Source organism: Mesorhizobium sp. WSM4830 (genome assembly GCF_055811495.1).
In genome coordinates this window covers 160,247-205,849 of sequence record NZ_JBVVQI010000010.1, presented here as the reverse complement: position 1 = coordinate 205,849, position 45,603 = coordinate 160,247, and the positions used below count along the sequence as shown (strand labels likewise).

General features: G+C 62.1%; 42 protein-coding genes, 1 tRNA gene, 3 pseudogenes and 1 riboswitch. Of the genes and pseudogenes, 12 read left to right on the top strand and 34 right to left on the bottom strand.

The features are described 5' to 3' along the window. Positions 1–145: 145 nt before the first annotated feature. The 9 genes and pseudogenes from AC0L2Y_RS15750 to AC0L2Y_RS15710 all read right to left on the bottom strand — a co-directional run bounded on the left by AC0L2Y_RS15750 (position 146) and on the right by AC0L2Y_RS15710 (position 7,843). Positions 146–457 (bottom strand): DUF736 domain-containing protein, encoded by a 312-nt coding sequence (locus AC0L2Y_RS15750; protein ID WP_473557522.1) that lies wholly within the window; start codon positions 455–457, stop codon positions 146–148. Between the two features lie 142 nt (positions 458–599). After that, on the bottom strand, positions 600–926 hold the full coding sequence (locus AC0L2Y_RS15745; protein ID WP_352670027.1) for a DUF736 domain-containing protein: 327 nt from the start codon (positions 924–926) through the stop codon (positions 600–602). Between the two features lie 456 nt (positions 927–1,382). After that, positions 1,383–1,657: pseudogene (locus AC0L2Y_RS15740) on the bottom strand (transposase); the annotation flags it as partial. 314 nt (positions 1,658–1,971) lie between these two features. Continuing rightward, positions 1,972–2,694, bottom strand: coding sequence for an SDR family oxidoreductase (locus tag AC0L2Y_RS15735; protein ID WP_473557520.1), 723 nt, complete (start codon positions 2,692–2,694; stop codon positions 1,972–1,974). Then, positions 2,694–3,882: pseudogene (locus AC0L2Y_RS15730) on the bottom strand ((R)-mandelonitrile lyase). Before AC0L2Y_RS15730 ends, AC0L2Y_RS15735 begins: the two are co-directional and overlap by 1 nt. Before the next feature lie 77 nt (positions 3,883–3,959). Further along, on the bottom strand, positions 3,960–4,952 hold the full coding sequence (locus AC0L2Y_RS15725) for an aldo/keto reductase (protein WP_473557518.1): 993 nt from the start codon (positions 4,950–4,952) through the stop codon (positions 3,960–3,962). A 31-nt stretch (positions 4,953–4,983) separates the two neighbouring features. Then, on the bottom strand, positions 4,984–5,601 hold the full coding sequence (locus AC0L2Y_RS15720; protein ID WP_473557516.1) for a flavodoxin: 618 nt from the start codon (positions 5,599–5,601) through the stop codon (positions 4,984–4,986). Continuing rightward, the gene (locus AC0L2Y_RS15715; protein ID WP_473557514.1) at positions 5,601–6,590 is read right to left on the bottom strand and encodes an aldo/keto reductase; all 990 of its coding nucleotides are present in this window, start codon (positions 6,588–6,590) and stop codon (positions 5,601–5,603) included. Before AC0L2Y_RS15715 ends, AC0L2Y_RS15720 begins: the two co-directional genes overlap by 1 nt. Before the next feature lie 77 nt (positions 6,591–6,667). After that, on the bottom strand, positions 6,668–7,843 hold the full coding sequence (locus AC0L2Y_RS15710; RefSeq protein ID WP_473557512.1) for an aldo/keto reductase: 1,176 nt from the start codon (positions 7,841–7,843) through the stop codon (positions 6,668–6,670). 101 nt (positions 7,844–7,944) lie between these two features. On the opposite strand from AC0L2Y_RS15710, the gene AC0L2Y_RS15705 reads away from it, so the two are divergent. From AC0L2Y_RS15705 to AC0L2Y_RS15675, 7 genes are all read left to right on the top strand, one after another. After that, on the top strand, positions 7,945–8,838 hold the full coding sequence (locus AC0L2Y_RS15705; RefSeq protein ID WP_473557509.1) for a LysR family transcriptional regulator: 894 nt from the start codon (positions 7,945–7,947) through the stop codon (positions 8,836–8,838). A gap of 458 nt (positions 8,839–9,296) precedes the next feature. Continuing rightward, positions 9,297–11,186 (top strand): adenylate/guanylate cyclase domain-containing protein, encoded by a 1,890-nt coding sequence (locus tag AC0L2Y_RS15700; protein ID WP_352670024.1) that lies wholly within the window; start codon positions 9,297–9,299, stop codon positions 11,184–11,186. A gap of 158 nt (positions 11,187–11,344) precedes the next feature. After that, positions 11,345–11,530: a hypothetical protein gene (locus AC0L2Y_RS15695; protein ID WP_352670022.1), complete on the top strand. Its 186-nt coding sequence runs from the start codon at positions 11,345–11,347 to the stop codon at positions 11,528–11,530. A 10-nt stretch (positions 11,531–11,540) separates the two neighbouring features. Further along, entirely contained in the window at positions 11,541–11,870 is a 330-nt protein-coding gene (locus AC0L2Y_RS15690; protein WP_352670019.1) for a hypothetical protein, read from the top strand. A 98-nt stretch (positions 11,871–11,968) separates the two neighbouring features. Then, on the top strand, positions 11,969–13,471 hold the full coding sequence (locus AC0L2Y_RS15685) for a B12-binding domain-containing radical SAM protein (RefSeq protein ID WP_473557532.1): 1,503 nt from the start codon (positions 11,969–11,971) through the stop codon (positions 13,469–13,471). Positions 13,472–13,757: 286 nt separating this feature from the next. Then, positions 13,758–14,300 (top strand): hypothetical protein, encoded by a 543-nt coding sequence (locus tag AC0L2Y_RS15680; RefSeq protein ID WP_473557506.1) that lies wholly within the window; start codon positions 13,758–13,760, stop codon positions 14,298–14,300. Between the two features lie 663 nt (positions 14,301–14,963). Further along, positions 14,964–15,209, top strand: a complete 246-nt coding sequence (locus tag AC0L2Y_RS15675) for a hypothetical protein (RefSeq protein WP_352670011.1) — start codon at positions 14,964–14,966, stop codon at positions 15,207–15,209. Here AC0L2Y_RS15675 and AC0L2Y_RS15670 read toward each other — a convergent pair. Next, a complete protein-coding gene (locus tag AC0L2Y_RS15670) occupies positions 15,169–16,551 on the bottom strand; it encodes a DUF6538 domain-containing protein (protein ID WP_473557504.1) in 1,383 nt (460 codons plus the stop codon). The genes AC0L2Y_RS15675 and AC0L2Y_RS15670 overlap by 41 nt on opposite strands. 136 nt (positions 16,552–16,687) lie before the next feature. After that, positions 16,688–16,772, bottom strand: a tRNA-Leu gene (locus tag AC0L2Y_RS15665). A 177-nt stretch (positions 16,773–16,949) separates the two neighbouring features. Here AC0L2Y_RS15665 and lipB point away from each other — a divergent pair. Then, the gene (gene lipB / locus AC0L2Y_RS15660; RefSeq protein WP_473557501.1) at positions 16,950–17,693 is read left to right on the top strand and encodes a lipoyl(octanoyl) transferase LipB; all 744 of its coding nucleotides are present in this window, start codon (positions 16,950–16,952) and stop codon (positions 17,691–17,693) included. Between the two features lie 390 nt (positions 17,694–18,083). On the opposite strand, the gene AC0L2Y_RS15655 is transcribed toward lipB, so the two are convergent. From AC0L2Y_RS15655 to AC0L2Y_RS15545, 23 genes are all read right to left on the bottom strand, one after another. Continuing rightward, positions 18,084–18,767 carry an ABC transporter ATP-binding protein gene (locus AC0L2Y_RS15655; protein ID WP_254818120.1) on the bottom strand — a complete coding sequence of 228 codons (684 nt, stop codon included), beginning with the start codon at positions 18,765–18,767 and terminating at the stop codon, positions 18,084–18,086. Further along, positions 18,764–20,050: a lipoprotein-releasing ABC transporter permease subunit gene (locus AC0L2Y_RS15650; protein ID WP_352490235.1), complete on the bottom strand. Its 1,287-nt coding sequence runs from the start codon at positions 20,048–20,050 to the stop codon at positions 18,764–18,766. Before AC0L2Y_RS15650 ends, AC0L2Y_RS15655 begins: the two co-directional genes overlap by 4 nt. Continuing rightward, the gene (gene proS / locus AC0L2Y_RS15645; RefSeq protein WP_473557499.1) at positions 20,047–21,375 is read right to left on the bottom strand and encodes a proline--tRNA ligase; all 1,329 of its coding nucleotides are present in this window, start codon (positions 21,373–21,375) and stop codon (positions 20,047–20,049) included. Before proS ends, AC0L2Y_RS15650 begins: the two co-directional genes overlap by 4 nt. A gap of 560 nt (positions 21,376–21,935) precedes the next feature. Continuing rightward, positions 21,936–22,220 carry a DUF1467 family protein gene (locus tag AC0L2Y_RS15640; RefSeq protein WP_254818117.1) on the bottom strand — a complete coding sequence of 95 codons (285 nt, stop codon included), beginning with the start codon at positions 22,218–22,220 and terminating at the stop codon, positions 21,936–21,938. After that, positions 22,217–22,621, bottom strand: coding sequence for a methylmalonyl-CoA epimerase (mce, locus tag AC0L2Y_RS15635; RefSeq protein WP_352490238.1), 405 nt, complete (start codon positions 22,619–22,621; stop codon positions 22,217–22,219). Before mce ends, AC0L2Y_RS15640 begins: the two co-directional genes overlap by 4 nt. A 97-nt stretch (positions 22,622–22,718) precedes the next feature. Beyond that, a complete protein-coding gene (locus tag AC0L2Y_RS15630) occupies positions 22,719–24,389 on the bottom strand; it encodes a ribonuclease J (protein WP_352490239.1) in 1,671 nt (556 codons plus the stop codon). Positions 24,390–24,473: 84 nt separating this feature from the next. Further along, complete coding sequence (locus tag AC0L2Y_RS15625) at positions 24,474–25,295, bottom strand: biotin--[acetyl-CoA-carboxylase] ligase (protein ID WP_473557496.1); 822 nt, start codon at positions 25,293–25,295, stop codon at positions 24,474–24,476. Positions 25,296–25,299: 4 nt separating this feature from the next. Then, entirely contained in the window at positions 25,300–26,736 is a 1,437-nt protein-coding gene (nuoN, locus tag AC0L2Y_RS15620) for an NADH-quinone oxidoreductase subunit NuoN (protein ID WP_473557494.1), read from the bottom strand. 18 nt (positions 26,737–26,754) lie between these two features. Continuing rightward, entirely contained in the window at positions 26,755–28,260 is a 1,506-nt protein-coding gene (locus tag AC0L2Y_RS15615) for an NADH-quinone oxidoreductase subunit M (protein ID WP_473557491.1), read from the bottom strand. Further along, the gene (gene nuoL, locus AC0L2Y_RS15610) at positions 28,260–30,233 is read right to left on the bottom strand and encodes an NADH-quinone oxidoreductase subunit L (protein ID WP_473557489.1); all 1,974 of its coding nucleotides are present in this window, start codon (positions 30,231–30,233) and stop codon (positions 28,260–28,262) included. Before nuoL ends, AC0L2Y_RS15615 begins: the two co-directional genes overlap by 1 nt. Before the next feature lie 10 nt (positions 30,234–30,243). Beyond that, on the bottom strand, positions 30,244–30,552 hold the full coding sequence (gene nuoK / locus AC0L2Y_RS15605; RefSeq protein WP_023676620.1) for an NADH-quinone oxidoreductase subunit NuoK: 309 nt from the start codon (positions 30,550–30,552) through the stop codon (positions 30,244–30,246). A gap of 1 nt (position 30,553) precedes the next feature. After that, complete coding sequence (locus AC0L2Y_RS15600; RefSeq protein ID WP_023676621.1) at positions 30,554–31,174, bottom strand: NADH-quinone oxidoreductase subunit J; 621 nt, start codon at positions 31,172–31,174, stop codon at positions 30,554–30,556. A gap of 118 nt (positions 31,175–31,292) precedes the next feature. Then, the gene (nuoI, locus tag AC0L2Y_RS15595) at positions 31,293–31,784 is read right to left on the bottom strand and encodes an NADH-quinone oxidoreductase subunit NuoI (RefSeq protein WP_023676622.1); all 492 of its coding nucleotides are present in this window, start codon (positions 31,782–31,784) and stop codon (positions 31,293–31,295) included. Beyond that, complete coding sequence (gene nuoH / locus AC0L2Y_RS15590) at positions 31,784–32,827, bottom strand: NADH-quinone oxidoreductase subunit NuoH (RefSeq protein WP_292663045.1); 1,044 nt, start codon at positions 32,825–32,827, stop codon at positions 31,784–31,786. The genes nuoI and nuoH overlap by 1 nt, the downstream gene beginning before the upstream one ends. Before the next feature lie 2 nt (positions 32,828–32,829). After that, complete coding sequence (nuoG, locus tag AC0L2Y_RS15585; protein ID WP_473557485.1) at positions 32,830–34,911, bottom strand: NADH-quinone oxidoreductase subunit NuoG; 2,082 nt, start codon at positions 34,909–34,911, stop codon at positions 32,830–32,832. Between the two features lie 74 nt (positions 34,912–34,985). Beyond that, positions 34,986–35,681 carry an NADH-ubiquinone dehydrogenase gene (locus tag AC0L2Y_RS15580; RefSeq protein WP_473557483.1) on the bottom strand — a complete coding sequence of 232 codons (696 nt, stop codon included), beginning with the start codon at positions 35,679–35,681 and terminating at the stop codon, positions 34,986–34,988. A gap of 77 nt (positions 35,682–35,758) precedes the next feature. After that, complete coding sequence (gene nuoF / locus AC0L2Y_RS15575) at positions 35,759–37,063, bottom strand: NADH-quinone oxidoreductase subunit NuoF (protein WP_023676626.1); 1,305 nt, start codon at positions 37,061–37,063, stop codon at positions 35,759–35,761. A 10-nt stretch (positions 37,064–37,073) separates the two neighbouring features. Continuing rightward, a complete protein-coding gene (gene nuoE, locus AC0L2Y_RS15570) occupies positions 37,074–38,135 on the bottom strand; it encodes an NADH-quinone oxidoreductase subunit NuoE (RefSeq protein WP_473557481.1) in 1,062 nt (353 codons plus the stop codon). Then, complete coding sequence (locus AC0L2Y_RS15565) at positions 38,136–39,326, bottom strand: NADH-quinone oxidoreductase subunit D (protein ID WP_473557478.1); 1,191 nt, start codon at positions 39,324–39,326, stop codon at positions 38,136–38,138. Further along, a complete protein-coding gene (locus tag AC0L2Y_RS15560) occupies positions 39,327–39,929 on the bottom strand; it encodes an NADH-quinone oxidoreductase subunit C (RefSeq protein WP_473557477.1) in 603 nt (200 codons plus the stop codon). It abuts the gene before it with no gap. Continuing rightward, positions 39,926–40,465 (bottom strand): hypothetical protein, encoded by a 540-nt coding sequence (locus tag AC0L2Y_RS15555; RefSeq protein WP_473557475.1) that lies wholly within the window; start codon positions 40,463–40,465, stop codon positions 39,926–39,928. The genes AC0L2Y_RS15560 and AC0L2Y_RS15555 overlap by 4 nt, the downstream gene beginning before the upstream one ends. Positions 40,466–40,471: 6 nt before the next feature. Further along, positions 40,472–41,053, bottom strand: coding sequence for a NuoB/complex I 20 kDa subunit family protein (locus AC0L2Y_RS15550; protein ID WP_352466871.1), 582 nt, complete (start codon positions 41,051–41,053; stop codon positions 40,472–40,474). After that, positions 41,044–41,409 (bottom strand): NADH-quinone oxidoreductase subunit A, encoded by a 366-nt coding sequence (locus AC0L2Y_RS15545; RefSeq protein WP_023720750.1) that lies wholly within the window; start codon positions 41,407–41,409, stop codon positions 41,044–41,046. The genes AC0L2Y_RS15550 and AC0L2Y_RS15545 overlap by 10 nt, the downstream gene beginning before the upstream one ends. 336 nt (positions 41,410–41,745) lie before the next feature. Between AC0L2Y_RS15545 and AC0L2Y_RS15540 the strand changes: the two genes are divergently transcribed. From AC0L2Y_RS15540 to AC0L2Y_RS15525, 4 genes and pseudogenes are all read left to right on the top strand, one after another. After that, positions 41,746–42,945, top strand: a complete 1,200-nt coding sequence (locus tag AC0L2Y_RS15540; RefSeq protein ID WP_473557472.1) for a winged helix-turn-helix domain-containing protein — start codon at positions 41,746–41,748, stop codon at positions 42,943–42,945. Between the two features lie 273 nt (positions 42,946–43,218). Beyond that, positions 43,219–43,422: riboswitch (cobalamin riboswitch) on the top strand. A gap of 38 nt (positions 43,423–43,460) precedes the next feature. Beyond that, positions 43,461–43,895 carry a DUF1636 family protein gene (locus AC0L2Y_RS15535; RefSeq protein ID WP_292664694.1) on the top strand — a complete coding sequence of 145 codons (435 nt, stop codon included), beginning with the start codon at positions 43,461–43,463 and terminating at the stop codon, positions 43,893–43,895. Next, a complete protein-coding gene (gene cobW, locus AC0L2Y_RS15530) occupies positions 43,892–44,932 on the top strand; it encodes a cobalamin biosynthesis protein CobW (protein ID WP_473557470.1) in 1,041 nt (346 codons plus the stop codon). Before AC0L2Y_RS15535 ends, cobW begins: the two co-directional genes overlap by 4 nt. Before the next feature lie 18 nt (positions 44,933–44,950). After that, positions 44,951–45,603, top strand: a pseudogene (locus AC0L2Y_RS15525) (cobaltochelatase subunit CobN); the annotation flags it as partial.

Sequence of the window (45,603 nt, the reverse complement as noted above, 5' to 3'; positions counted from 1 at the left end):
CAACCGCAACGGCAATCAAGTCGCCGGTGAAGAAGGCGCGAAAGGCACTCGTCAAAGCGTAGCGTGCTGCACCCGACTGATGTGCCAGACGGCACCGGACCCGAACGTAGCCCCGCCTTGCAGCGGGGCTCCATGTTGGGTCGGATCATTCTGCGGCGCGGCGAGCCCATATCAGCGAGAACTCGCCGTCGGTGTCGGTCTCGACCAGGCTCGCATAGATCGGAGCGGGAAAGTTTGGATCGTCGAGCTTGACCGAGTGGTAGTCGCGGCCCTCACGCGAGGTCTTCTTCCATGCCGCTCCGAATTCGGTGGCTCCGGCAAAGATGCGGAAGTCCGGACCTTTCTCGTTGTCGCCTTCGGCCGGTGTCAAAGTCACCGTCTTGACGTTGAGGTTCAGGGTCTTGACCGAGCCGGAGAAGCCGTTCGCGGTGCGGGAGAAAGTGCCGATCGTCGCCATTGTGGTCGTTCCTTCTGTTTTCTCGGGCCGGAGGATGTCGCGGCCTCACATGAGGGATCACTCGTCAAGCTGTGGTTCTGAGCTGCTGAGCGGCCGGTTTCTGAATGACGGCCGCCGGGACGGGGGGTCGTATCGAAGGTGCTCAGTCGCCGTTGCGACGGTTGGGTCGTGACCAGATGAGGCTGTATCCCTGGCCGTTCTCGTCCTCGACGAGGTTGGCGTAGATCGGGGCGGTGAAGCTGGGATCGTCGAGCTTGAGACCAAGGTAGTTGCGGCCCTCATTGGACTGCTTGGACCAGGCGGCGCCGATTTCGATCCGGCCGACGAAGACCCGGTGGCTGGGAGCGTTTTCGCCGCTGGAGCGCGTATCGGGAACGATACGGACCTTCTTGGCCTGGAGGGAGAGGGTCACGATCTCGCCGTTGAACTCGTTGTCGCTGGACTGCTGGAAGTTGCCGATGGTAGCCATTGTCGTTCTCCTGACAGGTTGACGAAGCCGCCCTGTGCGGCCTCGATAGCGGTCGTGAGGCGACGGTTTGGCCGACTGCATCCTGTGGACCGCAGCGACAGCGGAGGACGGCGGCAGCCGAGCTTGTTGTCCCGCGAGGAATGCGGCAAAGCCGCAGGGGAAGAAGGTCGGCGAAGCTGTTGCAGGCCAAGGCCGTGCCGGCGCCAGACCAGCCAGAAGAGAGGCCGTATAGGGAGATCCCAGCATCAGTCTCACGAGAACGACGCTAACCATCGGCCCTTCAATCATGCGTTCGGCACAAGGGGTGCGATCCGTCCCGCTCCATGAACCTCAGGTCTGAGCACGAGACCAGTCTCGATGACGGCGGCTAACCCTGCCGCAATGCGGTCGCCCACTTGTTCCGGCGGGGCTGATCAGGCCCGGGACGAACTGTGATTCACCAAGGCCGTCATGGCCGACGACGGCTCCCTCTATCACCACGCCGGCGCTGACGTACTTCCATAAAGCCACGACCAGCTTGCGGGCCAGCGCGGTGATTGTCACCTTCTTAAAGCGGCCGCCATTCTGGGCAACGCGCTCGTTGAACCATCGACGGAGCAACGAACCCGGTTGGTATCGCAGCCAAAGCCAGGCCATTTCCAATAGCGTCGATCGCAACCGCGGATTTCCGAACTTTACCGATCCCTGTTCCCGATCGATCCGCTCTGCGAAGGCGTCGGCGCTAGACCGGCCCTTGAGGGGGCCAAAATCTGCGATGCGCATTCATGCAGCCTCGATTATAAATTCTCTGTTTGAGGATCGGTTACATGTTGCACGAGCGAGACTGAAGCTGAGCGTTGTCATTTAACGTGTTGAAATAATTGGCGCGCGCCACAGGATGAAACTGAGAACTCCTATGTTATTGTTTGTGCTATATAAATCGTAAGAGGTGTTTTGAGAGGCTGCTGCAAATTCGCCGCTACGGGGTCATGCCGCGCTGCCCGCGTACGGTCGACAGAGTCAAACCTCAAGGTCTTTCAAGTCACTGATCACAGAAGGCGGTTCCTTATCGACGGCCATATTCGCGGCGTCGTGCGCGGCGTCCAGCGAGCCAATGGGATCGGCATCCAGCGCGGCAAAGAGGGGATCGAAATCCGCCTACTCCGGCCCGGTCTCCGCGATCAGTTCGAATGTCTTGCGTAGTGCTGTTTCCGAAGTGAGGCTGCGCACGAGCACCCGCGCGATCTGGCGCCTCGCAATAACCCCGTCGCCCGGTGTCCCGGATTGCCGCTTGTCTCCTTGAAGAAATGTTCAGCCGAGACTGATCGGCTACGTTATAGTCGAACCAGCCGGGCCTCACGATCGTGTACGGCTTGCCGCTGCTGCGGACAAGCCGCTCCGCGCGTCGCTTCCAGTCGTGCGCTCCCTTGCGGTCCGTAACAGCAATGGCGGTCATCAGGGCGATGCGGACCTCCCGTCCACCTAAAGCGGCCAATACGTTACGCACACCGCCATAGTCGACGAGTTCAGCATCGCGCGCGCCGCCATAGGTTCCGTGCGTAAACACAATCGCGTCGATGCCCTCGACAGCGGCGGCGAGAGAAGCTGGTTGCGTGAGATCGGCGACGGCAATTTCCAGGCCGGGCCGCAGATTCAGCTTGCCGGGACTGCGTACCCGCGCCCGAACCTGATGACCCGCAGATAACGCTTCATCGACGACATAGGTGCCGATGCTCCCCGTGGCGCCCACAGCCAGTACTTTCAGCGGCTGACGCTCGGGCTGTGACATTAGCGTGCCGGTCCGGCGTTGTACTGGTCATCCTGAACCTTTTCCATCCAAGTGACGACGCTGCCATCAAGCGCTTCGGACACGGCGAAATGCACCATCGGTCCAGCCGGGCTCGCGCCGTGCCAATGCCGTATGTTCGGCGGTATCCAGACCACGTCGCCCTGTCCGGCTTCCTCGATGGGTCCGCTTTCCTTCTGCACCCAGGCCTTTCCGGAAACAATGTACAGCGTCTGGCCGAGCGGATGGGTGTGCCAAGCCGTATGCGCGCCCGCCTCGAACGACACGGTCGCGCCGCCGATTTTGGCGGGCTCGTCCCCTTGTACTGCGTCGCGATCCGTACTCTGCCGGTAAAATACTCAGCCGGCGCGTCAACGCCGCCATCGGGTGCAGCGCGGACGATCTGGATATTGCCGCCTGTCGCGTTGGCCGATGTCTTCTGACGGTCTTCAAATACCTTCGTGAGGACGGGCACGGCCGACATAGCGCGCGGCCAGCCCGCGTAGAAGGCGGCCTGTGTGACGACCTCCGCCGCCTCCGCATGGGTCAAGCCATTGTCGAGCGCGCGGGTGAGATGGAAGGAGAGTTGGTCAGGCTGTCCAGTCGCAATCAGAGCCGCCATTGTGACGAGGCTGCGATCCCGCGCAGAAAGTTCAGCTCGCCGCCAGAGGTCGCCGAACAACACGCGGTTTGTCAGGTCTGCCAGTGCCGCAGCGGTTGGCGCCACCGCCGCGTCAACTGCCCCGCTCCGTAACGTTTCAGCAGCCGCGTCCAACTCGATTCTCGGCGCATCGCTTTTCGTTACAGGGCCTATGCCGCGCTCGTCGAATACCTTCTTTGTTTCCGTGACCGCCGAACCGCATTCGGCCAGCCGGAATAGAAGGCGAGGTGCGTGATCAGTTCGCCGATCTCCTCCTGTCTGACGCCGTTATCCAGCGCGCGGCGCAGGTGCCCCGCCAACTGCGCCGACTTCCCGGTCGAGACAAGGACGGCAAGGGTGGTCAGGCTGCGGTCGCGTGGCGCAAGGTCCTTGCGTTCCCAAACTTCACCGAACAGCACATCGTCCGTAAAATGCCCAAGTCCTGGCGCGACGTCGTAAACGGCGGGCGGCGCAACATGGGGATTTTCCTGCGCCTCGACGCCTGCGGCCGCAAGCGTTGATAGCGCAACAGAAGCGGCAATTTCCTTCATGTATTTCATCCTTCATGCCTTGTGCGGAAAACGAATTCCCGAGGTATCGGCACAAGTTTTGTGAACCGGCACTTCAATTAGAGCCCCGTCATTTTCAGCGCGGCTTCGGGCAGGCGCGCCCCTTCGATCTTAATCTGCGAGAGCGCCTTGTCGATTTCGCGCAGATCGTCAGCGCTCAACGCAACATCGACAGCGCCGAGATTCTCCTCCAGCCGGTGCAGCTTCGTCGTGCCGGGGATCGGGACAATCCAGGGCTTCTGCGCGAGCAGCCAGGCAAGCGCGATCTGCGCCGGTGTCGCACCCTTACGCTCGGCGACGGACTTCACGACGTCGACCAGCGCGCTGTTGGCCTTGCGTGCTTCCGGTGAAAAGCGCGGCACGTTGTTCCGGAAATCCGTCGGATCGAACTTGGTGTTCTCGTCGATCTTGCCGGTCAGGAAACCCGCGCCGAGCGGGCTGAACGGGACGAAGCCGATGCCAAGCTCCTCGACGACGGGCAGGATTTCTTCTTCCGCCCCGCGATAGAAGAGCGAATATTCATTCTGCACGGCCGTAACCGGATGGACGGCATGCGCGCGGCGGATCGTCTGCGCGCCCGGCTCCGAAAGCCCGTAGTGCTTGACCTTGCCTTGCGCAACCAGCTCCTTGATCGCGCCTGCGACGTCCTCGATCGGCACAGCGGGATCGACGCGGTGCTGATAGAAGATATCGATACGGTCCGTGCGCAGGCGCTTGAGGGAAGCATCGGCAACGGCTTTGATGTGCTCGGGACGGCTGTTCAAACCGCCTTTGCGCTCACCCGTGGCAAGATCGATGTCGAACCCGAACTTCGTCGCGATCACCACCTGATCGCGGATCGGCTCCAGCGCTTCGCCGACCAACTCCTCGTTGGCAAACGGGCCGTATGATTCCGCTGTATCGAACAGCGTGACGCCGCGCTCGTGCGCCGCGCGGATCAGCTTGATCATCTCCTGTTTGTCGGCCGGCGGTCCGTACAGCGCGCTCATGCTCATGCAGCCGAGGCCCAGCGCCGAGAGTTCAAGATCGCTTCCGAGTTTGCGCGTTTTCATTTTTATCTCCTTGTCTTGTGGTTTGCGGCGATCAGTTCGCCACTGTCTCTTCCAGCCAGCTATCGACCTTGCTGATCGTTCTCTTTTCCTGATCCGCTTCCAGCACGAAGGCCTGCTCGATCTTCGCGCCGGGCGCGTGCGAGGCGAGCACCGATAGCGAATTGCCAGGGCCGTAACTGCCGTGGGTGATGAAGGGATGAATTGTCTTGCCTTTGAGGTCGTGCGACCGCAGGAACGACCGGATCACTGGCGGCGCCGTCTCGCCCCAGATCGGAAAGCCAAGATAGATAGTGTCGTATTGATCGAGGTTCTCGACGCGCTGCGCGAGCGGCGGCTCGATGCCTTTGTCGCGTTCGATGCGCGCACGCTCGACCGTCGCCTCGTAGTCCTCGGGATAAGGCGTGGCCGCCTTGATCTCGAAGATGTCGGTCCCGCGTTCGCGCTGGATTGTGCCCGCGATCACGCGCGTATTGCCGGACCGGGAGAAATAAACGACGAGCGCTTTTGCCGAGGAAGACGGCTTCATCGCGCGCTCCTGTGCGAGGGCGGGAAGCGCAGCGCCAAGCAGCAGCAGTGCCGAAGCGCCCATCGCCGACCGTCTGGAAAGCCGTCCATCTTTGAGAAACCTGTCCAGTTGGTCATTGCGCATCAGCGTCCTACCCGTGCTTTGAGATGGGCCGGATAACGGTCTCCCTGAACCTCGACCGACGCCGGCGCCTTTTCGATGCTGGCAAGATCGGCTGCAGTCAGCTCGACCTCGGCTGCGCCGAGATTCTCCTCAAGCCGGTGCAGCTTCGTGGTCCCGGGGATCGGCACAATCCACGGCTTGCGGGCGAGCAGCCACGCGAGGGCGATCTGCGCGGGCGTCACACCCTTCGCCTGCGCGATGCTCGTCAGCAGATCGACAAGCGACTGATTGGCTTTGAGCGCTTCGGAAGAAAAGCGCGGCACGATGCTTCGAAAGTCATCCTTCCCGAAGGTCGCGCTCTCCTTGATCGCGCCGGTAAGAAAGCCTTTGCCCAACGGGCTGAAGGGCACAAAGCCGATGCCGAGTTCCTCAAGGGTCGGCAGGATGTCTTTTTCAGGTTCGCGCCACCACAGCGAATATTCGCTCTGCAGGGCCGTCACGGGCTGAACGGCGTGTGCACGCCGAATGGTCTCCACGCCCGCTTCCGACAACCCGAAATGCTTGACCTTGCCCTGGGCGATCAGATCCTTGACCGTGCCGGCGACGTCCTCGATCGGCACGTCCGGATCGACGCGGTGCTGATAGAACAGATCAATGCGGTCGGTGCGCAGGCGCTTGAGCGAGGCATCTGCGACCTCGCGGATATGCGCTGGCCGGCTGTTGAGGATCTGCTGCTTGTTGTCCTCGCCGAACGTGAAGCCGAACTTTGTCGCGATGACCACCTGGTCGCGCATCGGCTCCAGCGCTTCGCCGACCAGTTCCTCATTGGTGTAAGGACCATAAACTTCTGCTGTGTCGAAGAAGGTGACACCGCGCTCTACCGCCGCCCTAATCAGGGCAATGCCATCACTCCTGGCAACCGGCGGGCCGTATCCATGGCTCAGCCCCATACAGCCGAGGCCAAGGGCGGAGACCTCAAGACCGCTTTTGCCAAGTGTTCGCTTTTTCATATTGGCCTCCGTCGTCGTGTTGCCGCCGCCGCGAAAGCGGATTCTCGCGGATGGCGTTTTCGTCAATTCGAAGAGCGTCAGTTGGACGTCCGCGATTTCTCCGGCGCCTCGACGCCCGAATAGACGAGAACAGCCGCCGGAAGCCGCTCGCCCTTGATCGGGATCGCCGCGATCTGCCTGTTCAGTGCGGCCACTTCATCGGCCGTAAATCGCACGTGATCGGCTCCAATATTGTCCAACATGTGCGCCATCTGGGTGGTTCCAGGAATAGGAACGATCCACGGCTTTTGCGCCATCAGCCAGGCGAGCGCGATCTGCGCCGGTGTCGCTTGCTTGCGCGTCGCCCATTCGCGCACAAGCGCGACGAGCGTGAGATTGTTGGGCAGGTTCTCCGGCGAGAAACGCCCTTCGATGCCGCGGATGTCGCCTTCCGCAAAGCGTGTTTTGGCGTCAATCGCACCTGTAAGGAAGCCAACGCCGAGCGGGCTCCACGGCACGAAGCCAATGCCAAGTTCCTCACACACCGGAAGCACTTCGGCTTCCGGCCCGCGCCAGAGCATCGAGTATTCGCTCTGAACGGCCGTTATCGGCAATTCGGCATGCGCGCGGCGCAGAGTCTTTAGGCCCATCTCGCACAGGCCCCAGTGCAATACCTTCCCTTCGGCCTTCAGATCCTTGATCGCGCCAGCTACGTCCTCGATCGGCACCTTCGGGTCCACGCGGTGCTGGTAGAGAAGATCGATGCGATCTGTCTTGAGCCGCTTCAGCATGCCTTCGACGGCCTGCTTGATATGTGTCGGTTGGCTGATAAGGCCCGGACGCCGCTCGCCAGTTTCAAGATCGATGTTCCAGCCGAACTTGGACGTGATAACGACCTTGTCGCGGAACGGCTCTATGCCCTCGCCGAGAATACGCTCCACCTCGTGCGGGCCGTAAGCCTCGGCCGCATCGAAGAACGTGACGCCATTGTCATAAGCGCTTCGAATGATGCGATGCATCTCGGGCCGGCTCGGGATCGTCGTCTGATAGGTCCGGCTCATATTCTGGACGCCTAGGCCGACGCTCGAAACCTCGAGCTGGCCAAGTTTGCGTCTCCCGCTGACAGCCTCCGAAGCGGGGACCGCGGCGGTTTGCGCCGCTGCTGCCAAGGGCAAGCCGCCCACGGTGGCAACAGCTGCAATAGCTGCGCCAGCACTCAAGAATGAGCGGCGGCTAGGCCCTAATGGGGTCAAAAACTGTTGTTTTTCGTTCATCGCGCACCTCCCTGGTTGCTTGGCTTCACTTCAAAGTAGTTCTGGCAGGGGTATTCGACTAGGTGCTATAATCTGGATACGCTTTTAAGCCGGGCTAACAAATGCTCGAAAATTTAGACGATCTGGCCGCTTTCGCCCTCGTAGCCAAGGAACGCAGCTTCACCCGCGCGGCTGCCAAGCTGCGCGTATCGCCGTCGGCGCTTAGTCAGACTATCAAGGCGCTCGAAGAGCATCTCGGAATTCGACTGCTGACCCGCACGACCCGAAGCGTTGCGCCGACCGAAGCGGGCGAGCGGCTAATGCGCACGATCGCGCCGAGGTTCGAGGAAATCGAGCACGAGGTGGCGGCATTGACCGCGCTACGCGACCGTCCGGCCGGCACCATCCGCATTACGGCTGGCGAGCACCCGGCAATCTCGGTGCTTCAGCCCGCCCTCAAAAAATTCCTGCCCGATTATCCCGAGATCAATGTCGAGATCATTGTCGATTACGGCCTTACCGACATTGTCGCAGAAGGCTATGACGCCGGCGTCCGTCTCGGTGAGCAAGTGGCCAAAGACATGATCGCGGTGCGCATCGGACCCGAAATGCGCATGGCGATCGTGGGATCGCCGGATTATTTTACCCGGCATACCGTACCGAAACACCCGCACGACCTGACAACGCACAACTGCATCAACATTCGCCTGCCGACCTACGGCGGGTTGTTTCCTTGGGGGCTTGAAAGGGATGGCCGTGAAGTGAATGTGCGCGGCGAAGGCCAGCTCGTGTTCAACAATCTCGGTATGCGGATAAGTTCAGCCCTCGATGGTCTCGGCATCGCGTATGTTCCCGAAGACCAGGTGCAGCGCTATCTGGATGATGGCCGGTTAGTCCGCGTGTTAGCGGATTGGTGCCCTCCGTTTCCTGGCTACCACCTCTATTACCCAAGCCGCAGATACGCCTCCCCGGCCTTTGCAAAGCTCCTCGAAGCGCTGCGATTTCACCAGGCATGAGCACTCCGGTTGGTAACGTGCCGCGCCTTGAATGAACGCATAGGCCTGCGTTCAGGAGCCGGCACTGAGCGCACAAGAGACAACGGTTGGCGCACCCGCTACCGGCTCTACAGTTCTTAGTTTTGTTCTGGAGTGGTCGAAGAATGGCGCGCCCGAAGAGATTCGAACTCCTGACCCCCAAGATCGTAGTCTAAAGAATCGCTCCCTCGACCGATGTGCGCTTCAGGTTTGAGGTTTCGCCAACGCGGGGCCTCCGTGGGTGCCAAGGAAGGCTGCGGCCCTTCGAGCCCGCCAGCCCTGCGCCAAGGCGAGGGTTGCCGGCCTCTTTAGGCCATGGCATCGTCGAACATCGGCGTTACGCAACACTGGGACTTGAGGCAGTACACCTTTCGCTCGGATAGACTCCTGACCCGACCGTCCATACAATCCAGTCTGGCCTCCAGGAACAGAGGCGTCACATGGTAGGAGAAAGCGTCCAACGCCGGCTTGCAGCGATTCTGAGCGCCGATGTGGTCGGCTACAGCCGACTGATGGAGCTTGATGAAGCAGGAACCCTTGAGCGCTTGCGAAGCAATCGCAGCACGCTTGTCCTGCCCGAGATCCAGAAACACCGGGGGCGGGTCGTCAAGCTCATGGGCGACGGTTTGCTCGTAGAGTTCGCGAGCGTCGTTGCGGCTGTGAGTTGCGCCCTGGGTATCCAGCGGGCAACCGCCGAGTGCCAGTCCGATCTGGAGGAATCCCAGCGGATACGCTTCCGGATCGGGGTCAATCTGGGCGATCTGATCGTCGACGGGGACGACCTTTACGGCGAGGGTGTCAACGTGGCTGCCCGGCTCCAGACGTTGGCCAGCCCTGGAAGCGTTGTCGTTTCCCAGACTGTCCGCGACCACATAGCGGGAAGGCTCGCCGTGACGTTCGGGGATTTCGGAGAGCACGTCGTCAAGGACGGCGAACGCCCCATCCGGGTTTTCGGGGTGAGCCTTGTTGAGGCGAGTGGAGCACAAAATCCCAGAGCGGAGCGTTCGAGCGCCAGACCGGTGCGGCCTGCGATTTGCGTCCTGCCTTTTATCAACATGAGCGGCGATGCCGAGCAGGAGTATTTCAGCGATGGTATTACGGAGGACATCATCATCGACCTGTCGAAGGTTTCCACGCTCTCCGTCACCGCCCGCAATACCGCATTCACTTTCAAGGGCAAAGCCGTCGATGTGGGGCAACTTGCCAGGCAGTTGGAGGTTACTCACGTTGTCGAGGGCAGCGTCCGCAAGGCCGGTGGGCGGGTGCGCATTGCCGCGCAGCTGATAGATGGAGCCAGAGGCGATCATATCTGGGCAGAGCGATACGACCGCGATCTGAACGACATCTTCGCGTTGCAGGATCAGATTGCGCACGCCATTGTTGCCGCATTGAAGGTCAAGCTGTTGCCGGCCGAGAGGCGGGCGATCGAACACCGCGCGACCAATGATCCCCGCGCCTACCAGTTCTATCTGCTGGGCCGGCATTACCTGCAGCATGGGCCGCGGCAGGTGGAAATAGCTCTCCGATTCTGTCGGCGTGCCGTGGAAATCGACCCCAACTACGCCCAGGCCTGGGCCATGCTCGCGCTTTACCAAGCGGATCGGTATCTCGCTGGAATGTCGCAGGACTCGGGCATGTCAGCCGCTGAGAGGGCCCTTTCGCTGGATCCGACATTAGCCGAGGCCCACGCCGCCAAGGGGCGGATCCTGGGCGAGCTCGGCCGCTACGAGGAGGCTATCGCGGAGCACGAGGAGTCGCTGCGGCTCGATCCGGACTCCTATGACGTCCGCTACTGTTTCGGCCGCACTAACATACGATTCGGCGACCATGAAGCGGCGATTAGGCATTTCGAGCGAGCTGCTGAGCTTCTCGACACGGACTATGTTTCCCCCGGCTTTGTAGCCCAGAGCTGCCGGGCGCTCGGCCGGCACAACGAAAGCCTCACTGCGGCGCGGCAGTCGGTGGAACGCGCCGAAATGGAGATCGCGGTACGCCCCGACAACGCTCATGCGGTGGGGAGCGGCGCTCTCGCATTGGCTTACCTGGGGGAGGTCGAGCGTGCCAAGGAATGGATTTCGCGCGCGCTCATCGTCGTCGATCCCGACGACACGCTGGAACAGTACAATGTAGCCTGCGCCATGGCTCAAGTCGGGGAGTTGGACGAGGCTTTCGATCTATTGGAATCCTGCATCGGTAGGATACCCGCCCAATTCGTGAATTGGGTCAAGAATGACAACGACCTCGACCCTCTGCACCGTCATCCAGGGTATCACTCCCTGATCGCAACTGCTGAGGAGAGGCTGAGGGCCGCCGAGGCCGCGCGCAGTTGAGCGCCGACTGGACCGAGAACCGCAGACGGCTGAGTATTCTTACTTCGTAACAAGCAAATCCGTCGCACCAGTTTACCCGTCGTCTTGACAGCCACCGGGGGTCGTGCGATGTTTATTAGATTCTTCTGATATACTGGCCCTAATTGCAGGAGGATTGGATGGTCAAGAAGAGCCGCCGGATCAGCAGGGTAAATATATCAGTACAAGTGACGATCATCCCGGAGGACGAGGCAACCGACGAAGAAAAGAGTGATCCTTCCGTTGCTAAGATAGAAATTGGTGGAGAGGATTTTATTATAGTTGCCGGTCGTGCGGACGTTAAGCCGGCCCCCAAGAAGAAATGAGCGAACGGCCGTGCCGAAACGCTCCGCGAGCGAGCTGAGATCGCTGCGTTGGCATCTGGCCTCCGATGCCTACTGGCGCCGAGAAGAGGAAGACATCGTCATCGCAACGAAAGGCACGATATTGAGATTGAATTCGGCGAGCGCCCGTATGCTCGAGGCGCTTGTCGGCATACCGAAGGCCGGCCGCCTTTTGAAGAGCGGTACGTTCCAAGACAATGAGGTCGAATCGCTGCTGAGGCTTTTGGTGAGCGAGAACATTGTCGTGCCGGGTGAAGACAGAAAAGCGTCGCGCTTGCAGGAAGTTACGTGCATCGATGCGCAAATAACTCCCGGATCGTAGCGCGGCATTGTGGGGAATTCGGGTTGGCTCGCCGGGAGAAAGCCACGGAAATCGCGCTGGTCAATGTGCCGTATGGTTCGGCTGGCGGCGAGCGCAGCATGCGGCCACTCGGGCTGAGCTACCTCGGAGCGTTCCTCGCCGACCGGGGCGTACGCGCCAACGGTTTCGACTTCTCCGATTCTTCAATGAATCCGACCGAGATCGTCGAGCGGTATCGGCTTGCGGACTATCCCGTGGTCGGTCTCTCGTTCTACAACATAAACGCCAAGGCCGCTTATCGGCTGGCCGAAGCCGTTAAGGCTCGAAACCCGCACTGCGTGGTCGTGGGCGGCGGTCCGCACGCGAGCGCGGCCCATGCCACGCTTTTCGAAAGGCATCCAGAAATCGACCTCGTCGTGAGAAACGAGGGCGAGGAGAGCTTACTGGAAGTCATCGAGGCACTCCGCTGCAAGCTGCCGCTGAGCGGAATCAGCGGCATTTCCTACATGAGCGGTGGCCGCAGCGTCGTAGCGCCCGACAGAAGCCGCCTGGAAAACCTGGATGACCTGCCGGCCCCTGCCTTCGATTTCCAGTCCGAAACCGAAGAGAACCCGCTGTTCTACTTCGACAGGGTAAGCGGAACGCGAAAGCGTGCGGTGGGACTGGTCTCGAGCAGGAGTTGCCCATATAGCTGCTCGTTCTGCGCGATCATCCTGATCGGCCGGCAATGGCGAAAAGCGAGCGCGGCCAAGGTCGTGTCCGACCTGAAGGAGCTGGAAACCAGGAATGGGCTCGAATACGGACACATCTACTTTCTGGACGCCAACTTCTTCGTGAGCGCCAAGCGGTCGCTGGAAGTGGCGGAAGCGCTTCACTGCTATCGAGCGGACATCACCTTCAGCTTTTCCACGAGGGTGAACCAGCTGATCAAGGGCAAGAGCCTGCTTTCCGAGCTGCAGAGGCTTGGATTGAGAGCTGTCGAACTGGGTATCGAAAGTGGCAGCGGCGACGCGTTGAAGCGGTTTGCGAAAGACACCACGCCCGAGCAGAACGACGAGGCGCTGCATCTTCTGAAGAGTCATGGAATACAGCTGATTTTTGATTTCATCATGTTCGATGCGGAAGCAAATCTGAATGACATCAGACGCAACGTCGACATGATCGAGAGGAACAATCTCGACTACCATGTGCCATGGGAGCATATCTTTTCACATATGACGCCGTATCTCGGAACCGACATTCGGCTGCACTATGAAAAGATGATGGGTCATGCTTTCGACGAGGACGAGCTACCCCATCCGAGCGATCTGTTTCAGGATCCGCAGGTAAAGGCCGTCTTTGACGAGCTGAGCAAGCTTCAGGCTCACGTCCCGAATATCGCGCAGGCGCTGTTCCGCACCGAAGCGCGGGTCAGGGGCTCCGCAAGCTGGGGACGCGACGAGGCGCGGGAAAAGCTGAACGCGGTCACGCTCCGGCGCCTTCCGTTCCTGGTGCTTAGAAATCTTCTCAGCCAGGCCAGACAAGGCGAAACTGTTTCGCTTGCCCGGGCAATACCGCCGTTCACCGACGAAGCTGGCAGTTCATACGATCTCGACGAGTTCCTGCACTGGGCTGCGACTTGAATTCATACCAACGGGCATGGAGATAGGCCGGAACCGCGCTTACCCGCTCGTCGATCCGGCCAGGAACGAAATCGATCAATCCTGGCCAAGGATGGTTCGATTACCGCTGAGCCGCCCCGATCGACCGACAAGCTCTCGCTCAACGCGATCGTCCCGGTGCGGCAAAGCGATCTGACTGTCGAGGAGGAGACGGTGCGCGCCGCACGCGTGCTCCAAGCAGTATGCCGGGCCGTTCGCCGTTCTCGATGATTGTGGAGCGGAGGAGACCGAGGTTGTCGACCCGCAAGTGCGGTTCGACGACGTGATCAACGCCACCGATAGCGAACGCGCCTACGCAGCCAAGACCTACGGGGACATTGCGGACGCGATCGCCGGCAGGCAGCCGGAGTCGGGCGGTCCACAAGTAACGAAGGCGCCGCGGCGCGATATCGTTCCACCCTACGAACTCGTCGTCGCCCCGCCGGTGATCAACAAGAAAGCGGCGGATGGAAAAGAGAAGGTGACGAAGCCGGCCCTTCCGGACTTGCCGAAATACGATGATGCGCAGGAAGAGGGCTTCCAGACGATCCGCGGCGTGTTCTTCGCGCTGCAGGGCGATCCGATCCTGTCGCGCCTTTTCTGCCTTGCTCTCGATTTCGAGGCCGATGCGAAAGTGTTCCCAGTGGGTCACTTCATCTGGCCGTCGGGTTGGAGGGTGGCGCTGCGCCCGGCCACAATATTGTCGGCAGAAGAGCGCTCGATAAAGGCTGTTGGCGCCTCAATCGTGGGAACGAAAAAGAAGAGAAGCAGAACTTTCGTGTGCGATTGTTGCACAACGTCTTGTACGTAGCTGATTCTATTTACTTATCTGCCCCATCCATCATCGGCCCGACTCGCAATTTCGAGTTCGTGGCAATCGATTTCGATTTGCCGTCAGGCCGCTTGCCCACAGTAGCAAAAGAACGCCTCGTCAATAAAAAAGGGCGCACAAAGCGCAGTCGATGAAATGTCCATTGGTCTAAGGGGGATTCATTTCGTCGACGTAGCCAGTTCGTGACCTCGAGACCGGTTAACCGGGTGCCGAAGGAGCGTCAGCATAGCGGCGCCACAGGCGAGACGCGGGACCGCCACCCCCGGCGAGAGGTGCCTAACCGCGACTGATCTGCAGTCGCGTCCCACAGATGGTGTAGCTCGGCGGTAGCGACGCCCCTCGCGAGCACGCCCTCGGAAGGGCCTGGAGCGAGCGGCTTTGCGTGTTGATCGCCAGTTCGCCCGCTGACACTCACCGGGACCCTTCGCGCGCTCGTGGAGGGGGTTCCGGATTCGGATCTCCGGCGGATGAAGGCCTAACGCCGATCGGTTTCAGAGTTGCCGCCGCAGGCCCGTTTTCCGATTTCTAGGTCGAAGCGCGCCGCCGCACTATGCCAGAGGCAAACCGCTTTTCTCACCTGCGGCTGCTGCCATTATCTCGTCTGTGTCATCACCGAACAGAAAACGGAGATGGGAACCGCGGATGAACTGTGCTCTGCCACGGGTCAGCACGGTTCCTGAGTCTGTGACCTTAGAGCGAATTGACCGCGCTCTGGATACGCTCGCCCTTGCTATTCACAAGGCCGGCAAGAAAGGACAAACGTATCTTCCTATTTACGAGCGTCTTGAAAGCGAAAAGAAGAAACTTATTGCAGAGACGGGCACAATGCTGCGCGTCCAGGAACGGCTCAAACGATCTCGGGATCGAAAGGCAAAGCAATTTTTATGAGTTCGTCGCGCCGCCATTGCAGTGAACCGCCCGTACCATACTCTACCCGCTCTATCGTATGGCCCATCAAGATTTTGCGAAGCTCGCTGTCGATTCCTGCCTCCTTCATACGATCCTCGAAACTGTGCCGGAGCGAGTAAATCTTGTGTTTCGGTGTCGGGAAAAGTTTGTGTATCTTGAAAAACTTATTCAGGTTTGCAGAGAGCGCCTCTTCACGATTGCGGTAGCGCGGAAATCCCTGTGGACTTTTCTTGAAAACTTCCAAGGCGACGCCTACCAGCGGCACATCTCGCACGGACCATTCGGTCTTGATTTCGCGCGGATCATCGGCGTCCTCCCGTGGGGTGATGCGAATGTAGGGAACCGGTGTGTCAAGGAAGATCACGGTCTCGTCGAGATTGCATATCTCGCTTGGCCGTGCGCCTGTCTCGATCAGCGCCAGAACGCATCGGCGCGCTTGAGCATCCAGGGATGCTAAAGCGCCTGGCCTCATGATCTGATCGGATATCCATTTGGGTTCGAATGACGGGCGTTTACGACGGCGCTTGCCACGCTCCGAAAAGCGGAGGTCATCAAATGGGGTGCCTTTTTGTTCCTCGCCCAGATGAGCGAAATAGCGCCTGTAGAGATCCCGCATGTTGCCGAGATCTCGATTGCCGGCCGAGGCGGAATGTGTTGCGGGTCCGACATCAGGCGACGGCGCAACGCGCTTGAGCCAAAATCGGTAGAAAGCCAGTCCATCCTCGCGCGTGATTTCACCGATGGGCTTGTCGCCGACCAGGGCGACAAAATTGCTGACGGCCCTCTGCTTTACTTTCCTCCACATTCGGCGCTGAGACTGGCTCTTGCCTGCAATTTCATGTGCCATGATCTCATCGGCATAGAGATCAAAAGCGTCTGAGATTTTGACCGGCGGCACCGGCACACCGCCAAGGAGAGCGTCGGCCACGGCGGGGGCCGCTTGAACGCGCTCCAGCGCTTCGACACGCTTCAAGATCGCATCAACATTCTGAAAGCCTGCCACTTGTCCGTTTGAAAGATAGGAGACCCCCATGGCTTCAGCTCGGCGGACGGCGTCGCGATACTGATCAAGTGCTGATCTTGTCTCGCCGCCGCAAAGAAGCACGGCCCACAGGGTCTTATCCGCGTCTTCAAGCCTGTCGCGCATTGCACGTGCCAGGCGACGCTCGTCCGTTCCCAAAGACTTGCGAATGAAGCTGCCTCGATCGTCGATGCCGGCCAGCTTGGCAGGCACTCGCCGATGGTAATAGAAAATCCCGTCGCGCTGGATGAGGTAGCGATCCGGGTCCCTGGCGGGCTCTGCGACGGCCTCTTTTCGCATGGGCCAATCTCGCGATGTATCTCAGTTTGTATCGCAGACTGTATCGCATTACGGCCAGAATTCCAAGTTCCCCCGAAAGAGGGGATTTGTCGGCATGATATTTCAACGAGTTAGGAGAGCCAGTTCACTAATTTTATGGTGCGGTCGAGAAGACTCGAACTTCCACGGGTTGCCCCACAGCGACCTCAACGCTGCGCGTCTACCAATTCCGCCACGACCGCACGTGGTAGGAGCCGGAACCAACCGGCCCGCGGCGTGTAGCAAATCGTTTCCGGTGAAACAAGTGCGCGGCCAGCAATAATCGGCCGGACATCGGCATAACTCTTCAAGGGGCCGAGCGTACCCGGAACTGGACGTTTGTACCGATTGCCGCCATATGAGTGGCGAGACAAGATATCATGACAGAACGCAGCCAGATCGCCACGTCGTTCCTGCCCTTGCCCGGCTCGGCGCCGGTCGAATGGCGCATCGAGCCAGGCCTCACCGCCTACCCCGATGCGCTCGCCGTGATGGAGGCGCGCGCCGAGGCCATCCGCAGCGGCACCGCCGTCGAGATGGTCTGGCTGGTCGAGCACCCGCCGCTCTACACCGCCGGCACCAGCGCTCGCAGCGAGGACCTGATCGAGCCGGACCGTTTCCCGGTCTTTGCCGCCGGGCGCGGCGGCGAATACACTTATCACGGGCCGGGCCAGCGCGTCGCCTATGTGATGCTCGACCTGAAGCGGCGACGCGAGGATGTCCGCGCCTTCGTCGCGGCACTCGAGCAATGGATCATCGGCACACTGGCCGCCTTCAACGTACGCGGCGAACGCCGCGAGGACCGTGTCGGCGTGTGGGTGGTGCGGCCGGACCGCCCCGCTTTGCCCGACGGCTCGGCGGCCGAGGACAAGATCGCCGCCATCGGCATCAGGCTGAGGCGCTGGGTGAGCTTTCACGGCATTGCCATCAATGTCGAGCCGGACCTCAGCCATTTCAGCGGCATCGTGCCGTGCGGCGTCCAGGATCACGGCGTCACCAGCCTTGTCGATCTCGGCCTTCCCGTGACCATGGCCGACCTCGACCTGGCGCTGAAATCCGCTTTCGAGGACGTATTCGGGCCCGCCGCGGTGTCGCCTGTCGAAGTGTCCCGCAGGGCCGGCTGAAGCACTCGTCGAACGCCTGCGCCAAGGTGCGAAGGCGGCCCTCGCTCATCAGCGTCGAGCCCCATCCTTGAGCTCAGTCCTCACATCGCACCGATCCAGATTGCCATGGAAATGAGGAACGTGCTCATGCACACCAGCGAGACGACATCTTGAACAAGATCGGTCATAACTCTCTCCTGTTGTTAGTATGTTCATATTTTGTTCTAATTTTGTTCGAATGTCAACGATCCCAATCCCGGCATCGCCGGAATTGGGCTCGGTCATTTTCGGCAGGGTTAAGAAAGGGTTGAGAGGGAGATGCCGACCGTTTTGGGCCGACAGCGCCCGCGGAAAGCGGCGGGACGGCGCACGCCAGCTCGCAGGCCGTCATCACCTCAATTGCAGCGCACCCTAAAGCGGCACGACCTTGCCATCGGCGAGCGTCACGCGGCGGTCCATGCGCGAGGCGAGCTCGTGATTGTGGGTGGCGATGAGTGCCGCCAGGCCCGATTGCCGGACCAGCGCTGCCAGCGCCTCGAACACATAGGAAGCGGTCACCGGGTCGAGATTGCCGGTCGGCTCGTCGGCCAAAAGCACCAGCGGCGCATTGGCGACGGCACGCGCAATGGCGACCCGCTGCTGCTCGCCGCCGGAGAGCTCGGAAGGCCGATGCTGCGCCCGCTTGCCGATCTGCATATAGTCGAGCAATTGCGCCGCCCGCTCGGCCGCCTCCTTGCGCGGCAGCCCTTTTATCAGCTGCGGCATCATGATGTTTTCCAACGCCGAGAATTCAGGCAGCAGGTGGTGGAACTGGTAGACGAAGCCGACATCGTTGCGACGGATCGCCGTGCGCTCGTCGTCGGAAAGCCGGCCGCAGGCGCGCCCCGCCAGGATCACGTCGCCGGCGTCCGGCCGCTCCAGCAGCCCGGCCGTATGGAGCAGCGTCGACTTGCCGGTGCCCGACGGCGCCACCAACGCCACCATCTCACCACGCTTCAGCGAAAAATCGGCGCCATTCAGGATGGTCAGCTTGCGCGGCCCCTGCACATAGTGCCGCTCGACGCTCTTCAGCTCGATAATGGCCTCGGCCATCATTCGTACCTCAGCGCTTCGACCGGATCGAGCCTGGCCGCGCGCCACGCCGGAAACAGGGTCGCCAGGAACGACAGCGCCAGCGCCATGAGAACGACCGAGATCGTCTCGCTGGCATCCATGCGGGCCGGCAGCTGGCTGAGGAAATAAAGCTCGGGATTGAACAGCCGCTCGTTGGCCAGCCAGGAGAAGAACTGGCGGATGCGCTCGACGTTCAGGCAGATCACGACGCCGAGCAGCACGCCGGCGATGGTGCCGACAACGCCGATCGCAGCGCCCGTCATCAGGAAGATGCGCAGGATCGCGCTGCGCGTCGCTCCCATGGTGCGCAGGATGGCGATGTCGTGGCCCTTGTCCTTCACCAGCATGATCAGCCCCGAAATGATGTTGAGGGCCGCCACCAGCACGATCAGCGTCAGGATCATGAACATGACGTTGCGCTCGACCTGCAGCGCGTCGAAGAACGTCTTGTTGCGTTGCCGCCAATCGACAAGGCTGATCGGCCGCTGCGCCGCCTCTTCGACCTTCGGCTTCAGCGCGTCGATATTGTCGGGATTGTCGGTGTAGATCTCGATCGTCTGCGCCCGGCCGTCCATGTTGAAATAAAGCTGCGCTTCCGAAAACGGCATGTAGACGATGGAGCTGTCATATTCCGACATGCCGACCTCGAAGATCGCGGTGACCGGATAGCCTTTCATGCGCGGCGTCGTGCCGAGCGGCGTGACGTCGCCCTCGGGCGAGATCAGCGTGATCGTGTCACCAAGCACAAGGCCGAGATTCTCGGCCATGCGGCTGCCGATGGCGACGCCCTCGCCGGTGTCGAAGCCGACGATCGAGCCCTCCTTGATGTTGTTGGCGACGATTGTGATCTTGCCGAGATCCTCGCCGCGTATGCCGCGCACCAGCGCGCCGGTGCCGCCGCCGACATTGCCTTGCGCCAGCACCTGTCCGTCGATCAGCGGGATGGCGTATTTGACGCCGGGCACGCCGTTGATGCGGCCGGCGAGCTGCGCATAGTCCTCCAGCGGCATGTCGAGCGGCTGCACGATCAGGTGCCCGTTGACGCCAAGGATGCGCGTCAGCAGTTCGGCGCGAAAGCCGTTCATGACCGCCATGACGACGATCAGCGTGGCAACGCCCAGCATGATGCCAAGGAAGGAGATCGAGGCGATCACCGAGATCACCGTCTCCTTGCGGCGCGAGCGCAGATAGCGCCACGCCACCATGCGCTCGAAGCCGGAAAAGGGTCCTGCCGCCGAAGGTTTGGCTGCTGCCGCTTTGTTCATGCGGCGGCACCGAAACGCTTTTTCACGTCGCCGATCGGCAGCGTCTCGCGCTCGCCGGTCCTGCGGTTCTTGATCTCGACGTCGCCGGCGGCGACGCCGCGCGGCCCGACGATCACCTGCCACGGGAGCCCGATCAGGTCGGCGGTAGCGAACTTGCCGCCCGGCCGCTGGTCGGTGTCGTCGTAGAGCACCTCCTTGCCGGCGGCGGCAAAGGCGGCATTCAGTTCGCCGCAGATGCGGTCGCATTCGGCATCGCCAGCCTTCATGTTGATCAGGCCGACATCGAACGGTGCCACCGCTTCCGGCCAGATGATGCCGTTATCGTCATGGCTGGCCTCGATGATCGCCGCGACAAGCCGGGACGGGCCGATGCCGTAGGAACCGCCAGAGACGAAATGATCCTTGCCGTCCGGCCCGGTCACCTTGGCGCCCATCGGCCTGGAATATTTGTCACCGAAATGGAAGATATGCCCAACCTCGATGCCGCGCGCCGAGACCCGGTCGCCGGTCGGCACCTTCTCCCATGCCACCTCGTCATGCATTTCGTCGGTGGCGGCATAGGGCGTTGTCCACGTCTTGACGATCTCGGCGATCTCGGCGTCATTCGAAAAGTCGGTATTCGCCCCCGGAACATCAAGCGAGAGATAGTCGCGATGGCAAAACACCTGGCTCTCGCCGGTGTCGGCCAGGATAATGAACTCATGGCTGAGGTCGCCGCCGATCGGCCCGGTGTCGGCGCGCATCGGGATAGCCTGCAGCCCCATGCGCGTAAACGTCCTGAGATAGGACACGAACATGCGATTATAGGCGGCCTTGGCGCCTTCATAATCGAGGTCGAACGAATAGGCGTCCTTCATCAGGAACTCGCGCGAACGCATGACGCCGAAGCGCGGGCGCACCTCGTCGCGAAACTTCCACTGGATGTGATAGAGGTTGAGCGGCAGGTCCTTGTAGGACTTGACGTAGGAGCGGAAGATCTCGGTGACCATCTCCTCGTTGGTCGGCCCGTAGAGCATATCGCGGTCTTGCCGGTCCTTGATGCGCAGCATCTCCTTGCCGTAATCTTCATAGCGGCCGCTTTCGCGCCACAGCTCGGCCGATTGGATCGTCGGCATCAGGATTTCGAGCGCGCCGGCGCGATTCTGCTCCTCGCGAATGATCCGGCAGACCTTGTCCAGCACCCGCTTGCCGAGCGGCAGCCAGGAAAAGCTGCCCTGCCCCTGCTGGCGGATCATGCCGGCGCGCAGCATCAGCCGATGCGAGACGATCTCGGCCTCGCGCGGATTTTCTTTGAGGATGGGCAGGAAATAGCGCGACAAACGCATGGACTGGTCCGTGAGAGAGGATGGCGGCGCCGGAATCGGCGCAGCGCTGGCTTGCTTGCCCCGGCTTCATAGCCATTTCATGGCGGAATGGAAACCCGGCCCGGGCCCTGCATAGACGCCGCAATTGCCGCACACGGCTTGCTGGGCGTTTCGCAAGCAACGCCTGCCGTACTATTGTGCACTGCAGCACGAGATTGCCTGTTTCCGGGCAAAATTCTTCGTGACATTTTCACCCGCCTTAGGCTAGTGTGCCCCCATAACCGAGAGGGTAGAGAAAAATCTGCTCTCCTACGCGGTCAAAGTCTTGGGAGGATGCGATCTAGGCGCGGTAACTCGCTGCCGCCGGACACCGGAAACAGATCGGACGCGTTTAAATTGCAAGGCCTCGCGCCTTGCATTTTTTTTGTGCAATCATTTGGTTAGCACGACAGATTACCAAACTACATGACGTTGCGTCAGCCCAAACCCGCCCCGGCCTTTACTTTGGGTTGACCTTGCTGGCTCAGCTTGATTTCAGGGCGTCGGCTAGGCTGGGATAGCCGGACACGGTAGGTAGCCGGCTAATGCGCTGGGCTCTGGTTGAAATCCGGCACGATGTGCGGGATGTCGTCGATGCCGAGGCCAAGCCCTCTCGTGATGCCGTAGAAGATACCCATGAGGACCAGCGTGGCGATTGTCGTGCGCAGCGCCGCGCGCAGCATGTGCGGTCCGCGCGGAGCGCTCGGAACCGTTCCAAGCGTCACGTCCCGGTCCTCGTCCTGCGTCCGCATGCTGAACGGCAGGACGGCGAACAACACCACCCACCATGTGGCGAAGAACAGGGCGACGAACGAAACCCAACTCATGCTTGCTCCAGTTCGACCAGCGTGCCGAAGAAATCCTTGGGGTGCAGAAACAATACCGGCTTGCCATGCGCGCCGGTCTTCGGATTGCCGTCGCCCAGCACGCGCGCGCCGCTGGCCTTGAGACGGTCGCGCGCCGCAACGATGTCGTCCACCTCATAGCAGACATGGTGCATGCCGCCGGATGGATTCTTCTCGAGGAATGCGGCGATCGGCGAGGCTTCGCCGAGCGGCTCCAGCAACTCGATCGTGGTGTTGCCGACATCGACGAACACCACCGTAACGCCATGCTCCGGCAGCGCTTGCGGCGCGGTCACGCGGGCGCCAAGCGTATCGCGATAGACCGCCGCAGCCGCAGCCAGATCCGGCACGGCAAGCGCAACATGGTTGAGGCGTCCGAGCATAGGTTTTCCTCAGGGCAGTAAGGCAATAGGGCAGTATGGGAGTAGGGAAAAATTACTTTCTCCCCCTACTGCCGTACTGCCCTACTCCCCTATTCCCTTACCTCGTGACGAACACCGTCACCAGCGGCTTCTTGCCCCAGGCTTCGTTGGCCGCGCCGCGCACCGCGCGCCGCACCGCCTCCTGGACCAGGTCGAGGTCTTTTCGGCGCTGGCGGGGGATGGAGTCCACGGCGCCGATTGCCGCATCGATCATCAGGTCTTCCAGGCTCTCGCCGCTGCCGTCGGCCTCGGCGACGCCGATGGCGACGAGATCGGGATCGCCGGCAAGCTCGTATTTGTCGTCGAGCACGACGTTGACGGCGACATGGCCGGCAAAGGACAGCTTGCGGCGGTCGCGAATGCCCATCGCCTGGTCGCTGCCGACCAGCCTTCCGTCTTTGTAGATGCGGCCGAACGGCACCTGGTCGATGATGGCCGCGGCACCCGGATACAGCCGGAGCATGTCGCCGTCGCGCACCTGCGCCACCTGGCCGATGCCGGACGTCGACATCAGCGAGCCCTGCGCCACTAGGTGCGCCGCCTCGCCATGCACGGGAACGCCGATCTGCGGCCGCACCCATTCATACATCTTGCGCAATTCGCTGCGGCGTGGATGGCCGGAGACATGCACCAGCGCGTCGCCGTCCTCGATGATCTTGATGCCGAGATCGATCAGGCGGTTCTTGATTTCGAGGATCGCCTTCTCGTTGCCGGGAATGGTGCGCGAGGAAAACACCACCGTGTCGCCGGCCGTCAGCGCCACCGATTTCATTTCGTCGCGCGACAGCTTGGCGAGTGCGGCAAGCGGCTCGCCCTGGCTGCCGGTGCAGATGATGACGAGGTTTTCGCGCGGGATGAAGCCGTAATCCTCCTCGGCGATGAATTCCGGCAACCCGTCCATATAGCCGAGTTCATCAGCCACATCGATGACGCGCTTCATCGAGCGGCCAAGCACCAGGCACTGGCGGCCGGCATCGCGCGCCGCCTTGGCGATGGAGACGATACGCCCGACATTGGAGGAGAAGCTGGTGACGGCGACCCGCCCCTTGGCGTTCTGGATGACGCTCTTGAGGCCCTCGCCCACCGCCACTTCGGACGGCGATTCCCCTTCCCGCATCGCATTGGTGGAATCGCAGATCAGCGCCAGCACGCCCTTGTCGCCATAGGCGCGGAAGCGCGCCTCGTCGGTCATCGGCCCGACCGTCGGCGCCGGATCGATCTTCCAGTCGCCGGTATGGATGACGACGCCGGCCGGCGTGGTGATCGCCAGCGACATCGGTTCGGGAATGGAGTGCGCGACAGGAATGGCTTCGATCTCGAACGGGCCGACGGTGAATTTCTCGCCGGCCCGGTAGATCGTCACCGGGATCTTCGGCGCCCCTTGCTCGCCCTGCCGCTTGGCTTCCAGCAGGCCGGCGCTGAACGGCGTCATCCACACCGGCGCCTTGAGCTTCGGCCAGATGTCGTGCAGCGCCCCGTAATGGTCCTCATGCGCATGGGTGATGACGATGCCGCGCAGATTGGCGACATTCTCCTCGATGAAGCGGGTGTCGGGCAGTACCAGGTCGACGCCGGGCAGGGTTGCATCGGGAAAAGTGACGCCAACGTCGACGACGATCCATTCGCGCGCATTGGCCGGCCCATAGCCGTAGAGGGCGAAGTTCATGCCGATCTCGCCGACACCGCCGAGCGGCACGAAGACAAGTTCGGCGTTTTCCGCTGTCGCCATGGTCTTTCCTTCCTTGCCGGTCAAAATTGTGGGCCGGTCAAACTCAAGCTGGTCAAATGCTGGCCAGTCAAACGTATTGGCCGGTCAACCGCCAGCCGAGGCAACCGCGCCGAAATGCACGTCGCCGGCAGCGATCGTCAGAACCGAACCTTGATCGTCGCGGATCACGAAACGGCAGTCGTCGTCAATGGTTTCGAAGGTGCCGCGCACCACATTACCGTCAATTCTGACAGCAACCTGCCCGCCAAGCCCCGCCGCACGCGCCAGCCAGCGCCGCCTGACGGCGGCAAGCCCGCGCCCTTCGTTCCACAGCCGCGCATTCTCGCTCCACGCATCCGACAGCGCCAGAAACAGCGTCTCGGCATCGCAAGCAGACCCCAGCGCGTTGAGCGACGTCGCTGGATAGGGCAAATCCTCAGGGTATGCCACCACATTGACGCCGATGCCGACAGCCACCGCCGAACGGTCGCCATCCAGCATCGCCGATTCCAGCAGGATGCCGGCGAGCTTGGCGCCCGAGGCAAGCACATCGTTCGGCCATTTCAGTTCGAAACGGTTCTTGCCCTGGCTCGCACCATCGATGCCGATCGCGATCCTGCCCTTCGGCACGACGGCGTCGAGCGCGTCGGCCAGCGCCAGTCCGGCAACGAAGCCGAGCGTCGCGGCAAGCCGAAGCTCGGTGCTGGTGATCACCAGCAGCGTCGCGGCCAGATTGCCCTCAGGCGTCGCCCAGGCGCGGCCGCGGCGGCCACGTCCGGCTTCCTGCTTTTTTGAGACGACCCAGAGTTTGCCCGGATCGCCAGCCCGCGCGTGCTCCAGCGCCAGCGCATTGGTGGAGCCGACCGAATCGTGCGCCTCGAGCCGGAACCCTTCCGAAGCCGCGGTTGGAGCCAGCCTGAACGTCATTCCGTTAGAAGAAGGTCTTGGCCGCGGCTGCCGCGTAGGTTCCGATCGGGCCACCGATCAGCACGTAGAACAGCACGAAGGCGCCGCAGACGCCGAGCACGACGCGCAGTTCGGTCGCCATCGGCACGAAGCCGCCGACCGGTTCGTCGAACCACATGATCTTGATGATGCGCAGGTAATAGTAGGCGCCCACCACAGAGGCCAGCACGCCGATGATCGCCAGCGCGTAGAGGTTGGCGTTGATGGCGGCGAGGAACACGTACCATTTCCCCCAGAAGCCGGCGAGCGGCGGGATGCCGGCCAGCGAGAACATCAGGATGGTGAGGATCGTCGCCATGATCGGATTGGTCGCCGACAGGCCGGCGAGATCGCTGATCTGCTCGACATTGCCCTCCTTGCGCCGCATGGCGAGGATGAAGGCGAAGGTGCCAAGCGTCATCACCAGGTAGATCAGCATGTAGATGGCGACGCCGCGCACGCCGTCCTGGCTGTTGGCTGCAAGGCCGACCAGCGCATAACCCATATGACCGATGGAGGAATAGGCCATCAGCCGTTTGATGTTGGTCTGGCCGATGGCCGCAAAGGCACCGAGCGCCATCGAAGCGATCGAGATGAAGACGATGATTTGCTGCCAGTCGGCGGCGATCGGCTTGAAGGCGCCCATGGTGACGCGCACCATCAGCGCCATCGCCGCCATTTTGGGTGCCGCCGCCAGAAAAGCCGTCACCGGCGTCGGCGCGCCTTCATAGACGTCGGGCGTCCACATATGGAACGGCACCGCCGAGATCTTGAAGGCAAGGCCGGCCAGCACGAAAACCAGGCCGAAGACGAGGCCAAGCTGGCGCTCGCCGCCGCTCAGCGCCGCGGCGATCTCCTGGAAGCCGGTATTGCCGGTGTAGCCGTAGACCAGCGAGATGCCATAAAGCAGCATGCCCGACGACAGCGCGCCGAGGACGAAATACTTCAGCCCGGCCTCGGTCGAGCGCAGATTGTCGCGGTTGATCGCCGCCAGCACGTAGATCGCCAGCGATTGCAGCTCGAGGCCGAGATAGAGCCCGATCATGCCATTGGCCGAGATCATCAGCATCATGCCGAGCGTGCAGAGCAGGATCAGCACCGGATATTCGAACTTGTCGAAACGCTCCGCCTGGGCAAAGCGGACCGACATGACCAGCGTCACCGCCGAGCCGATCAGCGCCAGCACCTTCATGAAGCGGGCGAATGGATCCTGGATGAAGGCTTCGCCATAGGCGTTGCCCTGCCCCGGCGAAAAGATCAGCCAGGCGCCGGCGATCACCAGCACGGCGACCGCAAGGCCGCTCACCGTGACGGTGGTGTTGGCGCGCGAATAGGCGCCGAGCATCAACAGCGCCAAGGCGCCGATGGTGAGGATCAGCTCTGGCGTCGAGAGCGACAGGCTGGAGAGAAGGTCCGGCGTCATGGTTCGCAAAACCCCCAGTCAGTTCGCCGCCGCGGTCTGCGCGGCGCCGATGGATGCGGTGACATTGGTGACGAGCGCCTTGACCGATTCGGCCGTCGCGTCGAAGATCGGCGCCGGATAGACGCCGAAGAAGATGACCAGCGCGACCAGCGGATAGATGATCACCTTCTCGCGCGTCGACAGGTCGAGCAGGCCTTTCAGGCTTTCCTTGGTCAGCGCGCCGAAGATCACCTTGCGGTAGAGCCAGAGGGCATAGGCCGCCGACAGGATGACGCCGGTCGCGGCGAAGAACGCCACCCAGGTGTTGACCCGGAACACGCCGAGCATGGTCAGGAACTCGCCGACGAAACCGCTGGTGCCGGGCAGGCCGACATTGGCCATGGTGAAGATCATGAACACGGTTGCATATTTCGGCATGTTGTTGACCAACCCGCCATAGGCGTCGATGTCACGCGTGTGCATGCGGTCGTAGACGACGCCGACGCAGAGGAACAGCGCGCCCGAGACCAGGCCGTGCGAAAGCATCTGGAAGATCGAACCCTGGACCCCTTCCTGGTTCATCGCGAAGATGCCCATGGTAACGAAGCCCATGTGAGCGACCGACGAATAGGCGATCAGCTTCTTCATGTCCTCCTGCATCAGGGCCACTAGCGAGGTGTAGATGATGGCGACGACGGAGAGCGTGAAGATCAGCGGCGCGAACATTTCGGAGGCGATCGGAAACATCGGCAGCGAAAAACGCAGGAAGCCGTACCCGCCCATCTTGAGCAGGATGGCGGCCAGGATCACCGAGCCGGCCGTCGGCGCCTCGACATGGGCGTCCGGCAACCAGGTGTGCACCGGCCACATCGGCATCTTCACCGCGAAGGACGCGAAGAAGGCGAGCCATAGCCAGGTCTGCATATTGGCCGGGAAATTGTGCGTCAGAAGCGTCGGGATATCGGTGGTGCCGGACTGGAAGAACATCGCCATGATGGCGAGCAGCATCAGCACCGAGCCGGCCAGCGTATAGAGGAAGAACTTGAACGAGGCATAGACGCGCCGCTTGCCGCCCCACACGCCGATGATGATGAACATCGGGATCAGGCCGGCCTCGAAGAAGACGTAGAACAAGACGATGTCGAGCGCGCAGAACACGCCAATCATCAGCGTCTCCAGCAACAGGAAGGCGATCATGTAGGCTTTGACGCGCTTCTCGATCGCTTCCCATGAAGCCAGGATGCAGAGCGGCATCAGGAAGGTGGTCAGGATGACGAACAGCATGGAGATGCCGTCTACGCCCATATGATAGGAGATGCCGGAATCCAGCCAGGCAAACTTCTCGACGAACTGGAAGCCGGGCTGCGAATTGTCGAAGCCGGTCCAGATAAACAGCGAAATCACAAACGTGAACGCAGTCGTGAACAGTGCGATGGCGCGGATGTTGCGGCGCGCGTTCTCGCTGTCGTCGCGCACGAAAAGGATGAGCAGCACACCAACCAGCGGCAGGAAGGTGACCAGCGATAGGATCGGCCAGGCGGTCATCAGAGCATCATCCAGGTGACGAGTGCGGCAACGCCGATCAGCATGGCGAAGGCATAGTGGTAGAGATAGCCGGTCTGCAGCTTGACGACCCGGTTGGTGACGTCGACGACACGCGCCGAAATGCCGTCCGGCCCGAGCCCGTCGATGACAGTGCCGTCGCCGGTCTTCCACAGGAAGCTGCCGAGGCGCTTTGCCGGCCGCACGAACAGGAAGTCGTAGAGCTCGTCGAAATACCATTTGTTGAGCAGGAAGGCGTAGAGGAGGCGATGGTTGGCGGCGACGCTCCGAGGCATTTCCGGCGCGCGAATATAGAACTGCCAGGCAATCGCAAAGCCGATCAGCATGGCGATGAACGGCGACAACTCGACCCACAACGGCACTTCGTGGATTTCGTGCAGGATGTGGTTGTCCGGCAGCGTGAACAGCGACGCCTTCCAGAATTCGGCATAGCCCTCGCCGATGAAGGCACCGTGGAAGATCACGCCGGCGAACAGCGCGCCCGCCGCCAGGATGAACAGCGGCACCAGCATGACCGGCGGCGATTCATGGACATGGTGCATGACCTCGTGGCTGGCCCGCGGCTCGCCGTGGAAGGTCATGAAGATCAGCCGCCAAGAGTAGAAGGAGGTGAAGCAGGCGGCAATGACCAGCAATATAAAGGCAAACGCGGCGACCGCGTTGTGGCCGGCGAAGGCCGCTTCGATGATGGCGTCCTTGGAAAAGAAGCCAGCCGTGCCGATGATCGTGACCGGGATGCCGACACCGGTCAGCGCCAGCGTGCCGATCACCATCATCCAGTAGGTCGTCGGGATGAGCGTCCTCAGGCCGCCCATCTTGCGCATGTCCTGCTCGTCGGAGACGGCGTGGATGACCGAGCCCGAGCCGAGGAACAGCAGCGCCTTGAAGAAGGCGTGGGTGAACAGATGGAAAATCGCCGCCCCATAGGCGCCGACGCCGAGTGCCACGAACATGTAGCCGAGCTGCGAACAAGTCGAATAGGCGATGACGCGCTTGATGTCGTTCTGGACGAGACCGACTGTCGCTGCGAAGAAGGCGGTGAAGGCGCCGATGAAAGTGACCACCGTCAGTGCCGAATGCGACAGCTCGAACAGCGGCGACAGCCGCGCCAGCATGAACACCCCTGCCGTGACCATGGTGGCGGCATGGATCAGTGCCGAGACCGGCGTCGGGCCTTCCATGGCATCCGGCAGCCAGGTGTGCAGCGGCACCTGCGCCGACTTGCCCATGGCGCCCATGAACAGGAGCAGGCAGACGACCGTCATCGCAGCCTGCTTATCGAGTGCATAGCCGAGGAAGGCCAGCACGGCCGCACCTTGCGGCGCACCTTCCGCCGGAATGAACGTCGCCGCATTGGCGAAGATGGTTCCGAGATTGACCGAGCCGAACAGCACGAACACGCCGAATATGCCGAGCGCAAAGCCGAAGTCGCCGACGCGATTGACGATGAACGCCTTGATCGCAGCCGCATTGGCCGACGGCTTCTTGTACCAGAAGCCGATCAGCAGATACGAGGCAAGGCCGACGCCTTCCCAGCCGAAGAACATCTGCACGAGGTTGTCGGCCGTCACCAGCATCAGCATGGCGAAGGTAAACAGCGACAGGTAAGCGAAGAAGCGCGGCCGGTTCGGGTCGTGATGCATGTAGCCGATCGAATAGATATGGACCAGCGCCGACACCGTATTGACGACGACCAGCATCACCACCGTCAGTGTATCGATCCGTAGCGCCCACGACGCTTCGAGGCCTCCCGACTGGATCCAGCGCATTACCGGCACGGTGAACACCTCGCCGCCGCCGAAGCCGACGGAGAACAAGGCGACCCACGACAGCACAGCCGCGATCACCAGGAAGCCGGATGTGATGTATTCGGAAGCCTTGGCGCCGAGCGAGGCGCCGAACAGGCCGACGATCAGAAAGCCGAGCAGCGGAAGGAAGACGATGGCCTGATACATGGTGGTTCCGTCAACCCTTCATCATGTTCACGTCTTCGACCGCGATCGAGCCGCGGTTGCGGAAGAAGACGACGAGAATGGCAAGGCCGATCGCCGCTTCGGCCGCCGCGACCGTCAGCACGAATAGTGCGAACACCTGGCCGACGAGATCGCCCAGCGCCGCCGAGAAGGCGACGAAATTGATGTTGACCGCAAGCAGGATCAGCTCGATCGACATCAGGATGACGATGACGTTCCTGCGGTTCAGGAAGATGCCGAACACGCCGAGCGTGAACAGGATCGCCGATACGGTCAGGTAGTGCGCGATGCCGACGACCATCTCAGACTCCTTCGCCCGTCTTGACCTTGCGGATTTCCACTCCGGTTGCCGCCGTGCGGCCAACCTGGGCGGCTATCGACTGCCGCTTGACGCCCGGCTTGTGGCGCAGCGTCAGCACGATGGCGCCGATCATGGCGACCAGCAGCACCAGCCCCGCCACCTGGAAGTAATAGAGGTAATCCGTATAGAGGATGTCGCCGAGCGCTGCCGTGTTCGAGCGCGCGGCCAGGTCCGGAATGGGTTTCGCGACCGTCGCCGCCAGCTTCGGCGCGAATGTATAGCCGCCGAGCACGACGATCAGCTCCGCCGCCAGGATCAGCCCGACCAGCGCGCCGATCGGCGCATATTGCAGGGCGCCTTCCTTCATTTCGGCGAAGTCGACGTCGAGCATCATGACGACGAACAGAAACAGCACCAGCACCGCGCCGACATAGACGACGAGCAGGATCATCGCCAGGAACTCGGCGCCGGTCAGCATGAACAGGCCGGCGGCGTTGAAGAAGGTCAGGATCAGGAACAGCACCGAGTGCACGGGATTGCGCGCCGATATGACCATGAACGCCGATGCCACCGCGACAAAGGCGAAGAGGTAGAAAAAGGCCGCCTCTAGTCCACTCAGCATGGGTTCCCCCGGGTTTCCTGTCAGAACAGGACGCTCGTCCTGTTTTTTGCCACCGCCTCCGGCTGGCAAGTTGCGTGTTCCTTAAACGAGGGCCCTCGCCCCGTCCATGCGTCAAATATCAGCGGTAAGGCGCATCCAGCGAGATGTTGCGCGCCAGCTCACGCTCCCAGCGGTCGCCATTGGCCAGAAGCCGATCCTTGTCGTAATAAAGCTCCTCGCGCGTCTCCGTCGCGAATTCGAAATTCGGGCCCTCGACGATGGCGTCGACCGGGCAGGCTTCCTGGCAGAAGCCGCAGTAAATGCATTTCACCATGTCGATGTCGTAGCGCACGGTGCGCCGCGTGCCGTCATTGCGGCGCGGGCCGGCTTCGATGGTGATGGCCTGCGCCGGGCAGATCGCCTCGCACAATTTGCAGGCGATGCAGCGTTCCTCGCCGTTCGGATAACGGCGCAGCGCATGTTCGCCGCGGAAGCGCGGGCTGACCGGCCCCTTCTCATGCGGATAGTTGATCGTCTCCTTCGGCGCGAAGAACTGGCGCATCGACAGGAAGAAAGCGCTGACGAAATCCTGCAAAAGCAGCGACTTGGCGGCCTGGGAAAGAGCGGACATCAGGCAAACCCCGTGATCTTGAGGAAAGCGGCGGTGGCGACCACCATGAACAGCGAGATCGGCAGGAAGACCTTCCAGCCGAGCCGCATCAGCTGATCGTAGCGGTAGCGCGGCACGAACGCCTTCACCATCGAGAACATGAAGAACACCAGGCAGACCTTGAGCACGAACCAGATCAGCCCCGGCACCCAGGTGAACGGCGCGAAGTTGAAGGGCGGCAGCCAGCCGCCAAGGAACAGGATGGTGGCCAGCGCGCACATCAGGACGACGGCGACATATTCGCCGAGGAAAAACAACAGGAACGGCGTCGAGGAATATTCGACCATGTGGCCGGCGACGAGTTCCGATTCGGCTTCCACGAGATCGAACGGCGGACGGTTGGTCTCGGCCAGCGCCGAGATGAAGAAGACGATGAACATCGGGAACAGCGACAGCCAATGCCAGTCGAGGAAGGTGTTGGGCAGGCCGAGCCGCGTGCCCAGCCCGTCCTGCTGCGACAAGACGATGTCGGACAGGTTGAGCGAGCCGACGCAAAGCAGCACGGTGACGATGACGAAGCCGATCGAGACCTCGTAGGACACCATCTGCGCCGCCGAGCGCAGCGCGCCGAGGAACGGGTATTTCGAATTGGACGCCCAGCCGCCCATGATCACGCCATAGACCTCGAGCGAGGAGATGGCGAAGACATAGAGGATGCCGACATTGACGTTGGCGATAGCCCAGCCTTCATTGACCGGGATAACCGCCCATGCCGAGATCGCAAGCACCGCCGACACCAAGGGCGCCAGCAGGAAAACGCCCTTGTTGGCGCCCGACGGAATGACCGGCTCCTTGAAGACGAACTTTAGCAGATCGGCGAATGCCTGCAGCGTGCCCCACGGGCCGACGACGTTCGGTCCGCGGCGCAATTGCACCGCCGCCCAGATCTTGCGGTCGGCGTAAAGCACGTAGGCGACGAAGATCAACAGAACGACAATCAACACGACGGACTTCAAAAGGATCAGCAGCGCCGGCAGCACGTAGAAGGAAAAGAAGGTGTCCATGTCTACTCCGCCGCCTGCCTGAAGCCGTTCTTCGCCAAAGCCGAGCACTCGGCCATCACCGCGGAAGCCCGCGCGATCGGGTTGGTCAGGTAGAAATCCTTGACCGGCGAGGTGAAGGTGCCCTTGTTCAGCCGTCCGCCGAGCTTGGCCACCCTGGCGATGTCGGCCGGATCGCCGGCCACGACATGGTCGATCCGGGCGAGATGCGGGTATTCCGCATAGAGCTTAGCGCGCAGCTGCGGCAACGAATCGAACGGCAGCTTCTTGCCCAGCACATCCGACAGTGCCCGAAGGATCGCCCAGTCCTCGCGCGCTTCGCCGGGCGCAAAGCCGGCCCGGTTGGTCTGCTGCACGCGACCTTCGGTGTTGACGAAGGTGCCCGACTTCTCGGTATAGGCGGCGCCCGGCAGGATGACGTTGGCGCGATGCGCGCCCTTGTCGCCATGCGTGCCGATATAGACGACGAAAGCGCCGCCGGTCTTCGCCATATCGATTTCGTCGGCGCCGAGCAGGAACAGCACATCGGTCTCGCCCAGCATGCCGGCGACGTTCCTGCCGCCCTCGCCCGGCACGAAGCCGACATCGAGGCCGCCGACGCGTGCCGCGGCGGTGTGCAGCACGGCAAAGCCGTTCCAGTCGGCCCTTGCGGCATTGACGGCGACGGCGAGCTTCGCCGCCTGGCCAAGCACGGCCGCGCCGTCCGGACGCGCCAGCGCACCCTGTCCGACGATGATCAGCGGATGCGTCGCCTTCTTCAGCAGCTGGAAGAACTTGCCGTTGCCGTCGGCCAGATCCTTCAGCGATTCCGGCCCGGCGCCGAGTTGCTCGTAGTCATAGCGCGTATCGCCGACATCGCCGATGACGCCGACCGGCAGATTGCCGGCCCGCCAGCGCTTGCGGATGCGGGCGTTGAGCAAGGACGCCTCGAAGCGCGGATTGGCGCCGATGATCAGCACCGCATCGGCCTGTTCGATGCCTTCGATGGTCGGGTTGAAGACATAGCTCGCCCGGCCGAGCGACGGATCGATTGCGGCACCGTCCTGGCGGCAGTCGGTGTTCTTCGAGCCGAGCGAAGCCATCAGAAGCTTAAGCGCGTAGATCTCCTCGACGGCGGCAAGATCGCCGGCAATGGCACCGATCTTTTCGGGTGCCGCATTCGACACCGCTTCCTTGATCGCGGAAAAAGCCTCGGCCCAGCTTGCCGGGGCCAGTCTGCCGTCCTTGCGCACATAGGGGCGGTCGAGGCGCTGCGTGCGCAAGCCGTCCCAGATGAAGCGGGTCTTGTCGGAAATCCATTCCTCGTTCACCGCCTCGTTGGTACGCGGCAGTATGCGCATCACTTCGCGGCCCCGGCTATCGACGCGGATCGCGGAGCCGACGGCGTCCATCACGTCGATGGATTCTGTCTTGGTCAGTTCCCACGGCCGTGCCTGGAAGGCGTAGGGTTTGGAGGTCAGCGCACCGACCGGGCAAAGGTCGATGACATTGCCCTGCAGTTCCGACGTCATCGCGCTTTCGAGATAGGTGGTGATCTCGGCATCCTCGCCGCGGCCGATCAGGCCGAGCTCGGATATGCCCGCAATCTCGGTGGTAAAGCGGACGCAGCGCGTGCAATGGATGCAGCGGTTCATGATCGTCTTGACCAGCGGCCCGATATACTTGTCTTCGACCGCCCGCTTGTTCTCGTGGTAGCGCGAGGAATCGACACCGAACGCCATTGCCTGGTCCTGCAGGTCGCACTCGCCGCCCTGGTCGCAGATCGGGCAATCCAGCGGATGGTTGATCAGAAGGAATTCCATCACGCCTTCGCGCGCCTTCTTGACCATCGGCGTGTTGGTGAAGATTTCCGGCGGCTCGCCGTTCGGGCCGGGGCGCAGGTCGCGCACGCCCATGGCGCAGGACGCCTGTGGCTTGGGCGGGCCGCCTTTCACCTCGATCAGGCACATGCGGCAATTGCCGGCGATCGACAACCGCTCATGGAAGCAGAAGCGCGGCACTTCCGCGCCGGCGTCCTCGGCCGCCTGCAGCAGCGTGTAGTGGTCGGGTACAGTGATCTCTTTCCCGTCGACCTTGAGCTTTGCCATTTCGCCTCAAACCCCTGCGGACGTTCCGCAATCTTTCCTTCCGGGCGCAGCCGACACCGCGCACGATATTGAATTCACTTTTTGGCCCCGGCCAATGCGGCCGCCTGACCGATCCAGCCGTCGCGGCCGATGCGGCCCTTCAACGACAGGTAATCTTCGACCCAGGCGATCTCTTGCGGCGTCCACGCGGCGATCTGGGCGTATGTCCAGATGCCAAGGCCGTTCAGCACCTTTTCCAGTTTCGGCCCGATGCCCGATATCACCTTGAGGTCGGCGGGCTCGGCTGGCCGGTCCATCGGCTTGGGCTGCTTGAAATCCTCCGGCATCAGCCCGGCCGACGCGTCCGCTGCAACGGTGCTGGCATTCGCCAGGCTCCGCGCCGCACCGCTCGTCGCAATGTCGGTCACGTCATTGGCGAAGGACTGGGCCTCGGCAATCAGGGTTTTGGTCGCTGCGCGCGCCTTTATCGATGAGCTTTTGCCGGTCGCAGAAGCGCGTTCCGTCCGCGCCTCGAAATCCTCGGCGACCGGCTGCCAAAGCCGCTGCGAGGTCTCGGCCGCGCCTGAAAGCACGCCCATCCAGATACCAAAGGCGTGGTTGGCAAGGCCGATACCGAGTGCCGTCATCGCCGCCGCACCCGCGACAGGATGCGCCAGGAGATTGACGGCATTGGCCATCTCCTTCGGCATCATCCTGGTCAGATCCTGGTTCATCTTCAACAACGGGTCCATATCGGACGTAAAATCGTCGGGTCTCGAAAACAGCGACATAGGTGGTCTCCTGGTCGTTTCCGTCTGCCCCGCGCTCGTTTCCTCGTTTCGGACATTCGTCCGCATTTCGAATTCTTCTATTCCGCCGCCGCCAGCACCGGTTCGGCGCGGTGTGCGTTGCGCGAAAACTCGTCGATGCGGCGCTCCACCTCGCCGCGGAAATGCCGCATCAGGCCCTGGATCGGCCATGCCGCGGCATCGCCCAGCGCACAGATCGTGTGGCCCTCGACCTGCTTGGTCACATCGAGCAGCATGTCGATCTCGCGCTTCTGCGCCTCGCCGCGCACCAGCCGTTCCATTACCCGCCACATCCAGCCGGTGCCCTCACGGCAGGGCGTGCACTGGCCGCAGCTCTCGTGCTTGTAGAAATAGGACAGCCGCGCGATCGCTTTCACGATATCGGTGGATTTGTCCATGACGATGACAGCTGCCGTGCCGAGGCCCGATTTCAGGTCGCGCAGCGCATCGAAATCCATCGGCGCGTCGATGATCTGCTCGGCCGGCACCAGCGGCACCGAGGCGCCGCCGGGAATGACCGCCAGCAGATTGTCCCAGCCGCCGCGAATGCCGCCGCAATGCGTCTCGATCAGTTCGCGGAACGGGATCGACATCGCCTCTTCGACGGTGCACGGATTGTTGACGTGGCCGGAGATGCAGAACAGCTTGGTGCCGACATTGTTGGGGCGGCCGAACGACGAGAACCAGGCGGCACCGCGGCGCAGGATGGTCGGCGCGACAGCGATAGACTCGACATTGTTGACCGTCGTCGGGCAGCCATAGAGGCCGACATTGGCCGGAAATGGCGGCTTCAGCCGCGGCTGGCCCTTCTTGCCCTCGAGGCTTTCGAGCAGCGCCGTTTCCTCGCCGCAGATATAGGCGCCGGCGCCGTGGTGCATGTAGATGTCGAAATCATAGCCGGACGTGTTGTTCTTGCCGATCAGCTTGGCCGCATAGGCCTCGTCGATGGCGCGTTGCAGTGCCTCGCGCTCGCGGATGAACTCGCCGCGCACATAGATGTAGGCGGCGACCGCGCCCATGGCGAAGCCGGCAAGCAGGCAGCCTTCGACCAGCGTGTGCGGGTCGTGGCGCAGTATGTCGCGGTCCTTGCAGGTGCCGGGCTCGGATTCGTCGGCATTGACGACGAGATAACTCGGCCGGCCGTCGCTTTGCTTGGGCATGAACGACCATTTCAGCCCGGTCGGGAAACCGGCACCGCCGCGGCCGCGCAGGCCACTCGCCTTCATCTCGTTGACGATCCACTCGCGCCCCTTGGCAACGATGCCGGGCGTGTTGTCCCAGGCGCCGCGCGCCATGGCGCCGGCCAGCGACTTGTCGAAGCGGCCGTAGATGTTGTTGAAGATGCGGTCTCTGTCCTGAAGCATTGCTCGTTCCTCAGACCGGCTTCTTGCCGGTCGGCCGGCTCCTGTTTCCGGGCGACGGCTTGGTCGGCTTGGCGGCAGCCTTCGCCGGTTTGACCTTGGCCTCCGGCGCCTTGAAAGCAGACGCCGGCTCGGCCTTGTTCTTGGGGCTCTTGCGCTGTTTCGAGACGTCCTCGACCTGTGGCTCGGCCTTGTTGGCATTGGCAGCCGAATGCAGCGGCGCGGCAACGCTCGCCGCCTTCTCGGCCGCGGGCGCGACTTTTGTCGCCGACGGCGATTTCAGCGCCGGGCTGGTCTCGACCGCGTCGGTCTTCGGCTTGCTGGTATTCGAGGGCGCAACCGGCGCCGGCGCGGCAGAAGCGGCTGGCTGAACTGGTGCTGCCGCGGCAGCCGCCGGCGCCACTTCCTTGGCGGCCTTGGTCGCGGCCCTGGTTTCCCTGTCGCGGGTCGCCTTGAGGATCGCCTTTTCGCTCTTGAGAGTCGTCAGGCCGCTGGCCGGCTCTGAGGTGACGCGGCCGTTTTGCGGCCCTGGCATCACCGAAGCACCCTTGCCGGCGTCATAGAGGTCGATGATCTCGGCAAGCCGCTCCGGCGTCAAATCCTCGTAGGTGTCCTTGAATATCATCACCATCGGTGCGTTGACGCAGGCGCCGAGGCACTCGACCTCCTCCCACGACAGCGTGCCCTTGTCATTGGTGTGAAACTGGTCGTGATGGATCTTCGAGCGGCACACATCCATCAGCGCTTCCGAGCCGCGCAGCATGCAGGGCGTGGTGCCGCAGACCTGGATATGGGCGCGGGTGCCGACCGGATTGAGCTGGTACTGCGTATAGAAGGTCGCGACTTCCAGCCCACGGATATAGGGCATGCCGAGCATGTCGGAGATCGTCTCGATCGCCGCCTTGGTGACCCAGCCTTCCTGCTCCTGCGCCAGCATCAGCAAGGGGATGATCGCGGATTGCTCGCGCCCCTTCGGATATTTCTTGATCCACTGCTTCGCCGCTGCCGCATTCGCCCGGTTGAAGGCGAAGGAGGCTGGCTGGAGGCTGGCTTCTGCGAGACGGCGGACTGACATTTAGCGATCGACCTCACCAAACACGATGTCGAGGGAGCCGAGAACGGCGGTGACGTCGGCCAGCATGTGGCCGCGGCACAAAAAGTCCATGGCTTGCAGATGCGCGAAGCCGGGCGCGCGCAACTTGCAGCGATAGGGCTTGTTGGTGCCGTCGGAGACGAGATAGACGCCGAACTCGCCCTTCGGCGCCTCGACTGCCGCATAGACCTCGCCGGCCGGCACGCGGTAGCCTTCGGTGTAGAGCTTGAAGTGATGGATCAGTGCTTCCATCGAGCGCTTCATCGCCGCGCGCTTCGGCGGCACCACCTTGCCGTCGAGGTTCGACACCGGTCCGCTGCCCTCCTTGCCGAGCAGCAGGTCGACGCACTGGCGCATGATTTTCGCCGACTGCCGCATCTCTTCCATGCGCACCAGATAACGGTCGAAGCAGTCACCGTTCTTGCCGATCGGAATGTCGAAGTCCAGCTCGGCATAGCATTCGTAAGGCTGCGATTTGCGCAGGTCCCACGGCGCACCCGAGCCGCGCACCATGACGCCGGAAAAGCCCCAGGCCCAGGCGTCCGCCAGGGAGACGGTGGCAATGTCGACATTGCGCTGCTTGAAGATACGGTTGCCGGTCAAAAGCGCGTCGAGATCGTCGACCGACTTCAGGAACGGGTCGATCCAATTGCCGATGTCCTCGATCAGCTTCTGCGGCAGGTCCTGATGGACACCGCCCGGCCGGAAATAGGCAGCGTGCATGCGCGAGCCCGAGGCGCGCTCGTAAAACACCATCAGCTTTTCACGTTCGACGAAACCCCACAGCGGCGGCGTCAGCGCGCCGACATCCATCGCCTGCGTCGTCACATTGAGAATGTGCGACATGATGCGTCCGATCTCAGAGTAGAGAACCCGAATAAGCTGTCCGCGCTTCGGCACCTCGATACCGAGCAGCCGCTCGGCCGCAAGCGCGAAGGCATGCTCCTGGTTCATCGGCGCGCAATAGTCGAGCCGGTCGAGATAGGGCACGGCCTGCAGATAGGTCTTGTGCTCGATCAGCTTTTCCGTGCCGCGATGCAAAAGCCCGATATGCGGATCGACACGATCGACGACCTCGCCGTCAAGCTCCAGCACAAGGCGCAAAACGCCATGCGCCGCAGGGTGTTGCGGGCCAAAATTAATGTTGAAATTGCGGACGGAGGTTTCAGCCATTCACTGTTTTGCCTTCTCGTCCCCCGGCAGCACGTAGTCCGTACCTTCCCACGGAGACAGAAAATCGAAATTGCGGAATTCCTGCTTGAGCTCGACCGGCTCGTAGATAACACGCTTGGCTTCGTCGTCGTAGCGCACCTCGACGAAGCCGGTCAGCGGAAAGTCCTTGCGCAGCGGATGACCCTCGAAGCCGTAATCGGTCAAGATCCGCCGCAGATCGGGATGGCCCGAAAACAGCACGCCGTAGAGGTCGTAGGTCTCGCGCTCGAACCAGTCCGCGCCGGGATATATCCCGGTGATCGACGGCACCAGTGTCTCTTCGTCGGCCTGGACCTTGATGCGGATGCGGATATTCTGCCTCGGCGACAGCAGATGATAGACGACGTCGAAGCGCTTTGCCCGCGACGGATAATCGGCGCCGCAAACGTCGATGATCGAGATGAACTGGCATTTCGGGTCGTCGCGCAGGAAGGTCACCACCTCGATCAGGTCGCGCGGCTCGACCGAGATGGTGAGTTCGCCATAGGCGAACACCGCCTCGCCGATCCGGCCTGTCAGCTTCTCGCCGAGATAGGTCGAGAGATCGTTCAACGCCTGGGTCATGACAGCCTCGCCAACCAGCCTAGAACCTTGTGCGAGTCATCCGGATCTTTCTCGCCAAACCAACCGCTCTCCCTGGCGGCATCAATGGTCAAAAAAACCTGACATTCATTGTCGTCACCCGGCTCGCCAAAAGACAGCTTTCCAACAAACTGCCGGGTTTCCAGATTGGCGGGGTCGCCATTTAGAGCAACGCATTCCACAAACAGCTTTTCGGCAGGCGCTCCCTGGCCAGACGCTGCGGAGGGAAACTTGGCCGACATTTCAGCAATCAGATTCTTGGTTCGATCCCCAAGCGATCGCAGTCTCACGTCGCCGTGGTAAAAGACTATTCGTGGGTCGCTTGTCGGCTCAGCTTCCCAGTCATTCAATCGGATGTCGACACCGACACCACCAGCACCAAATTTCGTGTCTGTTGAAAGCGCCGACGAATAGAACGTCGAACCGGAGTCCGTCTTTACAAATCGCTGCTCGGACGTTTTGAACATCAAATTCAGCCAAGGCTCAGGGTTGCCATAAATGATCCGATCTTCATCCATGGCGATTTACCGTTCGATCGTGCCGGTGCGGCGGATCTTCTTCTGCAGCAGAAGGATGCCGTAGAGCAGCGCTTCGGCGCTCGGCGGACAGCCGGGCACGTAGATGTCGACCGGCACGATGCGGTCGCAGCCGCGCACCACCGAATAGGAATAATGATAATAGCCGCCGCCATTGGCGCAGGAGCCCATCGAGATGACGTAGCGCGGCTCCGGCATCTGGTCATAGACCTTGCGCAGCGCCGGCGCCATCTTGTTGGTCAGCGTGCCGGCGACGATCATGATGTCGGACTGGCGCGGAGACGCGCGAGGCGCGACACCGAACCTTTCCGAGTCATAGCGCGGCATCGAGGTGTGGATCATCTCGACGGCGCAGCAGGCGAGACCGAAGGTCATGAACATCAGCGAGCCGCTGCGCGCCCAGGTGATCAGCGCCTCGGTCGAGGTGACGAGAAAACCCTTGTCGGCCAGCTCGTTGTTGATCTCCAGGAAGAATGGATCGTCGGACCCCACCGGCCTGCCGGTGTTGGGGTCGATGAGGCCCTTGGGCTTCGGCGCGACGAGCGTGCCGGAATTGTCGCTCAATCCCATTCCAGCGCTCCTTTCTTCCATTCATAGGCAAAGCCGATGGTCAGCACCGCCAAAAACACCATCATCGACCAGAAACCGAGCATGCCGATCTGACTGAACGACACCGCCCAAGGAAACAGGAAGGCCACCTCCAGGTCGAAGATGATGAACAGGATCGACACCAGGTAGAAGCGGATATCGAACTTCATGCGGGCGTCGTCGAACGAGTTGAAGCCGCACTCATAGGCCGAAAGCTTTTCCGGATCGGGGTTGCGGTAGGCCACCAGGAACGGTGCGGCGAGCAGCGCCAGGCCGACGACCAGCGCCACGCCGATGAACAGGACGATGGGCAGGTACGAACCTAAAAGTGCGTTCATGCTGCAGTTTCCGTTAGCGGCCAATCCACTCTGATTACAGCACCGGACCCACTTGCGGAAGCGTGACAGTTTAACCACTGAACCGTTTTAAGGGGGCTCTATGCTGCAACGCGGCGAGGGTTAGCGCAGCGCTTTCGGCGAAGCAAGTCAAACCTTGTTCAAATCGCGGTGCTGGGCGGCATATCCGGCAAAACTGGTCCGATCCGCTCCTGTTTGATTTCTTTCACGTTTTACTCCACTTTTCTCTCCTGACATGGATGCCGCCAAAACCCTGCTAGCATGGCGCGGAATCGCAGGTCATTTTCTCTGTCTAACATCGTCCGGATGCCGCCCTTCATGAAGGAAAAAATCTCGCTTCGCATGGCTCGCCGCATCGCGCTGGCGGCACAGGGATTCAATGACCCCCGCCCCGCCGGTACGCCCGACCGCAGACATCTGGCTCGCGTGCTTGCCCGTACCGGCCTGCTGCAGATCGATTCCGTCAGCGCCGTAGTGCGCGCCCACTATATGCCGCTCTATTCGCGGCTTGGCCCCTACAAGCTGGCGCTGCTCGACGACGCCGCCGTAACGCGCAAGCGCATGGTCTTTGAATATTGGGCGCACGAAGCCTCGTTCCTGCCGGTCGAGACCTATCCGCTGATGCGCTGGCGCATGCAGCGGGCCGAGCGCGGCGACGAAATGTACAGCGGACTGGCCAAATGGGGTCGCGAGCACGCCGCCTATATCGAGGAGATCTATCGCGAGGTCTCCGAACGAGGCCCGATCGCGGCATCTGCTTTTGAAGGCCAGAAGGGCAATGGTGGCTGGTGGGGCTGGAGCCATGCCAAGCACGCCTTCGAATGGCTGTTCTGGGCCGGCCGCATCACCACCGCGCATCGCCGCGGCTTCGAGCGGTTCTACGATCTGCCGGAGCGCGTACTGCCGCCGGCGGTACTCGCTCTGCCGGTTCCCTGCCCCGAGGATGCGCATCGCGAATTGCTGCGTATCTCCGCCCGCGCCCACGGCGTCGCCACGGCAGGCGATCTGCGCGACTATTTCCGCCTCTCGCCCGCCGATATCAAGGGCCGCCTCGAGGAGCTGGTCGAGGCTGGCGAGCTGTTGCCGGTGAGCGTCGAAGGCTGGAACAAGCCGGCCTATCTCCACAAGGACGCCCGTTTGCCGCGCAGGATCGAGGCGCGCGCCTTGCTCGCGCCGTTCGATCCTGTCGTCTTCGAGCGGTCGCGCACCGAGCGGTTGTTCGACTTCCACTACCGCATCGAGATCTATACGCCGGCAGAAAAGCGCCGGTATGGCTATTATGTGCTGCCGTTCCTGCTCGGCGACAGCATCGTCGGGCGCGTCGACCTCAGGGCCGACCGCCCGGCCGGCGTGTTGCGCGTCCATGCCGCCTATGCGGAGCTCGGCGCCCCGCCGCAAACCGCAGCCGAGCTTTTCGAAGAATTGAAGCAGATGCAGGGCTGGCTCGGGCTTGAGCGGATTGAAGTCACGCCTGCGGGGGATTTGGGCCATGCGCTGGCGGATGTCGCGGTTTCGTAAGGGATTGCCGATCTCGGCGCTGCCCCTCATCCGCCTGCCGGCACCTTCTCCCCGTGTAGTGACGGGGAGAAGGGACGCTGCCGCAACCTAGGCGCTCAGCCTTACAACCCTGTAGATTGGCGAAGTCCCAAACGAAGTCGTCCTTTCTCCCCGTCACTATACGGGGAGAAATGCCCGGCAGGGCAATGAGGGGCAGCGCCGACATCGAAAATTGCTCTAAAGCGTTTCCCTCGCCGTGTCGGAACCATGCGTTGACACCACCGCCTGCAAAAGCCTAAATCCATTCCAGACGGTCCCCTGCCCGCAACGGCAAGGGCCAAGAGGGAATGCGGTGCGAAATCTCGATTTCAAATCCGCGGCTGTCCCCGCAACTGTAAGCGACGAGCCAAGGCCGAAAACCACTGGGATATTCCCGGGAAGGCGGCACCCAGGCGATGACCCGCGAGCCAGGAGACCTGCCGTCTAGGACATAAGAATCCGATCGCCTGGCGGGTTTTCCGGGCAAGGAGCCTGATTTGGAACGCGACAGCAGTTTTCCGGCTGAGACAGCGGATTTATTGTCCGGCCATGGTGATTCCCCGGCCGGCGTTACCGTCATCGTCTGCTCGTCCTGCCGTGACGAGACCGGTTCGGACGCCCATCCCCGCGCCGGCGAACTGCTCGCCGAGGACACGCGCCGCGCCGCTTCCAGCGAAAACATTAAGATCCGCACCGTCGAATGCCTCGGCAATTGCAAGCGCCGGCTCAGCGCCGCGATTTTGCGCGACGGCTGCTGGAGCTACGTCTTCGGCGACCTGACCGCGACCAGCGGCGCCGATCTCGTGACCGGCGCAAAGCTGTTCGCCACCTCGACGGATGGGCTCATTCCGTGGCGCGGCCGTCCCGATTGCCTGAAGCGCGGCCTGGTTGCCCGCATCCCTCCCCTTGACCTTTTGAAGGACCTGACATGACCGCTGCCTCCCTTTCGCGCGTTCCCTGCACCGTCGTCACCGGCTTTCTCGGCGCCGGCAAGACGACGCTGATCCGCCATTTGCTCGAAAACGCCAAAGGCAAGCGGCTGGCCATCATCATCAACGAGTTCGGCGACATCGGCATCGACGGCGAGATCCTGAAGGGCTGTGGCATCGACACCTGCCCCGAGGAAAACATCGTCGAACTGGCCAATGGCTGCATCTGCTGCACCGTCGCCGACGATTTCGTTCCGGCGCTCGACCAGATCCTGTCGCTGACGCCGAGGGTCGACCACATCCTGATCGAGACGTCCGGCCTCGCTTTGCCCAAGCCGCTGGTCCAGGCCTTCCAGTGGCCGTCGGTGAAAAGCCGTGTAACGGTCGATGGCGTCATCGCCGTGGTCGACGGGCCGGCGCTGGCTGATGGCCGCGTCGCCAACGACATGGATGCCCTGCAGGCGCAGCGCGCGCAGGACGAGACGCTCGACCACGACGATCCGGTCGAGGAAGTATTCGAGGACCAGCTCGCCTGCGCCGACCTGATCATCCTGTCGAAGAGCGACCTGCTCGACGCCGCCGGCTCGGCCCGTGCCAATGCCGTCATCGGCAAGCATGTTGCGCGGGCGGTGAAGATCGTGCCGACCTCGCAAGGCAAGGTCGATCCGTCGGTGCTGCTCGGCCTCGGGCTTGCTGTCGAGGACGACATCGAGAACCGCAAGACCCACCACGACGACGAGCTCGACCACGAACATGACGACTTCGATAGTTTTGTCATCGACATTGCGTCTGTGTCCAACCCGGACGAACTGGCACAACGCGTCGCCACGGCGGCGGAGGAGGAAAACGTGTTGCGCGTCAAGGGTTTCGTCGAGGTCGGCGGCAAGCCGATGCGGCTCCTGCTGCAAGCCGTCGGCCCGCGCGTCAACCACTATTACGACCGCGCCTGGACCGCTGAAGACGATCGCCGCTCGCGCCTCGTCGTCATTGGCCTGAAAGGGCTGAACCGTCCGGCGATCGAACGTATCCTCGCCGGCTGACCTCAGGCACGAGCCGCCATGCACATCCTCACCACGACATCCGCCTCGCTCGACGATCTCGCCGAGCCTGTCGATCTCAGGCAAACACCTGCGGATGTCGTGGCCCTGTCCTTCACCGACAGCGACCTGGCCGGGCTGGCGGCGGCGTGGAAGGCAGATGCGGGCCGCCTGCCCTCAATGCGGCTGGCAGCACTGCGCGATCTGCGCCATCCAATGTCCGTCGATCTCTGGATCGACAGCGTCGCCCGCCATGCCAAGGTCATTCTGGTCCGCATCCTCGGCGGCTATGACTGGTGGCGCTATGGCTGCGACCAGCTTGCCTCGACTGCCCGGGCAGGCGGCATAAAACTGGCGCTGCTGCCCGGCGAGAGCCACGACGAGGATTTGCGACTGATTGAAGGCTCGACGCTGCCGCGCGAGGAGTTGGGCGGCCTGCTTGGCTATTTTCGTGAGGGCGGGCCGGAGAATATGGCGGCGCTGGTGAGGAGGCTGGCAAGTCTCGCTGGATCGGGTGTGGCGGTCGCTGAACCGGTCAGCGTGCCAAAGGCGGGATTTTACGAGCCGGGACTGGGGGTCGTAGAACGCGGCGTGGGGCCCCCCCCCCCAAGGGGGGGGGGGGGGGGGCGCCCGGGGGGGGGGGGGGGGGGGGAAGGGCGCCCACACCAACTGAG

Bases quoted from the DNA above. Each gene is read 5' to 3' on its own strand.
- AC0L2Y_RS15750 (WP_473557522.1), bottom strand. From the start codon at position 457: ATGGCGACGATCGGCACTTTCTCCCGCACCGCGAACGGCTTCTCCGGC.
- AC0L2Y_RS15745 (WP_352670027.1), bottom strand. From the start codon at position 926: ATGGCTACCATCGGCAACTTCCAGCAGTCCAGCGACAACGAGTTCAAC.
- AC0L2Y_RS15735 (WP_473557520.1), bottom strand. From the start codon at position 2,694: ATGTCACAGCCCGAGCGTCAGCCGCTGAAAGTACTGGCTGTGGGCGCC.
- AC0L2Y_RS15725 (WP_473557518.1), bottom strand. From the start codon at position 4,952: ATGAAAACGCGCAAACTCGGAAGCGATCTTGAACTCTCGGCGCTGGGC.
- AC0L2Y_RS15720 (WP_473557516.1), bottom strand. From the start codon at position 5,601: ATGCGCAATGACCAACTGGACAGGTTTCTCAAAGATGGACGGCTTTCC.
- AC0L2Y_RS15715 (WP_473557514.1), bottom strand. From the start codon at position 6,590: ATGAAAAAGCGAACACTTGGCAAAAGCGGTCTTGAGGTCTCCGCCCTT.
- AC0L2Y_RS15710 (WP_473557512.1), bottom strand. From the start codon at position 7,843: ATGAACGAAAAACAACAGTTTTTGACCCCATTAGGGCCTAGCCGCCGC.
- AC0L2Y_RS15705 (WP_473557509.1), top strand. From the start codon at position 7,945: ATGCTCGAAAATTTAGACGATCTGGCCGCTTTCGCCCTCGTAGCCAAG.
- AC0L2Y_RS15700 (WP_352670024.1), top strand. From the start codon at position 9,297: ATGGTAGGAGAAAGCGTCCAACGCCGGCTTGCAGCGATTCTGAGCGCC.
- AC0L2Y_RS15695 (WP_352670022.1), top strand. From the start codon at position 11,345: ATGGTCAAGAAGAGCCGCCGGATCAGCAGGGTAAATATATCAGTACAA.
- AC0L2Y_RS15685 (WP_473557532.1), top strand. From the start codon at position 11,969: ATGCGGCCACTCGGGCTGAGCTACCTCGGAGCGTTCCTCGCCGACCGG.
- AC0L2Y_RS15675 (WP_352670011.1), top strand. From the start codon at position 14,964: ATGAACTGTGCTCTGCCACGGGTCAGCACGGTTCCTGAGTCTGTGACC.
- AC0L2Y_RS15670 (WP_473557504.1), bottom strand. From the start codon at position 16,551: ATGCGAAAAGAGGCCGTCGCAGAGCCCGCCAGGGACCCGGATCGCTAC.
- lipB (WP_473557501.1), top strand. From the start codon at position 16,950: ATGACAGAACGCAGCCAGATCGCCACGTCGTTCCTGCCCTTGCCCGGC.
- AC0L2Y_RS15655 (WP_254818120.1), bottom strand. From the start codon at position 18,767: ATGATGGCCGAGGCCATTATCGAGCTGAAGAGCGTCGAGCGGCACTAT.
- AC0L2Y_RS15650 (WP_352490235.1), bottom strand. From the start codon at position 20,050: ATGAACAAAGCGGCAGCAGCCAAACCTTCGGCGGCAGGACCCTTTTCC.
- proS (WP_473557499.1), bottom strand. From the start codon at position 21,375: ATGCGTTTGTCGCGCTATTTCCTGCCCATCCTCAAAGAAAATCCGCGC.
- AC0L2Y_RS15640 (WP_254818117.1), bottom strand. From the start codon at position 22,220: ATGAGTTGGGTTTCGTTCGTCGCCCTGTTCTTCGCCACATGGTGGGTG.
- mce (WP_352490238.1), bottom strand. From the start codon at position 22,621: ATGCTCGGACGCCTCAACCATGTTGCGCTTGCCGTGCCGGATCTGGCT.
- AC0L2Y_RS15630 (WP_352490239.1), bottom strand. From the start codon at position 24,389: ATGGCGACAGCGGAAAACGCCGAACTTGTCTTCGTGCCGCTCGGCGGT.
- AC0L2Y_RS15625 (WP_473557496.1), bottom strand. From the start codon at position 25,295: ATGACGTTCAGGCTGGCTCCAACCGCGGCTTCGGAAGGGTTCCGGCTC.
- nuoN (WP_473557494.1), bottom strand. From the start codon at position 26,736: ATGACGCCGGACCTTCTCTCCAGCCTGTCGCTCTCGACGCCAGAGCTG.
- AC0L2Y_RS15615 (WP_473557491.1), bottom strand. From the start codon at position 28,260: ATGACCGCCTGGCCGATCCTATCGCTGGTCACCTTCCTGCCGCTGGTT.
- nuoL (WP_473557489.1), bottom strand. From the start codon at position 30,233: ATGTATCAGGCCATCGTCTTCCTTCCGCTGCTCGGCTTTCTGATCGTC.
- nuoK (WP_023676620.1), bottom strand. From the start codon at position 30,552: ATGGTCGTCGGCATCGCGCACTACCTGACCGTATCGGCGATCCTGTTC.
- AC0L2Y_RS15600 (WP_023676621.1), bottom strand. From the start codon at position 31,174: ATGCTGAGTGGACTAGAGGCGGCCTTTTTCTACCTCTTCGCCTTTGTC.
- nuoI (WP_023676622.1), bottom strand. From the start codon at position 31,784: ATGTCCGCTCTTTCCCAGGCCGCCAAGTCGCTGCTTTTGCAGGATTTC.
- nuoH (WP_292663045.1), bottom strand. From the start codon at position 32,827: ATGGACACCTTCTTTTCCTTCTACGTGCTGCCGGCGCTGCTGATCCTT.
- nuoG (WP_473557485.1), bottom strand. From the start codon at position 34,911: ATGGCAAAGCTCAAGGTCGACGGGAAAGAGATCACTGTACCCGACCAC.
- AC0L2Y_RS15580 (WP_473557483.1), bottom strand. From the start codon at position 35,681: ATGTCGCTGTTTTCGAGACCCGACGATTTTACGTCCGATATGGACCCG.
- nuoF (WP_023676626.1), bottom strand. From the start codon at position 37,063: ATGCTTCAGGACAGAGACCGCATCTTCAACAACATCTACGGCCGCTTC.
- nuoE (WP_473557481.1), bottom strand. From the start codon at position 38,135: ATGTCAGTCCGCCGTCTCGCAGAAGCCAGCCTCCAGCCAGCCTCCTTC.
- AC0L2Y_RS15565 (WP_473557478.1), bottom strand. From the start codon at position 39,326: ATGGCTGAAACCTCCGTCCGCAATTTCAACATTAATTTTGGCCCGCAA.
- AC0L2Y_RS15560 (WP_473557477.1), bottom strand. From the start codon at position 39,929: ATGACCCAGGCGTTGAACGATCTCTCGACCTATCTCGGCGAGAAGCTG.
- AC0L2Y_RS15555 (WP_473557475.1), bottom strand. From the start codon at position 40,465: ATGGATGAAGATCGGATCATTTATGGCAACCCTGAGCCTTGGCTGAAT.
- AC0L2Y_RS15550 (WP_352466871.1), bottom strand. From the start codon at position 41,053: ATGGGATTGAGCGACAATTCCGGCACGCTCGTCGCGCCGAAGCCCAAG.
- AC0L2Y_RS15545 (WP_023720750.1), bottom strand. From the start codon at position 41,409: ATGAACGCACTTTTAGGTTCGTACCTGCCCATCGTCCTGTTCATCGGC.
- AC0L2Y_RS15540 (WP_473557472.1), top strand. From the start codon at position 41,746: ATGAAGGAAAAAATCTCGCTTCGCATGGCTCGCCGCATCGCGCTGGCG.
- cobW (WP_473557470.1), top strand. From the start codon at position 43,892: ATGACCGCTGCCTCCCTTTCGCGCGTTCCCTGCACCGTCGTCACCGGC.